Source organism: Paenibacillus terrae, from assembly GCF_000943545.1.
Lineage (GTDB): Bacteria > Bacillota > Bacilli > Paenibacillales > Paenibacillaceae > Paenibacillus > Paenibacillus terrae_A.
Window position 1 is genome coordinate 1 of the sequence record NZ_JTHP01000042.1, and the last position, 56,518, is coordinate 56,518.

The following is a 56,518-nucleotide window of genomic DNA, read 5'->3' on the forward strand; positions in this document are numbered from 1 at the left end:
CTTTAAGCATGAAAGGCTGCCCCTATGACAACGCCGTTGCGGAAGCCACGTTTAAAATTTTCAAAACGGAGTTTGTGAAGAAACGTCATTTTGAAAGTCTAGCTGAGCTAACCACAGAATTACATGACTATGTACACTGGTTTAACCATATTCGGATTCACGGTTCTCTGGATTACTTGAGTCCGGCTGAGTTCAAGCAGAGGCACCATAAAAAGTTGTCTAGTTTAGTGTTGACAATCCAGTGTTCACGCAGGTAATCGATTCGATAATCATCTTCTACATAGCCGTTTTCATCTGGAGTATCCATTGCACCAAGCCCATTTTCCACAATAAATAATGGTTTTTGATAGCGATCATATATAACATTCAGCGCTGATCTCAATCCTAATGGGTCAATCTGCCACCCCCATTCGGAAGATTCCAAATAAGGATTTTTAATGGATTTATATATATTTCCAGCCGTTTCATTCGTAACAGATGAATCAGTGGCAACAACCCGTGAAGAGTAATAGGAGAAAGAAATAAAATCAACAGTATACTGTTTTAAGACTTCCTGATCCCCTTTTTCCATTTCGATGTGGATGTTCTCTCGTTCAAATTTTTTAATTGCATAATTCGGATAGGCACCTCGAGAATGAATGTCAATAAAGAGATAATTTTCTCGATCTTTTTCGATTGCTTTGGCGTAATCCTCTGGACGACAAGAATATGGATAATTATTTCCTCCAGCTAGCATACAGCCAATCATATTCTTTGGATCAACTTCATGCGCTATTTTAGTTGCAATAGCACTAGATACTAATTGATGGTGCATCGCTTGATATTTTACTTGCTCTTCATTCTCATCTGGTTCAAAACACAAGCCTGCGCCAATAAAAGGTGCATGCAGAATCATATTTACTTCATTAAAGGTCAACCAATATTTGACTAGCCCTTTGTATCGATTGAAGACGGTACGACAGTAATTTTCATAAAAAACGATCATTTTACGATTACGCCATGAACCGTACTTTTTGATAAGATTAACGGGTACATCAAAATGAGTCAAAGTTACTAGTGGCTCGATATTGTACTTTCGTAATTCTAGAAATATATCCTCATAAAATTTCAAACCTTCTTCATTCGCTTTTTCATCATCACCATTCGGAAAAATTCTTGACCATGATATCGACATGCGATAGGTCTTAAACCCCATCTCTGCAAATAATTTAATATCCTCAAAATAATGATGATACATATCAATGGCTTCTTTGGCTGGATAAAAGTGTTGTTCATCAAATTCAAGCATTTTAATTTTACCAGCGACTATTCCTGCTCGATCTTCGCCTGTAGGCAACAAATCAACATTAGCCAAACCACGATTACCTAAATTGTATCCGCCTTCACTTTGATTCGCCGCGGTTGCACCGCCCCATAGAAAGTTAGGATCTAATCCCATTTCATTTCACCTCATATTATTATTGTTTTACTAACGTTAGTAGTGGTTCATTAAAATGTACTGATGTTTCAGTTGTTACTGTTACACTGGCATAATCGGTTGTGTTCGTTACGATCACGGGTACTTGTGTGATATAGCCCGCTTCTTTGATTTTAGCAATATCGAATAAAAGCAATTCTTGTCCGAGTTTTACTTTTTGCCCTTCTTCAACAAAAGTCTCAAAATGGACACCTTTCAACTTAACTGTATTTATGCCAACATGAATTAAAACTTCCATTCCATCGTCTGACCGAATTCCGATAGCATGTTTTGTTCGAGCTACTGCTGTAATTGTACCGTCAAAAGGTGCGACAACTTTGCCTTCGATTGGTTCAACAGCAACCCCTTTTCCTAAAGCCTCCGAAGAAAAAGCCTCGTCAGTAACATCTGTAAGTGGCAATGTCATCCCTTTTAAGGGACTTGTAATTAAACCTCCTTGTGCCGGAGGTCCCATTTCATCCGTCTCTTTCGCAATATCTAGCGTAACTGTCTCTTCCTCTGTCTTCTTTTCATATTTGATTGAGAAGATGTAAGTTAAAATCGCTGTTACGACAATCGTAATACCTAAAGCAATTAATATATTGTATAAATTCCAAATATTCTCGCCTATATAAAGAGGAATAGCAGGTATTCCTGAGGCTCCTGTCGCATAGCGGAAAACATTCGTAAAACCTGCATACAACCCACCACATGCGCTACCAATCATCGCAGCGATCAGCGGATAACGTTTTGGTAAATTAATACCATAGAGCGCTGGTTCGGTTACTCCCATTAATGCAGTAATACCTGTTGAGGTAGCAATTTGTTTCTGTGCTGAATTTTTCACTTTCATACTAACTATAAGTGCTGCAACACCTTGTGAGATATTTGAAAGAAGCGCCCCTGGTCCAATTATATTTTCTAGTCCAGTTGTAGCTAATTGCATTTGACTCAATGGTGAAATACTATAGTGGATACCAAACATCACCATGATTGCCATAATGTTGCAACAATAAGGATTACCATCCAATTGCCATAACTCGCCAACCAATCAAATCCGATCGCAATATAATCTCCAATATACGAACCAATCGGACCAAGAATCGTTAAAGCTAACGTTCCTGTAATTAAAACAGTAAACATAGGAACAAAAATAATTTTTATCGCATTCGGAGTAACCTTTTTCAAAAAACGTTCTATATAGGATTGAACAAATACAATTAATAATATTGGAATAACTGAACTACTATAGCTTACGAGTCTAACTGGCAGACCAAATAAATTAACGTCATCCCCAGCTGTCTGCAATTGAATAAAACTCGGATGCAATAGTATACCTGCTAAAAACATTGCTAAAAATGGACTGGCTTTCAACTTTTGAGCTCCACTATAAGCAAGGAAAAAAGGTAGGAAATAAAAAACTGCATCAGCCATGAAATTTATAATGTAATACGTTTGTGATTCTCTGGAAATTAAATCGAATAATAGCAATAAGGCAAGAAACGCTTTGATCATTCCCGCACCAGTAATGGCCGGAATAACCGGACTAAAAGTAGCTGATATAAAATCAATGATTCGTATTTAATACATTTGGTTTCTTTGTTTCATTATTAGTTGCTTCTTCACTATTCAATGTACCTGTGTATTTAACGATTTCTTCATAAACTTCTTCCACTTGCGTACCAATAATTACTTGAAATTGTCCACCGCTTTCAACAACATTTGCAACACCTTCTAACTTTTTAATTCCTTCTATATCCGCTTTTTTATCATCATTTAGAACAAAGCGCAGTCTAGTTTGACAATGACTTAAAGATGAAACATTCTTTTCTCCCCCGATTTTTTCAATAACTTGCTGAGCGAGTTTTTCATATTTTTTGCTCATAAAATTTTCCCTTTCCTCCTCTTAGATGTGAGATTCGTCAAGTTACTTAGGTCTTTCACGTAGCAACAGATCTAACTTAGCAATAAACTTAAGCGTATTCAAGATACATTAGCATATTGAAATGGCGTTTATCGAAAACGCTTACTTACTCTCGATAATTCGAAATAACATGAAACAAAATATAAACTCATAGCTAATATTCGGAGGATTTCCTTATATTTTTAAAGTAAGTTTATAGCTTTATACTTTTTTTTCCTCCATTTCCTGTCACATTTAAATATTTGATTCAAAACGTTATAAATATAAATAAAAAAAGAACTCATTTTCTTAAATGAGCTCTCATTTTATGTTTTTCATATATGCTAGCTTTAAAAGACGTTTAAGATAGCAGTTGTATTGGTTAGCTATTTTCCAGTGTTTAACTTACTCTATCTTCGGTTATTGGGGCTTGTTCACCCCTAAGCTACAGCGAACCTCCAATTCAGGATTTGTTGCCAATCTAACAACCAAATCCGCAACACTCTTGCGTGAAACAGCACCGCCTTTAAACAGTTCACCTTTTTGTGTGGTCTCATAGTCAATTTCATTAGAATCTGTAAACCATGCAGGACGCAAGATTGTATAATCGAGAGATGAGGCTTCAATTACTTGAGCTGATTTCCGATAAGGATTTAGAACACTTCCATACTTCTCACCAGGAACTTCATCATAAATACCCATAGAACTAATAAAAATGAGGCGTTTCACTTCACTAGCATCCATAGCTTCTACGATATTTTTGGCCATGTTCTCTAGATCGCCTGATAAATTGGCATAGACAATATTCTGCCCTATTATAGCTTGCTTTAGGTTTTCAACATCCATGACATCGCCTTCAATAACTCGAATGCGATCGGATTCCATGTTTTTCATTCTTCTTGAATTACGGAGAAAAAGTGTCAGTTGAGCATCCGTTTCTTGAAGGAATAAATCAATTGCATGACGAGCGATTCCGCCATTTGCACCCAGGATTACTACATTACTCATGTTAAGATAACACCCTTTCAATTCAGATAAGATCAGGATAGGCAAACTATTCGAAATGGTAGTACCCATCCTTTATATAGAAAGCTCTAGATCATGGGATAATTTATTGATTAACCTTACAATGTTGACATATCAATCACGAAGCGATAACGCACATCACTACGTAGCACACGCTCATATGCTTCGTCCACATGGTCTGCACGGATGAGCTCAATTTTAGCGGCAACTCCCTGCTCTCCAGCAAAATCAAGCATTTCTTGAGTTTCCCGGATTCCCCCTACGTTTGAACCCGCAATGCTTCTGCGGCCCCCAATCAAGGAGAATACACTGTACTGATCAGGTTTGGCAGGCGCACCGACATTGACAAGCGTTCCATCTACGCGGAGCAAGGATAAATATGCATCGACATCAAGATTTGCAGAGACGGTGTTCAAGATAATATCAAATTGCTTAGCCAGTTTACTGAATGTTTCGGGATCGCTGGTAGCGTAGTAATGATCTGCGCCCATCTCCAGAGACTCTTCTTGTTTATTCATGGTCTGACTCAAAACAGTTACTTCCGCACCCATAACATGAGCAAATTGCACCGCCAGGTGACCTAGACCACCCATCCCCACAACAGCCACTTTTTTGCCTGGGCCTGCGTTCCAGTGTTTCAAAGGTGAGTATGTGGTGATACCTGCACACAACAGTGGGCTTGCTGCAGCCAGATCCAGGGAATCCGGTACACGGACCACGAATTCGTCCTTAACCACAATCTTTTGGCTATACCCACCATAAGTGATTTCTCCATCATAACCCATTCCATTAAATACCATCACAACGCCTTTTGTACAATATTGCTCGTCACCACGAAGACAATATTCACATTCTCCACAGGAGTCAACAAAGCAACCCACTCCAACACGATCTCCAACGGTAAACTTGGTAACGTCCGAACCTACTTCAGATACAACACCTGTAATTTCGTGACCAGGGACCATTGGGAAGATCCCATTTCCCCATTCGTTGTGTGCAAAGTGGATGTCCGAGTGACAAATACCGCAGAACTGAATATCAATCATGACATCGTTTGAACGTAAATCTCTCCGTTCGATCATAGTTTTTTCGAATGGGGCATTTGCTTTGGGAACACGTAGTACATGCGTTTTACACATCGTCTTCATCGACTCCTTAATTCATTTATCATTGTCCATTTTTGATGACAGGTACACCATTTAGAATTAGAACGTCATACCAAGGACTGGATGTGGCACATATGCTTCCTCCAGCAATGCCATTTCTTCAGGTGTTAATTGGATCGACAGGGCGGCAATCGCATCCTCGATATGAGATATTTCAGTCGTACCTACAATCGGAGCTGTTACCGGATCCTTATGAAGCAACCATGCTAATGCGATTTGCGACATTGGTACTCTACGTGTTTCAGCTACTTTCGCTACACGTTCAACGACTTGGCGATCCGAATCGGCTGTTGCGGAATAAATCGCTTTACCGATGGCATCCACTTTGGCACGTTCGTCCGTTTCACCCCAAGGTCGTGCCAGTCTTCCGGCAGCTAGAGGACTCCATGGCATCACACCAATCTTTTCTTCTGTACACATAGGGAGCATCTCCCGCTCCTCCTCACGGTACATAAGGTTGTAATGATCCTGCATTGCGACAAATTTGGTCCAGCCATTACGTTCAGCGACATGTTGTGCTTTTAAGAACTGCCAGGCGTACATCGTTGAAGCTCCAATATACCGTGCTTTTCCTGCCTTCACCACATCATGCAAGGCCTCCATCGTCTCTTCGATCGGTGTATTGTAATCCCAGCGGTGAGTGTAATACATATCCACATAATCCGTTCCAAGTCTCATAAGCGTTTTATCAATTTCACTCATGATGGCTTTACGGGACAGTCCGCCTCGGTTTGGCCCCTCAGCTACAGGGTAAAACACCTTTGACGCCAGGACTATTTCATCTCGATTTGCATTTTCTTTTAGAATTCGGCCAGTGATTTCCTCACTGGTTCCACCAGAATATACATTGGCCGTATCGAAGAAATTAATGCCTGCCTCCAGAGCTTTCTTAATCATGGGACGACTGCGTTCTTCATTGAGCGCCCACGGGAAATCTCCCCGTTCTCCGATACCGAAGCTCATACAGCCCAGACAAATCCGCGATACATCCAAGCCGGTACTCCCAAGTTTCACATATTCCATTTGTTATTCCTCGCTTTCGCAGGTTGTATTTTACTTCAACATTCGAACCTTTTCCCATTGTGATAATTCACATCAATGTATTAGGCAATATTGATATTTTATGTTACATATGTGTATTATAAACGCAATTAGAATACCTTCAATGACCAATAGAATGTGATCCGTGAATTAGTACACAAATCGATTGAAATTGTGAAATTGCTTTATATGCTTGTATATAACGAGTTAGATTTTTTTAATCGGTTTTTGAGGAGTTCAGAAGTGAGGTGGATGTAACTCAAGGCAAGAACGAGGGGTTAAATAAGGACCTAGCTGTTAGTTTCGTAGCTTCAGCTTATGTTGGAGTAGTGGAATGGTGGTTCGCGAATGAAATGCCTATTTCGCATCAGGCATTGGCAGAACAATTAGGAATGCTGTTAGAGCGGAATTGCAACTAAATTTCGTATATATTTTACTATTCCCAGCCCCTATACACATGGGGCTTTTTGTTTTGTAGTAATACATCCCCACAAAACTGATCGATGCTTGCAGTAAGTTGGATCGGAGCTGACTTAGCCAACGAATGCACCATCGTGTTCAACACAAATACGGACCACAGAAAGTACAGTGGTCCATTTAGCTTAAATACCTATAATGGGATGAGGTACATATGGCTCCTCGAGGCTTGCAATTTCGTTAGCATCCAGTTTCACTGACAGTGCAGCAACTGCATCCTCCAGATGATAAGGCTTTGTTGCGCCGATAATCGGGGCCGTTACTGAATCTTTTTGCAGTACCCAAGCTAGTGCAACTTGCGCGCGAGTAACGCCCCGTTTGGCCGCAACTTCCGCTACCCTCTCGACGACTTTACGATCTGCGTCCACCATATTCGAATAGAATCTTTTACCGGCTTCGTCTATTTCAGAACGTGTGGTTTTTTCATCCCATTCACGAGTTAGCCGTCCTTTAGCGAGAGGACTCCAGGGAATTACACCGATTCCTTCTTCGTGGCAAAGAGGAAGCATTTCTCTCTCTTCTTCCCGATACAGTAAATTCAAGTGATTCTGCATCGATATAAACCGGGTCCAACCGTTACGTTCGGCAACTTGCTGTGCTTTCAAGAACTGCCAAGCGTACATTGAAGATGCTCCTATATATCTAACTTTACCTGCCTTTACCAAGTCATGGAGTGCCTCCATCGTCTCTTCAATCGGTGTAGAACTATCCCAACGGTGGATTTGGTACAAGTCTACGTACTCCGTACCGAGTCGTCTTAGGCTGTTATCGATTTCATTCATGATGGATTTCCTGGAAAGCCCCTTCCCATTTGGACCCGGGCTCATACGAAAATATGCCTTAGTTGCAATTACTACTTCATCCCGCCGGGTGAATTCCTTCAATGCCCGTCCGACAATTTCCTCGCTTGTTCCGTCAGAATAAACATTAGCCGTATCGAAGAAGTTAATACCGTGTTCCAGTGCTCGTTTAATAAATGGTCTGCTTTCCTCTTCATTCAGCGACCATGGAGCGATTCCGCGTTCGGGTACCCCATAACTCATACAACCAAGGAATAATCTTGAAACTTCCAAGCCGGTACGTCCAAGTTTGACATAGTCCATTATTCAACGCACTCCTTTTTTGTTAGTGGTCGATACCTTTTAACGGTTACCGAAAGTCATAGTTCACAAATACAAATCGTTACCTGTAATTCTGCTTTTCCAACCTAGCGAATTTTATCATGCTTCTCCACGTTAACTATAATTAAACATTAATACGCTATTGAACATTTGTTTATAACTATAAGTGAAAACAGGATACATGCAATTGTTAAAAGGATGAGATATGTTCATTAGTAAACCAATTATTTTAAAGTGTTAATTATTTTTCTGAAAATTTTGGTGCTCTTTACAATGTCTATCGGACATACCTGTGGATTTTAGGTTCATGTATGAAACTCTTTGATTTTAATTTGACATCATATCTTATCCAATCATAAGTTAATTATTAGGAACAGGTAGTTTATATTTAAGATTATCTTATAGATGGAGTCAGATGTAATATCTCAATTGTGCTAATTTATTGCCTATTTCTCTTAAGCACGTTGCATTTGATCGTTTAATGTCCCATACTGGCACTTGTCTGCCCTATTTTTGCATTTTGCTTGAAGTCCACATTATTCAGACCTAATGCTTCAAATCGGCATAGTACTATGTTCATGTCCTTTGCGACAAAGGGCTCAAGTTCTTTTCCTCAATTCGGGATAAGAACTTGAGCCCTTACAACATAAAAGCCGCTAAATTTAAAATTCAGTACAAATTATGCTCCCTTGCGATCTTGTCTCAAAGTATTTATTAAGGTCTAATTAATACTTTGAGTGCTTCACGGTTATTCATGGCGCGATAACCCTCTGGAACACCGTCCAGATCAACCGTTACGTCAAATACACGGCCAGGTTTAACTGCTCCGTCAAGAATGTCCGGTAATAATTCTTCCATATATGCACGCGTTGGCGCAGGGCCTCCCGTAAGCGTAATATTACGCCCGAAAAGACTTTCAAAGCCAACGGCAGCTTCATCATACTGCGGAACCCCAACACGACTGATAACTCCGCCGGACCGGACAATGCCAACACTCATATCGTAAGCAGGCTTCAGCCCGACACATTCAAGAACGACATGTGTTCCTTCACCATTTGTCAGGTCCCGGACTTTCGCTACTCCTTCTTCTCCGCGTTCAGAAATAACATTTGTGGCGCCGAATTCAATACCCAGATCTGTCCGCTCTTTATGACGGCCCATAAGAATGATTTTCTTGGCGCCGAGTTTCTTTGCTGACAGAACAGCAAGAAGGCCAACAGCTCCATCACCAATAACTGTTACAGTCGTATCCTCATTCACTCGACCCATTACCGCCGCATGATAACCAGTGCCGTAGACGTCAGATAATGTTAACAGGGACGGCAATAAAGGGGAGTCTTCATCAATTTCGTCAGGCAACTTGAACATGCTTCCTTGTGCTTGAGGAACTCGAACAAATTCCGCTTGGCAGCCAGTCATAAAGCCCCCATGCTCACAAGAAGTCATCAATCCTTCTTGACAAAACGGACATGTGTTATCTCCATAAGCAAAAGGAACGACGACCAAATCGCCTTTCTTGAAACCAGAAACGTCTGAACCCATTTCTTCAATTTTTCCAATCACTTCATGCCCCATTGCTTCACCTTCGCCATGCTCATGAGGATGCATGCTGCGATAAGGATGCAGATCGCTTCCACAAACGCAGGCAGCGACCACTTTCAAAATGACATCCGTTTGTTCTAGCAATCTCGGAACGGGCAATTCTTCTACGCGCACATCACCTGCAGCGTACATAATATTTGCTTTCATAACAATTCTCCACCTTTTATTAAAAAATTGCTTTACAGCGATCTTTTCTATTTCGTAATAGCTTGTTTATTTAGTGCGCCCGCCAAGGTATTCACCAGTTATTGTGAGTTGAGATAATGCCCCATTTATTCTGTTTAATTCCTCTGAAGAAAGGACGACTTCCGTTGCACCCGCGTTCTCGACCAAGCGTTCCGGTTTTCGGGTCCCTGGAATCGGCACGAGGTACGGTTTTTGAGCAAGCATCCATGCTAGCGAGATTTGTGCTGCGGTTGCTTCCTTTTCCTTCGCAAAGCGATTAATCAAATCGATCAGAGCTTGATTTGCATCCATGTTCTCTGGTTTAAACTGCGGTAAGAAACTTCTATAGTCGAGCCCTTTCTCTTCGCTGCTTTCAAAACGAGAGTTCTTATCATATTTTCCGGATAAATAACCGTTTGCCAATGGGCTAAAAGCAACAAAGCCAATTCCCAGTTCTTCTACCGTCGGGAAAGTATCCTCTTCCTTCTGGCGGCTCATCATGGAATATCTGCTTTGAACAGCGGTTACCGGGCATACAGCATGGGCTTTTCTAATTTCATCGGAATTCGCCTCCGACATTCCCCAATGTGTAATTTTTCCTTCCTTAATGAGCTCATCCATTATACCTGCAACTTCCTCCACAGGTACTTTTTTATCAACACGATGCTGGTAGTACAGATCAATATGATCTGTTCTCAACCGTCTGAGGGAACCTTCCACTGCTTTGCGGATGGTAGCTGGTCTGCTGTCCGTTAAGAGTGCACCGCTCTGGCCATGTTCAAAGTGAACTCCAAACTTGGTGGCAATCAATACTTCATTCCGAACCTCTTTTAATGCTTCACCCACCAGTTCCTCATTTTCATAGGGACCATACACTTCTGCGGTATCGAAAAATGTGATACCGAGATCCAAAGCTTGGTGAATCAGTTTGATCATTTCGGTTTTATCTGCTGCCGGACCGTAAGCATGACTCATACCCATGCAGCCGAGGCCGATGGCTGAAACCTCCAAGTCTTTACCAAGAATTCTTTTTTTCATGCCAAGTTCCTCCTCTCTTCCTGAAACAGCCTTCTTTCCGTTATGAAACCTTATACTTATTCCAAACCTTTTTTTCCGTAATCGGTTAAAAACTCTACAGTTTGCGGATCATAGTGGGAGAAAAATGCACTTTCTCCTGTATCCAGTACAGCTATTTTTTCCATATCCTCTGTCGTCAGTTTAAAATCAAATACGTTGAAGTTTTCTTCCATTCTATTTTTATTCACCGTTTTTGGAATCACCACCACGCCTCTCTGAATCAAGAAACGTAAAGCAACTTGGGCAATAGATTTGTTATATTGATCGCCCACTTCCTGTAAGGTTGCGTTGGAAAACAAATCGTTTTTTCCTTCTGCAAATGGACCCCAGGATTCGATCTGCGTGTTATATTTCTTCATAATTTCATGTGCTTTTACCTGCTGGTTGAAGACATGTGTTTCCACTTGGTTGACAGCCGGAACCACTTCACTAAACTGAACAAGGTCGATATATCTGTCCGGGTAGAAGTTGCTTACCCCGATCGCTTTGATTTTACCTACCTTATAGAGTTCTTCCATCGCACGATACGTACCATAATAATCATTAAATGGCTGATGGATGAGAAGTAAATCCAGATAATCCAGTTGAAGTTTTCTCAGTGATTCCTCAATAGAGGCTTTGGCTTTTTCATATCCTGCATTGGAAATCCAAACTTTAGTAGTGATGAATAACTCTTCTCTGGCTACTCCACTTTTCTTGATGGCACGACCTACAGCTTCTTCATTTTGGTAAGCCTGTGCAGTATCGATGGAACGATAGCCTGTATTTATAGCATCAAGTACGCATCTTTCGCATTCAGCTTGATCGGAAATTTGGTAAACGCCATAGCCTAAAATAGGCATCTTTACTCCGTTATTTAAAGTTACATATTCCATTTCAATTCCTCCTCATTTTTAACTGCAGCAGATCTCCAATATTTGAAAGACGCCAACTCTATTCATCAAAAGTCAAAATTAATGGATTTCATTCCATTAATATTCCACTGATAAAAATTATACCCTAATTCATAAAATATGAAATTATCAAAAAGACATAATTTGTATAATAATGAACAAATTCAGATGAATATTCTATTATTCATCCCTTACTAAAAAAACAAACAGTCCGTTGTTAGGGACATTTGCAGTCAAAACTGCGTTTGAGAAAAATGGAAAAATTAAAAGCCGCACTAACGGCTTTTAATAATCATTCGTTACTGAGCTCCCACTGCAACAGAATACCGAATTCAAGCGCTCTCTAAATGATTAGGGATTCAATGGTTAAATAAAATTGATTTGTTTTGTATAGTAATAACGTACAGATTTATTCGGAACGCATCGGATTAGACCTGAAGCGTTGATCTCTACAGTTTATCAAACCACTCATCATCGACCGCTTCAAACCATTCTGTTTCTCCTGGAGTCATGGCCAGATGTACAAACCAACTCTCTTTAGTCGCACCATGCCAATGTTTCACGTTAGGTGGAATATTGACCACATCACCCGTTTTGAGGAATCGGGCAAGTTTGCCTTCTTCCTGATACCAGCCTTTGCCGCCGGTGACTAACAGAACTTGCCCAACCTGATGAGCGTGCCAATTATTGCGGGCCCCTGGAGCAAAGGTAACATTTCCGATCGCCGTATTAAGAGGCGCCGGATCTGTAAACACCATTTGCAGGTAGGCGTCACCCGTAAAGTTTGCTTTAACCTTTTCTCCTAACGGAAAAATGGTACTGTTGCTAAGTTGTCCATTTTCCATCATTGATTCCTTCTTTCTGTCAAAGAGTCTAGAACCTTTTATTCTCCCGCAGGAAAATCAGTAGAAGCTGCCAGTTCAGTCTGCGTCTCGTAGTCGGCAACGCGGGCTTTAAGGGTCGAAATGGTATTTGTCAGCGCTTGAGAGCCGAGTACTAATCGCATCGGCGCTGGTTCTTGTTCCACACTCTCTATGATTCGGGACGCCATACGTACAGGGTCACCTGGAGCTAGTCCATTAGAAGCGTCCAGCATGTTCAAAAAGCCATGCGTCGGATTACCGTCGTACTCTGACATTAGATTCGCTACCTGTGCACTGCCATAGCGGAACTCGGTACGAGCACCGCCCGGCTCCACCAATGTAATACCGATGTTAAAAGGTGCGACCTCCTGAGCGACCGACTCACAAAATCCCTCAATGCCAAACTTAGTGGCATGGTACATCGAATTACCAGGGAAGGCCACCTGCCCACCATAGGAGGATATCTGAATAATGCGGCCACCACCCTGCTTACGCAGATGCGGCAGAGATGACCGGATAAGCTGGATAGATCCTGTTAGATTGGTAGCGATGATGTGACCAACCTCGGCGTCAGAGAGTTCCTCGGCGGCCCCAAAAAGGCCATAGCCAGCGTTGCTTATGATAACGTCAATACGTCCAAATTTCTCAAAAGAGTCGTCGACAAGCTTATGAATAGCAGGAACATCGGGTAACATCTAAAATTTCGCATGCGAAGGTATCTGGATACTTCTCGATAAGGTCTGCGACCTTGCTTTTGTTGCGCACCGTTCCGATAACCTTATTCCCCTTCTCGAGCAGTTGTTTGGTCATCTCATAACCAAACCCACTACTGACACCTGTAATAAGCCAAGTACGATGATTTTTCATAATAATTTCCTCCATGAAGTACATAATGTTTCCTGTTCAGGAGAGTTTTGTTCGCCTGATAAGAACAACGGAATCCTTTTTTATTCCGATTGTGCTGCTGCTTCATTCACACACCGAAGAGCATTCAGACTGCGCGGATAACCTATGAAAGGCAGGCATTGAGAGATAACCTTAATCAGGAACAGCTTATCATTTCCATGCCTCATATTAGCGGCAGCATGGCTGGTTAACTGAGGCTCACATCCACCCTGGGCCATAAGAAAGCAGAATGTAATCATTTCTCTTTGTTTGTGGTCAAGCCCTTTTCGGGTATAGTAATCGCCAAAGCAGTTAGCTGCAAGCCAGCGATTGATGTCCTAATCTCTTCCGGACCTGATTTCCAGAATGGTTTCATACTTTCACCAAAAATATCGACTTGTGCTTGAATTCCTGCTTCCAAACGGTTTTCCTGGGTTGTAGTTGCCTGACACGGTAAAGGTAGTTCAACACCTTGTTCGTTCAATATCTCATTCGCTACATGCAGAAAGGGCAATACCCTTCCAATGCCAAGGTAAGGTACGGACTGATAGACAATTTCCTTTGCTTCCACAGGCGTAACGCCAAAATTCAGTGCTGCTGGAAGCATAGCTTTAAACTCGTCAATTCCTTGACACCCAATTAAAACGGACAAAATCGCCATCATACGTGTCCGATCATCCAAATCGTCTTGATTCACTACTTCATCAAACGCAAAGTTATCGAATAATTCAATAAACTCCGGATCTGTTTCCAAAAACTTAGATTCATAGCCTGGAAACATTCTTTCATGATACTTTTGTGCTGCTTCCGTAATTCCCATTCTTTCCCCTCCTATTGAAACTAGTAAGAAGCCGGTTTATCGCCTTCTGTGTTTGGTTTACTAATTCCCAACTACGACGAATATCCCATTCTTTTGATTCCGCTATTTTAACAACCAAGGCAGCAATACTTTTCCGAGAAATCTCCGTACCTTTTTGTAAGATCGTTCACATCACCTTCAATTATACGTTCCCGGTTTGAGTTATCTAAGTAGATGTATTCCTTCATCAAAATAAACGATTACAATGTTGACATATCGATTACAAACCGATAACGCACATCACTGCTGAGGACGCGTTCATATGCCTCGTCAACTTGGTCAGCCCGAATGACCTCGATCATAGGGGCGATACCATGCTCAGCCGAAAAGTCGAGCATTTCTTGTGTTTCTCTGATACCGCCAACATTTGATGCCGTAATACTCCGACGCCCAGCAAATAAGGAGAAAACATTATATTGATCTGGTTTATTTGGCAGACCAAGATTTACTAGTGCCCCGTCCACATTAAGGATGGATAGAAAGGCATCAACGTCGATATTTGCAGACACTGTGTTTAAAATCAGATCAAATTGACCAGCCAACTCAGTGAACGTGGTGGGATCAGTGGTTACATACTATAGTAGTTTGTTCAAAGGATGCTTTTGGACTTGAAACACTTAGCACTTGAGTAGTTATGTTTTGATGATGGTTACACATGTTATACAACACCCCTTTCCTATAGAGTGAATGATTCGGACACGATTTTAGTCTCATCCTATTTGAAAATTAATATTCTCAATTACTTTATTGTTCTTATGTCTATTATTATAATCTCCTTAAGATTATTTCCTATTGTTAATTTGAAGCGATTTGTACATTAATGAATAGAAATATAAAAATCGTTCATTATCTATTGCGTTTTCCGGATATTAGCCTCTAGTTAAGTCGGTTTGGCTCCATTTCGTTTATACATTGTATTGATAAAATAATAAACATTTGTTTATAATTAAAAAAAAGTTCAGAAAATAAATCGTTATTCGTTGTTATGAGTGTGTTAATTTACGAACCCTTATTATATTTAGATAACAAAAGAAAGTTCGGTGAGCCAAATGTCTAAAGTCGATAGAAGAATCCTTAAAACACAGGAAGCATTAAAAACAGCAGTAATTGAACTAATGACTGAGAAAAATTTTGATGATATTACCATTCAAGATCTCTCAGATAAAGCAAATGTCAGCCGCGGAACGATTTATCTTCACTACATGGATAAATACGATTTGCTGGATAAACTAATTGAAACTCATATTAATGAACTCCGGGAAAGATGTGAAGCAGCTGCCGATTTGGATTTTGTTACAGGATCCGTGATTTGGACAGAATATTTTGAGCGTAATTACGCATTTTTCTCCACGATGCTGGCAAGTAAAGGAGCACCTTTTTTCCGCAATCGGTTCCTGGAATTTCTTATTGAAGAGTTTCAGGATGAAGTGGATAATACTAAGGGGAAAAACGAAGGGTTAAATAAAGATCTTGTCGTTTATTTTCTGGCTTCTTCGTATGTGGGCGTAGTCGAATGGTGGTTTAGGAACGAAAGACCTGTAACCCATCTAGAATTAGCAGAACAGTTGGGAGCCTTGTTGGAAAGAATTTGTGAGTAGGGATTAAACTTATAACTTCAATTTTGAAAAGGAAGGGCTAACTCTAGTAGGTGGCCCTTCCTTTTTTATAAATGATTACGGTAGATTTTAGTTTCAAAAGTTGCTGCACGACCTGACGTCAGCTTTTTGTAGCTTTGTAGTAGAATCCGCTGTTTATTCAGATTTATCAGGCTTCCAGGGTCCATCACGTCACCTTCAAGCACTTGAACGCGGTCGGACGCCATATCCTTTAGTCTGCGTGCGTTACGCAGGAATAGTGTTAAATGAACATTTCTTATTTTTATATTTCCTTTTCTTAATATCTTCTATGTCAATTTTAACGTAATACTTTTACATTAAATATCCAATGCTTCAAGTATTACCTTTACTGTATCTCCAGATGCGGCTAATGTAGAAATGATCTCTTCATTTACGTCTCCAAGATGGACAACTTCATAAGGTGCAATCTGTGCGTCGTCGAACAGTACTGTAAATGCACTCCAGCCATCATAGTAATAAAGGCCGCCTGCATAGGCATCTGATGTCATAGGCACACTTTTAATTGACGGTTTTTTTGGAAGTGAACTATAGTATTCGTGTTGCGCATATCTGCGGAGTGTAAGTTCCATTGGTAACATTTTTAAAAGATCTTCTACAGTACGGTTATCGTTAAGTAATGCTGTAAAATGCTCATCATTTATAATCAACTTTAGTGACTTGGCCATTATTTCTCCCCTTCAAATGCAGACGAAGAAACATCTAAAAAGATGTATAAACGTTCCCGTGAAGCAGGAATCAATTTTTTTGACACTGCCGATGTTTATGCTTTAGGCCGCTCTGAAGAAATTCTCGGCGATTGTATCGCGCATGAGCGAGACAACATCGTTTTAACGACAAAGGTGTTTTGGCCTACAAATGCTGACGTAAATGCCAGAGGCTTATCCCGCCGGCATATCCTGCAAGGGATTGAGGGTAGTCTCAGACGTCTTAAAACGGATTATATTGATTTTTATTTCGTTCATGACTTTGATCCGCGAACACCAATCGAGGAAACCCTGCGTGCATTGGATGATTTGCAGCGCCAAGGAAAGATCCTCTATCCTGCAGTCAGCAATTGGGCTGCTTGGCAGATCGCCAAAGCACTGGGGATCTCGGCCAAGGAACAGTTGGCCCGTTTTGAACTCATCCAGCCGATGTACAACCTGGTGAAACGGCAGGCTGAAGTCGAAATTTTACCACTCGCTGCTTCTGAACAAATTGGGGTCATTTCTTACAGTCCTCTTGGAGCTGGACTTCTTACAGGTAAATATGGGGTGAATAAACGTCCGGAGCAAGGCAGGTTAGTGGATGAAAAAAGATATACGGATCGCTATCTGGATGAAATAAACTATGTCGTAGCAGATCGGTTTACCACCTATGCCGCAGAACGTGGAATCAAGGCAGCGACGCTGGCCGTTGCTTGGGCGATGTCTAATCCTGCCATTACGGCTCCTATTATTGGCGCGCGAAATCTGGAACAGCTCGAAGATTCACTTGATGCCGCCGATGTAGACATGACACCGGAATGGCGTGAGGAAATCTCTTCCCTTTCCATTACACCACAACCCGCAACCGACCGGGGTGAAACGCTTTTACCGAATTGGACTTAATTTGTATGAGCTTCATCTTCTTGCTATAACTAAAACAGGCTGTCTCAGGGGTTAGTCTCAGAGACAGCCTGTTCGTATTATCAAAACTAAGATATACGACGATCACAATGTCCTGGTCAAGATTACCGAAGTGGAGCAGAACAACTAGGATACGCTCGAACGGAATTTCAATTGATATACAAATAATTATCATTTGTTCATTAATGAACTTAATTAACTTTATTATCAATTGATCCTTAAATAAACCTCTGTATAATAATCTAATGACAGAGTTCATACTTGGCAATATCAAGGTGCTTCTAGAAAGGGAATCCGAGAGATCACGAAGAGTTTTTATTTATTGCAGATGAGAAACATTCATTTTTTATTTTTTGAGTGGACGGTATTGTATGACAACAATAGATAAAATTTGGAGTAAGGATTTTATATTTATTAGCTTAAGCAGTTTTTTTATGTTCTTGACATTTTATATTGCAGTAACTTTATGAGTATTACAATGGTTATTGGCCCGGCTCCTGGGTCATGATTGCAAGTGTTTTCTCCGGTATAGGATATGGAGCTCTGTTTCCTTGTCATGTAGACAATTAGGAAGAGTGTTCTGTTCAGCTGCAGTAAGCTGCAAACCTCCTCTTTTTGTTTATTGGGAAAATGGGAAAACATATAAGTTTCTATAATACACTTCATCAGTGTTGAAAATTGAAACGCAAACTTCTCCTGATATTCCTTCCACAGCATTGATTGTTATCTCAACGTAGAAAGAAGCACCTTTAGCTCCTCCCCATCCAGATGTCTCCATTCTCCCCGTTCCAGCTCGTTCAAGGTAATATTCATGATTCGGATACGCTCCAGCTTCAGCACCCTGAACCCCAAAGCCTTGCACATTCTGCGGATTTGCAGATTCAGGCCCTGGGTCAAAATAATGCGAAACTCATATTCACCTTGCTGGTAAACGTCACATGGTTTAGTAATGACGTTTAATATTTCAACACCGCGGGACATAGCCTGCGTAAACTCGCTTGTAACAGGTTTGTCCACGGTCACCACATATTCTTTCTCATGACCATGCTCAGAACGCATCATTTTATTAACGATATCTCCGTCATTCGTTAGTAAAATCAACCCCTCCGATGCCTTATCCAGCCTGCCAATGGCAAAAATCCGTGAAGGGAAGTTTACATAACTAATAATATTGCCAGCAACCTGTTCCGCCGCCGTACACACAATGCCGATGGGCTTATTCAGGGCCAAATATACAGGCTCGCTATTATTAACCGGAATCGTTTCCCCATCAATCAGTACGGAATCCTGCGGCTCTACATTCGCTCCAGCTTCGCAAACCGTGCCATTAATCGTGATTCGCCCGGCTGCAATCAATCTATTCGTTTCCCTGCGTGAGCAGAACCCCGTTTCGCTTATGTACTTATTAATTCGCACTATTCACCTGCTTACTTCGAATTAAAAACACCTGATTGCTTTTGCCAAATCAGGTGTTCACCTTTTTGAACTACGATATACTTGCCCGGCTTACTTACTTCTGCCGCCGCTTTTATTACCACTTGGTTTGGTACTGCCGCCTTTTGCGCTGCCTGCGGCTTTACTTCCCGGCGCACCTGTAGAAGCGTTTTTTACCCTTGTGGGCTTCGCTGTTTTGTTCCAACGTGTCCAGCCCTTACTACCTGTACCTCTGCCGGTTCCGCCGCCCTTACTTTTTGCACCCATGTGATCACTCCAATAGTAGTCGTTCAGATTTAACTAAGCTATCATACCATTACTTCGGATATAATGCCTGCTTGTTTTTAAAATATATCTCTGTGAATCAAAAAAGTTCTAGCAAAACCGGGCGTTAATAATATCAGCATGTTGCATCATTCGATTCCCAACGCTCGAAAGTACAATAGATAGACGAACAACGCCTTATGGGTTATATATGGATCAGTTGGCCTTCGACAACAAATAAAGGAAATATGGCGTCACCAGGATCGTGATAATGATGCCTGTCGGGATATCTGCTCCAAAACTGATCGTGCGGGTGATCGTATCCGCGATCAGAATGACCAGCGCCCCTACCAATGCCGTGGTAGGCAGCAATAGCTTATGATTAGGCCCTACCAGCTTGCGCGCCAGATGTGGACTAACCATCCCTACAAAAAAGAAGTTCCCGCCAAGGGCTACGCTACCAGAGGCGAGTGCCACCGCAGCAATAGTAAGACCAATAAATTCCCCTTTGATCGCTACACCGAGTCCCGATGCTGTCTGGTTCCCCAAGTTCAACGCATTAAGAGTGTACGACTTATAAAAGACGTAAAAACTAATGATGAGCACCCAAGGAAGCAGTACCATAATGTAGCTCCAGTCATCTCCCCACAGGCTTCCAGCCTGCCAGCGCAAAGCAAAATCATATTGCTTCTCGTCCAGCTTCAGTGTAATCATTAATGACAATGCGGAGTAACCACTGCCCATAGCAACGCCTGTTAAAATTAAGCCGGTCGGCGAAATTTCTTTCCTCCGCCTATAAGCAAACAAGAAAATAAGAATTGCGGCTACAATGCCCCCTGCAAAGGCCAGTCCCGGCAGGACGATGGGCGAAAACAATCCCTCACTGGCGAATACAGTAACATACAAAAGTACGAACAAGCCAGAGCCGGAACTGATTCCCAGCGTACCAGGACTGGCCATGTCGTTTTTAAGCAAGCTTTGCATAATACAACCCGAAATAGCCATACCGATGCCGACCAATATACCTAGAACGATACGCGGCAGGCGAAAATCAAACACAATCAGATTCTGCTTACGAGTCCCTTCACCAATGATAACCTTGAATACTTCCATAGGGGACAGATTCATCTTGCCCACATTCATACTGAGTATCGCCACCAGGATCGTCAGCACAACTAACAACACAATAATCCCTATACTTCTGGCAGTTGGATTGCGAGGCTTGTTCAACTAAACTCCCTCCTTTGCTTACGCACAAGGTAGAGAAAATAAGGTACACCCACCAATGCAAAGATAATACCCAACGGTGTTTCATGGGGACGGTTAATAAGTCTTCCAAGCAAATCCGCTGCTACTAAAAAAACTCCACCATACAGTGCTGAAGCCGGAATGATATACCGATAATCCGTTCCGATCAGATGACGCATGATGTGCGGTACAATCAGACCCACAAAACCAATGGGACCCACCACAATGACAGAAATCCCTGTGAGCACCAAGACAATTAAGGTCGAAAAGCCTTTGATTCTATTGGCATGAATACCCAAGCCTGATGCTACATCCTCTCCGAAGCTTAAGATTGTGATGGAGGGAGAAAGAATAATGGCACAGATCACACCCAATATGAATAAGGGCGCAATGATAGCCAATTCGTTCCACTGGGCACTGGCTGTACCACCTGCCGTCCAATAATCAAGTGCTTGGCCGATCTTATATTTAATAGCAATAAAAGAACTAAACGCACCAAAAAGCATGGAGATGGACATTCCAGCTAACACCAGACGCTGAGGGGTCATCCCCCGTTTACCTATAGATGCAATATAATACGTAATTCCAGTAGTCACTGCCGCACCCAGACAGGAATACAGTATGGTTTCTGCATAGGTACGACCGGGTAAAAAGGCCATACATAACGCGATAGCAAATGTCGATCCTGAGCTAATACCAATGAGCCCAGAGTCTGCCAGCGGGTTACGGGTAGTTCCCTGCATAATGGCCCCGCAAACCGCCAGACTGCACCCTACAATGATGTCAGCCACCGTACGCGGGAAACGCAGAGTGTGAATAATCTGATGCTCTGTAATACCAGGATCAAACTGAAACACAGCGCCCCATGCTAATTTCAGGCTCATTTCTGCGGCTCCAAAGGTAATAGAAGCTGCGGTTACCAGCAGCAGTAGGATCAGACCTAAGATCATGTATCCTATAAAATGAAGTGTTCCTTTTTTGTTTTGCTCTTTGTGAGTAGACATACATTACATCCTTAATGGGTCAATTATGCTCTGCTTACTTCGTCTTTTCCAGCAATCTGTTTGTGATATAGTCCAATTGCCCCGTCATGCTCAAAACGTCAGAGTAGTAAAACAGGCCTGCATAATCCGCTGGAATCTCGATGATATTCCCATTTTTTACGGCCGGGATACTGCTCCATATTTTCGTTTTGGCAAACTGGGATTCCTTGCCTTCCTGCTTGAACCAGAGGACATAGTCGCCAAAATATTCAGCAGCCACTTCATAGGATAAAGACCCTCTGCTCTCTCCTGAATCTTTAACTAACTTTTCGAGTTTTTCCGGTTTGTGAAGTCCGATATAGTCATACAGCAACGTTCCGCCACGTGAGCCTGTTTCATAATATACTCCGTAGGAGTCGCTACCCCAATCCTCGAATATACTAAAGGTTTTGTCCTTGAAAATGTCGGATTTTAATTTTTCCTTAGCGTCATTGAGCTTGCTTTCAAAGGTAGCAATCGCCTTGTCAGCTTCTGCCTCATGACCTGTGGCCTGTCCCAAAAATTTGACCCGTTCAAGTGCTGTCATTTTATTTTCAGGCATCACCAAGACGGGCGCAATTTTGGACAGCTTGTCATAATCCTTTGTGTCATATGTAATGATCAAGTCAGGATCATACTTCATGATTTCCTCGGATTCCCACTTTTCAATATTTGGAACTCCATTTAGCTTATCGAAAAAAGGCATGGTTTTTTGCGACCAGCCTGATACCGCAGCCGGTGTCAGGCCCAATGTAAATACGTCCCCAATATACCAGTTGACCACCACACGTTGAGGATTGGCAGGTACCTCAACATCTCCCATGACTGTGGATACGGTACGGGTACCAGAGTCCGTGCTTGCCTCCTTTTTCGTGTCGGTCGCAGACTGCTTGGTAGAAGACTCGGAGGTACTTTCCAACGTTGCCGCAGCCCGAAAGAACCAAGATCCAAACAGTAAATACACATAAAACCATGTAAAACCTCTTGTTCATCTTGCTATTCATTCTTTAAAACCCCTTTAGTATATAGTCATTGCAGCGTTACTTAGAATTAGTGATAATGATTATCAATATCACTAATATAAAATTGTAAATTTCTCCTTGCTACTTGTCAACCCTTTCTTCGAATTTGTTACTTTTGTATCACAAAATACATATGTCCTGTTTTTGATCATCCAATAAACATATCTGCCGTTTCTTGCATAAGTTTGCTCAACATTTGAATGGAAAGCAGAACAAAACAGGCTGCCTTTTAAGGGCAGCCTGTTTTCAAAGTACCCTTTTTTGTGGGTCATCGTGATTCTTCCCTCTATGCCGATGAACTGTCCTTCGAACGGATATACAATGAATAATTTATTCGTAGCAATATCTACCCAGCTCAGATACGTCACATATCGAAAGTCGATGGATAGATACCGCCGATCTCACAAAACGCATTATCCATGATAGATACCAATTCCATTCGGATACTTTTCGTATATTTTAGATGTTGTTCCTTATTATCGATGTTAGTATTTTTGTTTATGTACTGGTAAATAATAAATGTTGAAACCACAGTCTGTTCAACTAATTAACCCTAAGGAGTGAGTCGCATGTCCATTGATGTTTACCTTAATTTTAATGGGAACTGCCGTGAAGCAGCGGAATTTTACGCAGAAGTATTTGAAACGGATAAACCAGAAATCATGACCTTTGGTCAAACGCCGCCTAACCCTGAATATCAGCTGCCAGAAGAAGCAAAAGATTTAGTCATGCATACACGTCTTGATATCGATGGGAGTAATGTTATGTTTTCTGATGTTTTTCCTGGCATGCCCTTTGTTGTCGGGAACAATATAAGCCTCTCCTTCGTCAATAAGGACATTGATAAAATTAAATCACTATTTGATAAACTGAAAGAAGGTGGAGAAGTAGGCATGGAGCTTCAAGAAACATTTTGGAGTAAATGCTATGGCAGTCTTAAAGACAAATTCGGAATTGAGTGGCAGTTGAATTGTGAAAGTGAAGAAACAGACGAGGAAGCTCCTGAAAAATAGATTGGAACAGCAATGTGGAACTTTTCTATTCCAGCATTTTGCATCATTCGATTCCCATCGCTTAAAAGTACAATATATAGACAAACTAGACCGTTTTGATCTATATATTGCTGATTTGAAATCGCTCTTGGGATTGTTGCAAAATGCTCCTTCAAGAAAAATTCCACATTTTTTTGTTTAGAGAGAATTTGCCTGATGAATAATTATTACCATCTATTAACAAAAAAACTATGGATTACGATAAATAGAGAAGAAGGAGATATTCTCCTTCAATATTTAAAAACGGAGGGGAACAGGAGATTGAATGGAGTATGGACGAAAGCTTCGGCTATTCTATGGGTAGTGGTATGTATGATTTTGCCCTTATAGTTTACTAATCTTTCCCTGATAATGCCACTAAAAAAAAGAAAATCCCCCTCTGCTACGCTGATAGGCTTATTTCAAGCCCAAGTCAGTAGCAAAGGAGGTCAATACTTAGTAAGAATAAGAAAACTCATTTTTGAATTCATCCACTCGTTGGATGATATGCAGAATATTTCGGCCTTCGCGGGTACCATCAATAATACGACGAGCTTGTTTACTGTCACCGATATTCACGACTTCCACTTGATGTTCCTTACCGTAATCGAGCAAGCTGTCCATAAGCGGACTGAATGAGCGCATTCCCAAGCATACGAAACCGAGATCAAAAGGAATCTCAAACTCCTGTTCTCCGTGTTTTACTTTGAAACGGTCGCTGCATACTTCTGTCAAAGCAGTTTCCGTATGAACGTTCACTTCCCGCTCCTCAACCATTTTCATCATGGAAATACGAGTAATCATATCCAGGTCTTTGCCCAGTAACGGAATCATTTCAATAATGGAAACTTCTTGAGCACCACGTTCTGCGTAATATTCGACAACGTCCAATCCCACGGCTCCGCCACCTACTACAGCAATACGCTTGCCTTCAAACTCTTGGAAGTTCTCCATATTGTGCAAAAGATCAAAGATAGAGAATACTTTGGTACCCGGTTTACCCAATTGATCATGCAATCCCGCAATCGGCGGAAGCAGTGGTTTGGCACCTGTTGCGTTTACAATAATATCGGGATTTAAAGCCGTAATCATCGGCAGATCCGCTTGGGTTCCTGTGATAATATCCAGATTGGTCAGTTGTTTGGTGCGTTGAATCAGATAATTTGGGAAATCATTAATACGCGTTTTGTCCGGCAATCGTGCAATATCACGAGCCAAGCCACCCAATTCTGGTTTTTCTTCAAAAAGGGTTACTTTGCAGCCTACTTCTGCCGCTGTACATGCCGCTTCTAGCCCTGCGGTACCCCCACCAATCACAACAACTTGAACGTTATTCTTAACGTGTTGTTTCCGGTATTCAGCTTCTCTGAACAGGTCAGGATTTACCGTACAGCAAATCGGTTTGCTCTTGGAAATACGGTGATCGGCACAGCCGATGTTGCAGGAAATACATTTTCTAAGCAATTCTTCATGGCCATTCTGCACTTTAAGTACCCAGTTCGGTTCTGCGATCAGTCCTCTTCCCATAGCCAGAAGATCAGCGTCGCCTCTCTCCAAAATATCCTGCGCAGCTTGCGGACTCCGAATATTACCTGAGGTCATGGTGACCTTACCGAATTTGTCTTTTACCGCTTTGGCCATATAAGAGCGCCAGCCATCCGGCAGGTTCATTCCATCAATCTGGAACTGGATGGAATCATTCAGAGCAGCAGACACGTTCAGAATATCTACCTCATCATTCAAATACTCCAGCAATTCCAAGGTATCTTCCAGTGTGTTGCCGCCTTCTGTGAACTCTTCCGCACTAAAGCGTAAGCAGATCGGGAAGAATGGGCCAACCACCGAACGAATTTCATCAATCACCAATCTGGCAAACCGTGTGCGGTTTTCTGCGCTGCCACCAAATTCATCCGTACGTTTATTATACATAGGGGACAGGAACTGACTCAGCAAGTAGGAATGACCCGCATGTATTTCCACGCAGTCAAAGCCGGCCCTTTGCGCTCTTCCCGCTGCCTCTCCGTATTTGCGTACAATGGCGTAAATTTCTTCTTTTTGCAAAGGTCTTGGAATCGCTCCACCCTTTTTAGAAGGAATATTCGAAGAAGATACAGGCTGAACTCCATTCAATCTCCCAGCATAGGCGGAAGCACCTGCGTGGTTAATTTGGACAGAGACGCAAGCTCCATAAGAGTGCAGGGCTTCTGTTAATCTAAACAATCCGGGAATAAACTGATCATTATCCATACGCAACTGGGTCGTTCCGTTCGTACCCATTGGGAAATCCAGACAAACATTTTCTACGGTTATCAGGCCGGTACCACCTTTGGCCCGTTGCACGTAATAGTCAATATGATCCTGAACGAAGCTTCCATCCATAGCCGCAAAGTTAGTGCCCATTGGTGGCATAACAATCCGGTTTTTTAACGTCATGCGACGTATTGTCAGAGGTTCAAAAATAGCAGGATAGTGGTTCATTGTTCTTCCTCCTTGCGAGTTTGCAGATTTCATGTTCAAGTTTTCATCAAAGCATTCTCACATGTGATTTTTTTCACTTTGAGGAACGTCGAGGTACTTTTGAGTACGACCGTTCCTTATGACTTGATTTTATATCATCTGATCTATAAATTCTAATGCTATTTTATGTGACAAATCATAGTTTCAGTCTATGGATCGAGTCGTGTTTTTATTCCAGTGCCTGCCTCCCGGCCTGTTCTTTTGAAGCCGAAGTGTACACGCTCAATCCGTCCTACGCTCACATACCTGTCGAACAGCTTGCACATTTTAGCATATCCATCTCCCTAAGCACAGGTGCATATACTGCGGCTTCAGGAGAGGTGTTCACATAATGCAGGAGAAATACTTCGTCGATTACCTGTGTATCCAAAAGGTAAGCCTCAATAGACGCGCCGCACTCTGGATGGTGTTTCTCTATATTCACAAACAGACAATGGTTACCGTGCAAATCCACTGACCATACTCGTCCTTTTCCTTAAAAACGAAGAAAAAGCTGTAAATATTCAATAAATCGTAACTTTCTACCGTTTAAAAAAATCATTTTATAGGCTATATTAAATTTTAAGTAATAGTAACAAGGGAGGTTTATTCATGTTCAAAAATACTTTTAAGACATTTGGCGTCATTGGTAATATTGAAGCGATATCATATCTGTTGCTCGTATGTATCGCTATGCCGCTTAAATACGCAGCCGGGATGCCGCAAATGGTAAGATGGGTCGGTATGATCCATGGTATACTGTTCGTGACTTATGTAGTTGCGATTGTGGTCATGCTGATTTTGCGAAAGCTTTCGGTACTGCAAGGGCTTGTGGCCCTGATTGCCTCATTGCTGCCATTCGGTCCTTTCATTTTTGACCGTAAGGTACTGAAGAAAGCCGAAGCGCGCGATAATGGTGCTACTACGGTAAAAGCTACATAGGGAAGTCAAAGAAAAGACTCTGTTGACATAAGGATTTTATAGCACAAAAAACACGGCTTTTTCGAGGTTATATAACCCCGGAACAGCCGTGTTTTGCTCACGTTAACCAACAAAGAAGCAGCGCCAATAATATATCCCTTCAGACAATTTCATTGCTTCCTATTATGTAAAATGGTATATAAACCCTGCTTAATCTCTTGGGTAATTCACACTCATGATATCCATAAAAGGAACTTTGTCCGTTTCACCATTACTCTCTACATGCACCCTGCCCGTTCTCGGGTCCATTTTAACGATCTGCCCGCGGGTTGTCTCCTGACGCCCCCATACGGTCAACACAACTTCGGATTGCTCTTGCTGCGCTTCTGCAAGCTGGTTCCCGATTTCCTCCAGCACAAATTCATCCCGGGTAGGCCGTTTGGCCACCTTCGCCTTTGCCACTTGCTTTCACCCTTCCTTTACTGCAAAATCAAATTCATTCCATTTTACCATACTTTTCATCATTTGGTGCTGGGAATCTGAGTTAATTCGTGGCACTTGCGTATAAAAAAAGAGCCGATTTCTCACGAACAAGAAAATCGGCTCTCAAAGCTGGTCAGTCAGGAAGCATTTCCATATCCTTTTTTATTTGATCAGCTGTGGAATGTAATTCGCTACATTATGAATAGGTGCGCTGCTCTGCTGAGTAAGGGCCAGAATTAAGGCGCCTTCCAGCATGGAAATAATAAGTACCGCCAGACTATGTGCCTTTTCCTCTGTCCATCCCGCTGTCTGAAGACGTTCCATATAGATATGTTGCCAATCTGTAAACGTATTCACGCAGGCACGCCGCAACGACTCGCTGATGCAGGAAGTTTCCGCAGCAGCCCAAAATCCCATAGGCATAAAGCCATTAAAGTTCGTTTGGTCCGCTTCCTCAGCTGTATTACGGATGAAATCCTGTATGGCGAGCACAGGGTCCTCTTTCCCTGATAGCGTTTCTTTCAACTTTTTCTTAATAAATTCATTCCCTCTTCTGATGCACTCCAAAGCCAATTCCTCTTTGCCACGCGGAAAATAATAATAAAGCGAGCCCTTCGGTGAGCCACTCTCCGCAAGAATCTGATTGAGTCCGGTAGCATGGTAGCCCTGATGAAAAAAGAGCTTGGAAGCGGTTTGTACAATATTTTCATATGATTCGGGTTTAGTAGCCATATACAGCATCCTTATAATATTTAAATTTTTTTTGACAAAAAAATAACTTCACGTTTATTATATATAGACCGATCACTATAATTCAATACCCATTAATTTTATTGGAGGAACAAAAACAACATGAGTACAATGAGTACAATGAGTCAAACAAGCCCTCCGTCTGATCCCAAGACGTTCAAGGTGCTGCCTATTATGATTGCCCTGCTGCTTAGCGGCTTTATCGGAATGTTCAGTGAAACGGCGTTGAACATTGCGCTGAATGATTTGATGCAGATTTTGCACATTACAACAGCAACAGCCCAATGGCTGACCACGGCCTTTCTGCTGACACTCGGTATTTTGGTACCTGTATCGGGTTTGCTGCTTCAAACCTTTACGACAAGACAGCTTTTCGTCACATCACTGCTGTTCTCTATTGCAGGCTGTCTCGTTGCTGCGTTAGCACCAACCTTTTCAGTGCTATTGATCGCACGCATTCTTCAAGCCGTCGGTACGGCGCTGTTATTACCGTTGATGTTTAACACCATCTTGATCATTTTCCCGGCTGAAAAGAGAGGCGCAGCTATGGGGATCATCGGATTGGTTATTATGTTTGCTCCTGCGGTGGGACCTACGATTGCGGGTCTGGTGCTGCAAAATCTGTCCTGGCACTGGATTTTCTGGATCTCCCTTCCGTTTCTGATTCTTTCGCTGATTTGCGGTATCCTGTTTATGCAGAATGTTTCAGAGATTACAAAACCGAAAATTGACGTTTTATCTATTCTGCTGTCTTCTATTGGCTTCGGTGGCGTTGTGTTCGGTTTCAGTAAATCTGGAGAAGGCGGCGAAGGCTGGGCTAGTCTGGTAGTTTTGCTCCCTCTGATCATCGGCTTGGTATCTTTGATTCTGTTCTCTGTACGCCAGTTGAAAATGAAGCAACCGATGTTGAATTTGCGCGTCTTTAAATATCCGATGTTTGTTATCGGCGTTGTGATGGTCTTCCTGTGTATGATGACGATCCTTTCTACAATGCTGATTCTCCCACTCTTTTTGCAAAAAGGGCTGGCCCTGTCCGCGCTGTCCGCAGGATTGGTGCTTCTGCCCGGCGGAATTATCAATGGTCTGTTGTCACCCATCATGGGTTCCCTGTTCGATAAATTCGGTCCAAAATGGCTCGTTATTCCGGGACTTGTGATCGTTGCCGCTGTCTTGTTTTTCCTATCCGGCATTACGACGGCATCAGCTATCGTACTCATTATTGTGCTGCATAGCTGCCTGATGATCGGTATTTCCATGATCATGATGCCTGCTCAGACGAACGGTCTGAATCAGTTGCCGATGGATCTGTACCCGGACGGTACAGCCATTATGAGTACGCTCCAGCAAGTTGCTGGTGCAATCGGTACAGCCGTGGCGGTCAGCATTCTCTCCAAGGGCATGGAAAGCTATTTGAGTCAATCCAGTATGCCGAAATCTGTAGAAGAATTGGCGAATGCTATGGCGTTTGGATCACAGAATTCTTTCTTCTTTGCCATGATCGTCAGTGTAATTGGATTAATTCTTGCGTTCTTCATTCGCAGAGTTCATGTAGAAAAAGGGGCTGCTCAAGCTCCCATGCATTAATAGATAACTTTATAGCTATCTGGACTAGCACTTTAATTTTAAAAAGCTAAAAATTCAAAAGGCTGCTGATCGTATCTTGACGGTCAAGCAGCCTTTCTTATTATAAATTTATATACATAATCATACGATTACATATTTACAAAGCTTCACCGATTGGTTACGATATCCTTTATGAAAAATGTAAAAGTTACGTTTACGTGCAATAAGATATTTGCTGTAAACGCACCCTAAGATAAAAGTGTCATCTGAATACATATACAACCGTAACTGGAGGTTTTTTCAACATGTTGCCTTCCCACCGAGCTTATCTTGCTTTAGCCATTCCTTTAATTATCTCAACGATTACGACCCCGCTACTCGGTGCGGTAGATACTGCGGTAATCGGTCATTTGAGCCATTCTGCCTATTTGGGCGGTGTGGCAGTAGGTACTCTTATTTTCAATACTTTATATTGGCTGTTTGGCTTTCTGCGCGTCAGCACATCGGCTTTTACCGCACAGGCGGCCGGGGCTAAAAATAACGACCAGGGTATAGCCGCCCTCATGCGTCCGATGGGGATTGCTTTGGTGATCGGTGCGTTGTTCATTCTGCTGCAAAAGCCGATCCTGCTAGCCTCCCTCCAGCTTATCCATCCTGCTGAGGATGTGGCGGCGCAGGCATCGATTTATTTTAACATTCGTATTTGGGGAGCGCCCCTCACGCTGGTGAACTATGTACTGCTCGGCTGGCTAATGGGATTGTCTCGCGTAAAGGCGACACTGCTTTTGCAAATTTCCATGAATGTTATCAATATGGTGCTGGCTATTGTATTCACACAAATCATACAATGGGATGTAGCTGGTGTAGCTGGCGCTACTCTGAATGCTGAGGTCCTCGCATGTGTACTTGGTTTTGTGCTGGTGCTTCGTTCGTCGGTCTGGAAAGAATGGAAGCGTAGCGGACAGCGGGATTGGCGGGGGTGGTTTGGAGCTTCAGAGCTGAAAAGCGTTATGGCTACGAACCTGGACCTTATGATCCGCACAGCCTGTCTGCTGACGATGTTTAATCTGTTTACATCGCGCAGTGCAAGTTTTGGAACCGATCAGCTTGCGGCGAACGCTATTTTGCTGCAAATCCACTACCTTATGGCTTACTGTTTTGACGGATTTGCCAACGCCAGCAGCATTATGACGGGTCAGGCCCGGGGTGCAAGGGATCCAAAAATGCTGCAAAGAGTTATTCATTTATCCTGGTTCTGGACGATTGTAACTAGTGTGCTGATGGGTGGGCTGTATTTTGCATTGAAGGAGCCGCTTATCCGTCTGTTTACCGATAACGCTACCGTGATCAGCCTTACGGGTCCATATAACGCTTGGTTAGTCGCCTTTCCACTGGCCGCCGGACTGGGGCTGGTATTCTACGGTGTATTTACAGGCATGACGGTGACGTACCCGATCCGTAATTCCATGCTCATTTCACTGGTCTTCTTTTTGATCGCGCTGTTCTGGTGCGTTCCCCACTATGGGAATCATGGGCTTTGGCTCTCGTTCATCGTATTTGCTTTAGGGCGGTCGCTGTTTCTTGTGATCTATTTGCCTCGGTTGCAGAGGATATAGCAATTTATAGTGCTGGAGGATGTCGCCGGTGTCTCCAGATTTACACCGCTGAGTGTAATTCAATAAATCTGGAGACAACAGCGTTTGGAGCAACGTTCCGTTCGCGGAGCGTCCACCACAAACACCCGCTTTACATCGTACTCAAAAGCAAAGGATGTCCCATCAACCATCTATATGATGGCGTTGGGACATCCTTTTTAATTAATTAAGGTTATTTGTGTGTGGGAGTTGCAGACACCTCTACTCGCCTTGAGGAACGGTCAAGCCCAAACCTTCGGCTACACGGCGTCCGTACTCAGGATCAGCCTTGTAGAAATGTCCAATCTGACGCAGCTTGATTTCATCACTTTCCACCGGCTTCATCGCACCCACGATGTTTTGTACCAGACGCGCCCGTTCTTCTTCGCTGAGCAAGCGGTACAGATCGCCCGGTTGAGTATAGTGATCATGATGATCATAACCCACACTTTGTGCTTCTCCACTCACTTCAAAAGGAGCGATGTTGTGCGCTGGAGACTCTTTCGGCCCACCGAGGCTATTAGGCTCATAATAGACCGATCTGCCACCATTGTCGTCACTACGCAATGCACCATCACGTTGATAGTTGTGTACTTCCGCATGTGGTCGATTGATCGGTAATGAATTGTGATTTGCGCCTACACGGTAGCGATGTGCGTCTCCGTAGGCAAACAGGCGTCCTTGCAGCATTTTATCCGGAGATGCTTCAATACCTGGAACGAACGAACCCGGAGAGAACGTTGCTTGCTCTACTTCTGCAAAATAATTCTCAGGATTGCGATTTAATACCATGCGTCCCAGCTCGATCAGCGGGTAATCCTTTTGCGACCATACTTTCGTCACATCAAATGGATCAAAGCGGTATGTGTCCGCATCCTCCACAGGCATAATTTGCACATGAAGCCTCCATGCAGGGAAATCACCCTTGTCAATGGCATTAAACAGATCTTCGGTATGATAATCCGGGTGTTCACCGGCAATTTTGGCAGCCAGCTCTACATCGAGATTTTGAACGCCTTGCTCTGTTTTAAAATGATATTTCACCCATACCGCCTGCCCTTCGGCATTGACCCACTTGAACGTGTGGCTACCGAATCCATGCATATGTCTGAGTGTAGCGGGAATGCCGCGATCGGACATCAGAATACTTACTTGATGCAGCGATTCAGGAGATAAGGACCAGAAATCCCAAACGGCATTAGGGTTTTTCAGATGAGTTTGGGGGTGACGTTTTTGCGTATGAATAAAGTCCGGAAATTTGATAGCATCCCGGATGAAAAATACGGGTGTGTTGTTACCTACGAGATCGTAGTTGCCTTCCTCGGTATAAAACTTCACCGCAAAACCACGCGGGTCGCGTACCGTATCAGACGAGCCTTGCTCACCGGCAACCGTAGAAAAACGGATAAACATCGGTGTGCGCTTGCCTACCTCAGATAAAAAGCTTGCTTTTGTATAGGCAGATAAATCCTTAGTGACTTCAAAATAGCCGTGCGCCCCTGCGCCCTTGGCATGAACCACACGCTCCGGCACACGTTCCCGGTTAAAATGCGCAAGCTTTTCCAGTAGATGCACATCCTGAATCAATATAGGTCCGCGTGATCCAGCCGTTATAGAATTTTGATTATCACCGACAGGAGCGCCCCAGCTGGTAGTCAGGTTGGTTGGTTGTTTATTCATCATTGAAATCACCTCTTGAATGAATTGGTTGGTTATGTGCTGTAAACAAAAAACCTCCCGCCTCTAGCGCCGAACATCTGAAAAAACTAGGGGGAAATTTCAGACGGCTTCAAGATCGAGAGGTCTATTCTATTTAAACATGAATTCCATTTTAGATAATGAAGATTTCAGGAAGATTTGAAAAAGGTTTGGCGAAGATTAGAGCAACAATGATTCCCTATCGAGAAAATCCAGTATATCCTGAACCGACTGGCCAATCTCCCGGCCTTCAGTGGATACGATGAGTTCAGGCTCCAAAGGTGCCTCGTAAGGCGCATCAATACCAGTAAAATGGCGTATTTCTCCGGCTCTTGCCTTCTTGTACATGCCTTTGGGATCACGTCGCTCGCATTCCTCCAGACTGCACTGGATATAGATTTCATAACAGCCTTCCTGCTGCAAGATATCCTTTACCATTTCACGATCCTCACGATAAGGAGAGATCGTAGCACAAATCGTCAGCACTCCCGCATGTGACATCAGCTTCGCTACTTCAGCAATACGACGAATGTTTTCTTTGCGGTCAGCGGGCAGGAAACCCAGATTGCGATTTAGACCATGCCGAACATTATCCCCATCCAAAATAAACGTGTGTATGCCTCGTGCAAATAGTGCTTTTTCCAGTGTGGAGGATACCGTTGATTTTCCCGAGCCAGACAGCCCCGTAAACCAAAGTACCGGGCTTTTATGCCCATTCAGAAGCTGACGCGCTTGCTTGTCAACGTCTGACACATGCCAGGTGACGTTCTCATTTGGATTCATTCAGCACTCTCCTTTTTCATAACTTATCACTGTATATGGTTTTTGAAACACGTCCCCCAGCTTTAGGAAAGGCCGTATTTAAAGGCGTTCAAGGTACGCTGTCCTGCTGTATGATCCAGCACCGCAAAAACAATCCGGTCAAACAACAATCCATATCCTTCATCTACAAGCACTTGCTTGAACCAGACGGCAACCTCTTCCGGCTTATTGCGGAATACCCCACAGCCATAGGCTCCCAGCACAAGATGCTCTACCCCGTTTTGCGCAGCCAAACTGAGTATGTAACGGATTCGCTCCAGCATCACTTCGCCAATCCGATTTACCTGCTCTGGCTCCCGTTCTCGCACGACTCCAGCATTAACAGCAGGTGCGGTCAGAAAAGCGACTAGGTACGGCTTCTCCAGCTGCATTCCCTGATCATCCCGAAATACCGGCACATCAGGCGAATAAATCATATAATCCGAATAAAAACAGCTTCGCAGCTTCCGATTGTGCTGGTACATTTCTTCCATTTGTAAAATACAAGGATACAATGCTGACGATCGAGCCAGGCTTTCCTCTTGTGCCTGACTGCCTCCGAGAAATCCGCCACCCGGATTTTTGGCTGATGCAAAATTCAGACACGCCACGTGCTCCAGCTTCTCCGAAACCTGGAGCCTATACGCCGCCTCCAATGTGCTTTCTCCCGTAACTTCCATCTTCTCATGAATCGTCTGTTGCGTCAGCCGAGAAGACTCTAATGCGCCTTTTAATAGAAAAATCTTTTCCTCCGCTCTCCAAAATAGATAACGTTTCCTGCGCCATATGTGATCGAATATCCCGGTTGCTCCGGGTGTCCATTGTATGTTTCATGAATGGCTATTCCTCCTTTTGCAGTACATCCTCACGTAGTTTCGTCAATATTTCTCCAAGCCAATTGGTGCCTCGCCATGATTTGCGGTTCCGTATGCGGGCATCATTTTCAGCCAATCCTACCCCCCAAATCGTGTCCGTCGGACTGGCCTCAACCAGTGTAGTTCCTTTCGTTTTGAGCAGGTGCTTAAGCAAATTCGGATTTTGCGTAAATTTGGCGTAGTTGCCGTCATACACAAATTGTCGGCAATTCGCCTCCCACAAGGATTGATCAAATCCGCGCACACTACGGCCACGTGCTTTTTGCTCCCGAGGAGTAGGGGCTTGCACAATTTTACTGCCCGCCTCTTCATCTCCAAAAAGCTCAGCTTTTTTAAACATCATATATTGCTCCGCACAGTTGAATTCCAATCCATCCACGATAAACACAGAGGGGTACCATTGTGAAAATGGCGACTGACTGCGATAAAAAAATGTAAACTTTTCCACGTTAATTCCTCATTTCATATTACTTCCTGCTACATAAAACGCGAACGGGGCTTGAAACGGTATAACTTGGACGGACGATGTCCGGCCGCCTTTCTATATTCATTCGTCTCTTCCACAAGTTCAGCTATTTTGCGACGGAAGGCTGCCGCCAACAGTTCCTTACCCAGAATTATTTCATATACCTGTTGAAGCTCACTCAATGTAAACAGGGATGGCATCAGGTGAAAAGCAATATCTGTATATTCTATTTTGCTGCGCAAACGCTCGATGCCGTACACAATAATTTGGGCATGGTCAAAAGCAATCCCCTGTGATTCCAGCACTTCTCGCTTGACCTCAATGGTCTTTCCCTTGAGAATTTCAGTCACTTTTACTTTGGCTGACAGGTGAATGTCCCCATGCTTCAATGTAATGTCAATGTTTTGTTCCCATCTGTAACCGTCCGGCTGATTCGTCCGTGTCTCCTGAGCCACACTGTAGTCCAGCTCAAACCATTGGGCATCCGCAGCATCATCTCCGGCGTGTATCTCCAGTGAATCATGATCTACCAGTGCCATGTAAGCGCAGCTGATGACCCGCGTTCGTGGATCACGTGCCACATCTCCCCATGTATATAGCTGCTCCATATAAATCCGGTCTACATTCGTTTCAGTCTTAAGCTCACGTCGTGCAGCCTCTTCCAGGCTTTCATCCATCCCTACAAAGCCGCCTGGCAATGCCCATTGACCCAGAAACGGATGCTCTCCCCTCTGGATCAGAAGTAGTTGGAGTGTCTTCTCCGGCAGCTTGCGGTAATTGTGCTGGAGCTGATCCATCACGGTAAAAAGCAGCATATCCACCGTTACCGATGGACGCTCATACTGATTGGCATCATATACAGCCAAAAATTGTTCCTCCGTCAAACCGTTATGATTGTGCTTCGATATATCTGTCACTTGCGTCACCTACCTGTTTATATATGGGTAATAGTTGTTTCTAAATCAAGCAGCAAAAACAGTCTATCTAAATATTTTTTATTTTATCTAATTGATAAAAACAAAATGTTAATATCAATAGAGTAATATATAAATCATGCTTCGTCAACAGCAATCCTATGTCTCAAAAAAACAAAAGGAAACCCTGGTCTTGTATAGACTGGGTTTCTCGACAAGCTAAGTAAAGCCTTCTTTATTCATACCAAAGATCATTCGTTTCAACTTCTTGAAGACTGCTCAAAAACGATTTTGAGTTGTCAACATAAAGTTCAGTGTCGATATAGTACAGTTTTTTATCGTTTAAGCATTGATCAATATAATCTGCATTCAATATACTTTTATCCTCTACATTGGCGGCAAATGCCTGCAACTTGGGAAGCGCGGTTTTCTGATATTCAAGCCATGAATGATGGAATCCGGCTGGTTCTTCCAAGCAATAGATGTCATGATACAACGCTTCGGCAATCCCCTTCTTCCTGAGATAGTCCGATGAGAAAGGCATACTTTTGAAGTAACGACCCGTCATCGCGAACACACGATAGCTCCAATGAGGAGCACCGTGATTAGATTGGCAAAAAAGATTCAGAAAGAATACGGAATAGTGCATTTTAATTGTAATAATCTGGTGTTTCTTCACTTCCGAAACAATCCGATCCGCCATCCGACTATCAATGATCTCATCGAAGTCAGCCAGAATGATCACATCATCATCTTCGACCCTATCCCGCAAGATAGAGGTACTCCTGTTTCTTTGACAAGCCTCATTATGAAATGCGCTGTTGTAGCTGAGCAGACGCCAATACCAACGGTCAAAGTGATCCGCACCACAGGTAGTCACATCAAAATACAATTGATGCTTCACGGGTTCACGAAACAGATCATCAGCATAAAATGGATGATGAATCACCTTCGAGCCAAGATAATTTGAATTGAAGTTGCGTGGCTTATCTAAATAACTGAAAGTCTTGTTAGCTTCGACCACATGTAGCTCGTCAATCCAGCGGTCATTTTCTCTTATTTTAATATCTGCAATCCGATTTTCATTAAAAAAAGGACAAAATTCGTATATTTTCATAACTGGAAGCTCCCCTCTACTATCGTAGTGTACGGATGAACATTGATACTGCGGCAAAGATGCCCGGAAATTAAACGTACAAGCTCGGCGATGGTCTGGTCTTCATAGTGCAGTGAACTGTAATAGCAGGTTAAACTTAATCTGTCGTGTTTTAAGCTTGCCGTCATATTTAACCAGTAGGCGGAGGGATTGTCGGCTGCATTGGTATTTCCGAAAGGAACAGCCAAAGGCTCATAAAAATCGTCGGCTAGCCCATTTATTTCCTCTGATTGGTAATGGAAAAGCATGTGTGTTTCGTCTTTTAGTGACACCATATTGGGATAAGTATCCTGTATCATATATCGTAAAATAAAGTAATCCAGTCCTTCAGATGGAATATGCTGCAACGTGTGTTTGACATGTTCAGGAAGGATTGCCCAATTCCTTGACGGCTCCTCTTCGGGAATCTGGATTCGAATGGGATAAGCTCCGGCAAAAAAACCGATCGTACGATCAATCACAACCCCCGGTAAAAAAGACTCGCGTTGATAAGACATCACATGCAGCAGCAAATCGGATTGCTTTTTCAATTGGTAGCAAGCCTGTGACAATGCTGTTAGTATCATGCTGAGCGGTGTAGTATGCTGCTTCACAGCCAATTCTTTTAAAAGACTAATATGTTCCTCTCCTTCAAGCAAATCTTGCGTTATTGTTGTCATATGGCGGTGGAGAGGCTGGATCTCCGAATCCCTGTCGACCTGTAAAGACTCACCACCTTCTACAACCTTTCTCCAGTAGATTGATGCTTTAGAAGAAACGTCTTTCGCCGCATATTGTGTCAACGCCATGCACCAATCCCGATAACTGCTTTCCTCCTCCCCATGTAACGCCAAATCACTCCCCATTCCCGGCAAGAGAAGATGCTTCAAATCCTCTAAAAAAATGTTTATGGATATGCCGTCAAAAATTAAATGATGGAACAGGAGCAATATCACCTGCCGTCTCTCTTCGCAATAGTGATCAAACAGCACGACCTTCCATAAAGGGCCCTCCTCGATGTCAAATTCATGCTGAACCTTCGCGCAGTATTCCGAAATGTAGGTATCATGTGACCCTGGGATCGCTTGCAGCTGCACGTAAGAAACAACCTGTTCCACACTCATTTTCTGCTCATACTGATACCAATCATCATGATCCAGTTGAGCAAATGACAGCCGTAGGGCCGCATGTTTGTTCAATAGTACCTCCAGCGAAGCGTTCAGCAATTCTCTGGGAATATATTTCTTGAGCAGAGCCAGGTAAGGCACATTAAACATGTTGCGATTTGCCAGATCTCTTTGAAAAAAACGTTTTTGTACGGCAGACAGCGGAAATCCATCATCCGGGTATACTTTTGTTGTAGACTGAATAGTTGGGATATCCATATTCGGACTAATAACAGTGGCTGTATCCGCCACTCCCCTGCTCAATGAAAGGGCCAAGCGTTCGATCGTCTGCTCGCGAAATATCTGGTTGACTGTAACCGAATAACCATTTTTTTGTAGTAGGCTGGCTATACGCAGCGCAGAAAGCGAATGTCCTCCCAACGCGTGAAAATCTTCATCCTTGCGGATGTGATCAAGCTTCAGAACCCTGCCCCAAATCTCTTCTATTATTTGTTCCAATTCGGTTTTTGGTCCAGAATTTGATTTTTTATCGCCCCTATGGATTTCTGGCAAAGGAAGCTTTTTACGATCGATTTTCCCGTTGACCGTTAATGGGAACGTCTTCAGCCAAACGTAACGAGAGGGTAGCATATAAGATGGAAGACCGTCAGCCATAAAAGTATGAAGCTGTTCCTCCCGCTCTTCCTTTTCCGCTGTATAGTAAGCGATCAGCCGCATATCCCCGTGAAGCTCGCGGGCAACGACCAGACAATCTTTCACGACAGGGTAGCCGCCAAGACGGAACTCGACTTCTCCGGGTTCGATTCGATAGCCGCGAAGCTTCACCTGATCGTCAACCCGTCCAATATATTCGATATTACCGTCCGGCATCCATCTCGCCCGATCTCCTGTGCGGTAGAGAACTGGATTTACTCCTCTTTCACGATCTTTGGCAGAAGTATATGGATTTGGAGTAAACGCTTGCTGTGTCAGCTGGTTTTGCAGCCAATATCCCCTTGCAACCCCGTCTCCTCCCACATATAATTCCCCGACTGCTCCGACAGGCTGGACACAGCCCCGTTTGTCCAGAATATAACAAGTTGAATTACTAATGGGCCTGCCAATGGGTATATCCTGCTCAAAAGGCTCTTCGATCCGGTAGCTCGTCGAAAACGTGGTGTTCTCCGTTGGACCATATACATTGAGAATCGAAAGCTCTGGATAGGCAAGCCGGATACGATTTATATGTTTAACCGATAAAGCTTCCCCACCTACAGCCAGCCATTTGAGCCCAGCAAACATCTTTTCATTTTCTTCAATCCATTGATTGCACAATGCGGAACTTAGCCATAGTGTATTAATTTTCCACTCCTTCATTCGATGCTCTAGCATATGGATATTTAGAAGATCATCTTTTGAAACTACATACAGATGGCCTCCATTCAGCAATGTTCCCCAAATTTCAAACGTAGAAGCGTCAAAAACAGGCGAACCCGTATAGAGCAACCTGATGTCAGAGGAAAACGGGAAGTAGCTGGTGTTTTTGACCAAGCGGACGACATTGCGATGTTCTACCATCACGCCTTTGGGTTTTCCCGTCGAGCCGGATGTATACATCAGGTAAGCAAGGTCGCTGGGAGCATTCATGTTCTCCTTCTCTTCTTGTGGTACAACTCCAGACTGGTCAATATGCTCCGTATAAATCAGTGTTAAACGGATTCCCTTACAGGCTTCCGAGATACTTTCTGCCCCTTTCTGTGAGGTGATGATGGTGTCCAGTCTGGCATCCTTGATCAATTCGCGCGTTCTTTCTGCCGGAAAATCGGGATCTATGGGAACATAGGCACATCCCGCTTTCATGATCGCCAGGATGGAGACAATGAATTCGAGAGAGCGCGGCAAGTAAACCCCGATAAACTTCCCATGACTGTCGGTATCATCCGTTAGCTTATTGGCCATGTACTGGGACATTTGGTTGAGGGCGTGGTAAGACATTACCTGGTTGTGCTCAATTACAGCGGGCTGTGAAGGGCGTAGCTTCGCTTGTTCATGGAACAAGTCAACAATGGAACTCTCCCTAGGGTACTTTGTATACGTATTGTTCCAATCGTAGACGACTCGATCATATTCATCCTTGTCTATTAAACTAACGTCTCCAACCGCGCGATCCGGGTATTCCAGTGCATATTGCAGTGTATTTAGCAGATGCTCAGCTAGGCGACAAACCGTTGCTTGCTTTAAGCGATCTGCATCGTAAATCAACTTGAGAGTGATCTGTTCCCCGTCATTGGCAATGGTGATAGTCATCGGGTAATTGGTTTTCTCTCGTTCCTTCATAGCTGACATCTCCAACCCATGTTCTGGCTGACGGTAGTCGTTCATATAATTTTCGAAGGCCACGATGCTGTGAAAAAATGTATGTCCTTGGATGGCACTCCAGCCCTTCAGTTCGTTCAGGCTCACATAGCAGTAATCGTTCAGCTTTTGAATCGTTTGGTGAAGCTCCTTAACATATTCGGTAATGGTCTGTTCCACATTCCAATGCATAACCAGAGGAAGCGTATTGATCAACAGGCCCGTAATGTGGTCCGCTTTTGACAGATCGGATCCTCTACCGGACACGATCATGCCGAATACGGTTACATCTGCATCATGATAGACTTGCAGCACTTTCCCCCAAGCGAACTGCACCAAGGTGTTTAGTGAAATTTGCGCTTGTTGTACAAATGCCGCCATGCACTTGGTCATGCTTGAATCGATATGAATGGTCTCAATCTGTTGCTTCTCAATCGGTTGATGCACATCAGGAAGCATGCCTCTCTTCCCCATCGGCAGGAGGGTTGGCTCCGTTAGGTCGGACAAATAATCTTTCCAGAATGACTCAGCTTCTGTTCGATCTTTATTGTTCAGCCAACGAATGTAAGTCTCAAAAGAGCGGGATAGGCTATGCTGCGGCACCATGCCTTTTAAGCTGCAATCATAGATTTCATGAACCCGATTCAGCAGCAGCGGCAGGCTCCAACCGTCCAGCAAAATATGGTGGTAACTCCAGATCATTGTCCATTCCTCTGGGGTAGTCTGAATCAGTGTTATGCGGTACGCAGGCTGATGCAGATCGAAACACCGATTACGATCCGACGTTGCCCATTGTTCGATATACTTCTGTTGCCGATCTGGAGACTCTGTTCTAAAATCCAAAAAAGTCCAATCCAATTCTACTTTTCGAAGGACACATTGTATGGGCTTGTCCAATTCTTCCCAAACGTAACATGTCCGCAAGCAATCATTTTCAGCAATGACGTGGCTCCATGCTTCCTGGTAACGGTTTACCTCCAGCCTGCCGTGGTATTTCCAGCTAACCTGTACGAAGTATTGATCGGAAGATGGATGATCTAAATAATGGAATAGCAGACCTTCCTGCAAGGGACTTAAATGCATCATTTTATTCAGACCATATTGCTTAGAATAGGTCTTTACGATCTGATCCAGCGAATGCTGCTCCAGTGACACCGATGGAAAATCACTTGGTGTAAACTCTTCGTAATTAGCCTGGCTGCAATGCTCGATGATAGAAAGCAAACGTGATATGAAAGTATTTATCAACTGAGTAATGGTCGTTTCTTCATAGTGACGTTTGCTATATTTCATGAACAAATGCAGTTGTCCATGAACGATGGAACAGTTAAGTTCCAACAGGCTTGTTCCATGATTAAGCGGCGAGCTATGGTCCTGTGCTGCTTCACGTGTAAAACCTATCCACTGCTCTAGCCCGCTCGTATTTGCCTGATCGAATTGACCCAAATAATTGAATAGAGCCTGTGGCTCGGAAGCTGTTAGCTCGGAACGGACTTCTTCGTTCGGATGGCAGTATCTCAAAGCACCGTATGACATGCCACGGTGAGGAATAGAACGTAACTGCTCTTTAACGGATTTGATCGTCGCCCCCAGGGAGTGAGTGTCCGTAACCCGGATGCATACCGGAAACATCGAGGTGAACCAACCAATTGTTCTTGTCAGATCCATATCGGATACAGAGTGTTCACGTCCATGCCCCTCCAGCCGAAACACAACCGTCTCCTGTCCGGACCAAGCAGAGAGCGCCAGCGACCAGGCTGTAAGCAGCAAGTCGTTGATCTCGGTATGATATACCTGGGAGCAATGGTACAAGAGTAGCTGTGTATCGTCGGGGGTAAGCATTGTAACCAATTCCGAAGATTCACTGCTCATTTTATGATCCGCGCAATGGTCTACCGGCAGCACAAATGCTGCATTTTGGAGCTGCACTTTTTTCCAGTAATCTATATGACTTAAAGTATCTTCATTTTGGGCATAATTCATCATTACGGACTGCCACTTTTTGTACGGATTTGAAACAGGAGACAACTCGGTACCTTGATACAATTGATCCAATTCCTGAACCAATATTCTCCAGGACACGCCATCAATAACCAAATGATGAATCGTTATAAATAAGCGGACTTGACCGTCAGGGTGACCCTGGATTACGCCTGCACAAATCATCGGGCCTGTCTCATAATTCAGTTGTCTATTCCATGCATCGCATATGCTTGAAATTTCAGATTCGGGATCAGCAATTTGCTGAATGGTGTGACTGGCAAGCTGAATGGTGGTATCCTTTCGGTAGCGCTGCGTATATCCATGCTTGCCAGCTACAATCTCCATTGAAAGCTCTGGATGGAGTCGGATCAATTGTTGGATGGCCGTTTTCAGCTTTACGGGGTCACAATCACGGAGTATAAACAGCTGGGATTGATTGAAATAATGCGGTTCTTTGAACTGCTGCTCAAAAAACCAGCGCTGGATCGGCGTCAGACCAAATTCGCCTGTCAAATCAACAATACAATCTTCCTTCTTCTCACGTTCTGCCCAAGTAACCACAGCGGCTAATTCCTTGATAGTTGGATGCTCTGCAACTTGTCTTGGGGTCAGCATCATACCGTGATCTCTGGCCATAGAGACGACCTGAATGGCAAGGATTGAATCTCCCCCTGCCGCGTAAAAATGATCGTTTACACCGATATCTCCTCTTTTTAAAATTTGTCGCCAAATGCAAAGCAGTCGCTTTTCGAAACTGCCCTCCCCTGCTTCCGCAGCATTCTCAGCAGGGACAAATAATGTGGTCGGATCGGGAAGAGCTTGACGATCAACTTTCCCGCTTGTATTTACGGGGATTGAATCCAGCTGACAAAAATAAGCAGGAACCATATAAGCAGGTAAAATAGAGCCTACATACTGGGCCAATTCAGCCTCAGTCAGCCTTTTTAATGCAGTATAGTAAGCCACCAGTTTATGGAAGGACTCGTCCTTCCAGGCTCGAACGACACATTGATGGATGTCAGGGTGCTGGCGAAGCTGATGCTCTATTTCACCCAGTTCGATACGGTAGCCTCTGATTTTAATCTGTTCATCACTACGGCCGATAAATACCAGTTCACCATCTGGCGTCCATTTCACGACGTCCCCGGTTCGATATAACCGCTCTCGCTGTGAATACTCATTTCCGATGATCATCTCTTTGTGAACGAAACGCTCCTGGGTCAGCTCCTCACGATTCAGGTATCCTCTGGCAAGCCCTATGCCGCCCACCCATAATTCACCGGGAACACCGACCGGCACAGAATTACCAAATGGATTGAATACAAACAATCGTTTGTTATAGGCGGGTTTGCCAATCGTGATTTCTGCCTCTGGTTTGCATACCGAGGTGGAACATAAAATCGTCACTTCGGTCGGTCCATAAGCGTTCACAAACAGTCGTCCTCTTCCCCAATAATTCACAATATCAGGCATACAGGGTTCTCCTGCGGATACGATTGTATGCAGTTCAGGCAGTTCTCTTGGTTTCATGGTTCGCAGCACAGACGGCGTCAGCATGGCAATGTGGATATTTTTCTCTTCGAGTACATCTGAAATATCCGCATAAGGAGGCAGCTCCTTATTCGACAACACAACAAGTGTCCCGCCTACTGTTAACGTTCCGATCCATTCGTAGACCGAAGCGTCGAAACTGATGGAAGCGAATTGCATAACTCTGGAGTCAGGGGTAATACGAAACTTTTCAACAAGGTAAGGGATTAACGTAACCAGTCCGGCGTGCTCAATAAGCGTCCCCTTCGGATTTCCAGTGGAGCCGGATGTGTAGATGACATAGGCCAGGTCGTTCTGTTTAACCTGAATATTCAAATTCTCGTCGGGATGATCGTTCTGCTGCACCAGGCATTCATCTACACAAATAAGCGAATGCGCTTTCATATTCATTTGATTCATAGATGGATTTAGCTTATTTACCAGTTGGCTGTGCGTGATAATCATCTTGGCCTGAGCATCTTCTAAAATGAATCGAACCCGTTCTCCAGGATATTGGGGATCGACCGGAAGATAAGCGGCTCCTGCCTTCATAACTCCTAGCATTGCCGGGATTACATCTGCGCTTCTGTCCATAAAGATGGCAATCAGCGTGCCGGGTTGTAAAGCGTTCTCCTCTCCTATGGAAACCGACTCTAGAATCACGCGGCCGATTTGATTAGCCCGCTGATTTAACTCCGAGTAGGTCAGCTTCTGCCCTTCAAACTCCAATGCGATTGCATCGGGAGTTCTGGCAGCCTGCTCCTCAATCAGTTGAACCACGGTTTTATCCAAAGGATATGCTTGTTCCGTATCATTCCATTGTTGCATCTGCTCGTATTCTTTCGTTGTCAGTATGGGGTGAAGGAGTACCGCTTTCTCCGGAAGATGGAGTGCATTTGCCAGCAGTATCTGAAAGTGGCCTGCGAGATTAGCGATCTGCTTTTTACCGAAATGCCTGCTATCATAGTGTATTGCGCACTCTAATCTTTCCGAACCATAACGGTAGCAGAGCGCAATCTCTGGCGGATTTATACCGCATAGAGGAGCTAGTGCTTTTGTGCTCGAACTTGAATGCGAGAGATCACCACAAGTTTCTACGATGCCCACATTGAAAAAATCTCCATCTATTTCTGGTGGGGAATCCACTTTCATGTACTGCGAAAGATCCTCACTCCACTCACTGCTGCTATCTCGCTTATCCCAATTTGCCTTTATTCTTTGTATCAAGGAGAGAAGATGATCTTCCTTCTGAATATGGATAAAAAGCGGATAGTCCTGACGACGTTGTGTCCCCTCTCTGTCTGATAACATGGAATATAAAACAGGTACTGTATATTGATTGGCGTAATGGGATAAAAGCACAGACCATATGGCTGCGATAAAAGAAGGCATACCCAACTGATGCTGCTGTACAAACTCCATGATCGTTTTGACCTGTCTTGTTTCCAAACGAATATGGTAAAGGACTTGATCTTTGTCTTCAGTCTGTCCGGCATCCCCTCTGCGATGGGAAAATAAAGGCAAGTAAGGTTGGATCACTTATTGAACCTCCCCTTTCTGAGATGCTATACTGGCAGCCTGATAAAAAGCAGCCCTGACTTCCTCAACCCCAATCTCGTAACTGCACCGCATTGAAAAAATAAGACCGTCTGTGTAGGAGGAAGCGATGCAGTTGAACAGCGAATAGATCGGCAGCGGATTCGGTTGCTTTATGACCGTATCATCGTAAAATTGGCTACACTTCAACCCTTCCTTTGCGCTATTGGCCAAATAGTTAAACATGAATACATCTAGCTGCTCATACTGCTTCCCAAACTGTACAAGTGTTCTGGCACGTTCCCACCTGTTTTTGTAGGCAGGTCCTGTAAGCAGGTTCATAAAATTAATCGTGTGGCGTTTTAATAAATCTAGCCTGTTTCTGACAGACAGCAGCATTTCATCCGGGTTCTGCTTCATATCCATCAGCATAGGCACAAAATCAATAAACTCACCGACCGTGTTATAATATGTCGCCTCATCGTACCTTCTTCCATCATATAAAAATAACAATGGCAACTGGTCCATACCTAAATAAATTTGCAAGCCCCTTGTAAAGACAGAGAGTGCAAATTCCAAGGATGGGTTTTCAGCCGGGATGCTCACGTTAAACAGATAGGCTTCTGTGCTCGTTCTTAGCTTCGGAGTTTGTAACAGGTCCTGCTTGCTTTGCTGGAACGCTTCCAGACGAAAGTCGGATATCAATTCCTGTTCAGTGATTCCGCTGGGTCCGCTTTGGATTTGTTCTACATAATCCATATAGGGCTTCACTTCATCCGTAGGAAGGGATTCGTTTTGAAGCAGATTTCTATAGGAAGCAAGCACCTGTCGTTCTGCCACTTCCGAGGTCACCCGATCGCATATCGCATGATGGTAAAGCGTTATAACAACATGCTCACGCAGATTTCGTTTTAGCACAAACATCTGAAACAAAGTACGCTCTCCCGTGTATCGGGTATTCGTCATGTAGTCATTTATCATTTCCATAATGGGGCCATATGGATTGCAGTCCGTTACGTCGAGGATGGTGAGTGTTGGCAAATCGGCGTCGGGAAGTACGTATTCCCTCCAATACGTCCATTCATCTCTTTGTACAGGAATGCTTCTCAGTAATCCTTGACTTTGTACAAATTGAGCATAAGCCTGATTCAAAAAATCATAATTCACATACTCGTCCAGCCTAAATAGGCCAATACTCGGCGGTGTATGAAATGAAATTTGCATTTGTTGAATTCCACTTAGCGGATATTCTTGTGCCACTTGCCCCGTTTTAACCCACTGATCTCTTTTTAAATAATCGTCTTCCAGTTGCTCGCGCAACCTCGCCGCCTGATCCGTGTCCATGGTTTTCAAGCCCAGACGCTGGACAAACTCCTCTTCATCGATGACCTGGTATTGATTATCCATTTTTACTTTTTGATGCAGTGGTACAATATAATGCGGCTGCAGTTCTTTAGCGACTTTCCCGTTCATGATCCGCATGATAGGATTAACGTTGTCCACGGAGTTGAAGTAAAGCACCCGAATATCTCTCACTTCGTGAAGAAAATCCCGCACTTGATACTTCACCAGATCGTACACACCATCTGTTTCTTGGTGCAGCCAGGAAATCAACTCTTGCTTGGTTTCTATGGTGCCCTGCTGCTTCAAGGCTCTTTCACTATCTTGAGCCGATTGAAGATAAGCAGCGAGCGCACGGATCGTCTTATAGTGGTAAATATCTGTCAAAGTGGTATGATATCCTGCCCCCTCCATCCTTGACATTAACGTAAGCGCATGAATAGAATGTCCACCAAGGTCGAAGAAGCTGTCTACAACACTAAACTGCTGAATACCTAATACATACTGCCAGATTTCCATCAGCCTGGCTTCCAGCCCTGCCTCAGGAGATATGTTTGCTGCCACGGTATGTCCATTGTCTTCAAAGGACAACAGTACCTTGCGATCCAGCTTTCCATTCCGTGTCAGTGGCATCTGCTCTAATTGAACAAAAAAAGAGGGAATCATGTAATTCGGCAGCTTTGCAGAAAGCGTGTTTTTAATTTCATCTGTCGTCAGCCTTTGGTTTGCCCTAAAGTACGCTCCCAGTTGCTTCTGTCCGTTCCCATCTTCACGCACGATAACAACCGCTGCTTGTATATCCTTTATTTTTAATAGCTGTGCCTCAATTTCCCCTGGCTCAATTCGGTAGCCCCGTATTTTCACTTGATCGTCGATCCGGCCGATATATTCAATGTTTCCGTCCGCTTGCTCTTTTGCCCAATCTCCGGTTCGGTACAACCTGCCCCCCGGCACCCCTGGAAACGGAATAAACCTTTCCTCTGTCAGCTCTGGACGGTTCAAATAACCTTTCACTAATCCATCGCCGGCGATGTACAGTTCACCTGCAACTCCTTGTGGCAAAGGATGCTGGTCATGATCCATGATGTAAACCGACGTATTGCTGATGGGTTTACCGATCGGTACGGTATTTGCAGCTTCATCCAAATGATCAATCCGGTAAAACGTTGCAAATACCGTACTCTCGGTCGGTCCGTAGACATGAATTAAACGGCCAGAGCCCAGACGGGCAAATGCTTTGCGCACATGGCTGACCGACACCTTTTCACCACCGAATAGCAAGGTTTCAAGTGTGGCAAAGCAATCCGGATCAATATCCACCAATGCATTAAAAAGTGCTGTCGTGATGAAGCATTTTGTAATCTGTTGTGTGCGCAGTACACTCGATAGCTCACGTGCATTCATGATTTGGGCTTGTGGGGTCAAAACGAGGGTGGCTCCGTTGAGCAGTGCCCCGTAAATACCAAATGTAGAACCATCGAACGAAAAACTGGCCAATTGCAAGATTCGGTCTTTTGCCGCGAATTGGATGTAATTTGTCTCTTTTACAACACGTGTAATATTGTAGTGCATCGTCAGGTTTCCCTTCGGTTCACCCGTAGAGCCTGACGTATACATAATGCAGGCTAGTGCATCTGAGCCATGAATGGAGGTGAGATTCCCTGTTTCTTCCCTGTTATTTCGCTTGTCCGACAAATCCATTACAGGAACGTTGAGCTCCACTTGTTGCTCAATTGGTAGCCGGGTTAGCAGGAGCTTTGCGCCAGAATCTTTCAGCATATAGCATATACGTTCCTTGGGGTATTCCGGGTCAATCGGTACATAGGCTCCCCCGGCTTTTAAAATCCCGAAAATCCCGACGATCATTTCCAATGAGCATTCGGCTATTATCCCGACGGGGTCGCCTTTATTTACGCCTTTGCTCCGCAGAACCCGGGCAAGCTGATTAGACTGTTTGTTCAGATCAGCATACGTCAAGTGCTTGTCTCCCAATACAACGGCCACTTGCCCCGGTGTGCGCTCGGCCTCCCCCTCAAACAACTGATGAATCGTTGTATCCCGCGGGTAATCCGCTAACGTACCGTTTAACATGCTCCGCCTCATCTCCTTCTCCCATTAACGTTCATACGATTTAAGGTTTGCTCTACAAGCATCTTTTTCGAAGCTACCTGATAGGGAATGCAGCAAAAAATTAGAAGATTTTGTATAATCTTATGCCAAAAAAAGAGTATGTATGGAACGTAGAAGTCGTTTATGGATAACTATAATCACAACTTTACATTAAAATGAGAATTTAGCTGGAGATGAAGAAATGACATCAGGTGACAGAATAGTATACTTTTTCCCTTCGTCGCTGTCGATCTTCCATGCTTAAAGCATGAATTTTATCTTTATTTTGCGTCATGAACCGTGCAATTTCTTTCGAATACACCACATTCATGGATAGAGGAAACTTACTTTCCATGTATAGAGGATCACTCGGCCCCCGTTCCATGGAATCTGTTACATTTACGACCCCGATAGGAGCAGTTCTGTTCTGCAAAAGGTATAATGCAAAACGTAATCCGATCTGCTCGTGAGCATTAGAGCCGCACCAGATCGTGATCGACTTATCATCAGAAATTGCAGTAAGAGTAGTCGTCATCTGTTCAATGCGGTGCTCCCAATTCGCGTAATGGAAAAATTCATAATCCACGATTCGTTCAGCCAACCAGTTGTGACGGTTCTCTTGTAGGTGTACATTGTTAGATGACAAGTCATCTGCCTCCTTTCACTGTGTTCAATAATATCTTGTCTTTCGACCAGAAATATCTTTAGAATAGGCGTATAGCTATCACATCTTGCTCTACAATAACAGTACCACAGGATGGTTACTCGACTGGAGGAAAAGAAATGACATCGGAGTGGCAGAGACTACAGACCAAACTGCCGGAATGGGTGGAACAAAGCCGTCATCAGTATATTCATGGCAAGGTGGCAGCGTATATTCCCGAATTGTCCAAGGCCCCAGCCGACGCGCTGAGTGTTGTCGTGATGAACGGAACTGGCGAGACCGTGGTAGCCGGAGATACCGAAATAAGCTTTACGATGCAAAGCATTTCGAAGGTATTCACGCTTATTTTGGCCTTGATGGATAATGGCGAAGATGTTGTCTTCTCCAAGGTTGGTATGGAGCCTACCGGAGACCGTTTTAATTCCATGCTGAAGCTGGAGCTGGTCGAGCCGGGCATCCCGTTTAACCCGCTTATTAATGCCGGAGCCATCGCCGTGTCCTCTTTGATTCGTGGGAACAGTCCCGAAGAGAAGTTTGCCCGTGTCCTGCAATTTTTCCGTCTGCTTACCCGTAATGACAAGCTGGAATATGACCAGGATGTCTACGATTCGGAATCTGCTACAGGCCATTTGAACCGTTCCCTTGCCTATTTCTTGATGGAAAAGGGAATTCTGCGCGGACATGTTGAGGATGTGCTGGAGGTTTACTTCAGGCATTGCGCTGTAAAATTGAATTGTACGGATTTGGCACGCATGGGACTCGTATTAGCCTACAATGGACGTGATCCGGTCACGGGTGTACCGCTGGTTCCCCGCCGCTATGTACAGATCGCCAAAACCTTTATGACCACATGCGGCATGTATGACGCATCCGGAGAATTCGCTATTCAGGTCGGACTGCCCGCCAAAAGTGGCGTATCTGGCAGCATTATGACGATGGTGCCCGGACGATATGGCATTGGACTGGTCGGGCCTTCTCTGAACCGCATGGGCAATAGTACAGCGGGTGTACACTTGCTGGAGACCATGTCGCGGGATTTGGATTGGAGCTTGTTTTAGTTCACGAATAAGAGGGTATTCCCAGCCTATGTGGCTTACGGGAATACCCTCTTCTTTTACTTTCCTGATATGTTAAACGGTTTGGCCGTCGGTAACCAGTTTGATATGAATGCGGAACGGATCAGCTACGTATTTGGCACCATCGCGTTCCTCCACTCCATATCCTGCCGCAGTCAAACGGACGACAACGGCCTCCAGTTCCGTTGGATTCGGCACAATCAGTTCAAAATAATCCAGGCCTGCAGCATGCTCGGGAGCTGGGGGCGCCCCTTCCCCTGCCCATATATTCAAGCCCATATGGTGGTGGTAACCACCTGCGGATACGAACATAGCAGACGAGCCATAGCGACATGTAATATCAAAACCGAGCACATCGCAATAAAATTGCTGCGCCTTGAGCAAATTAGACACATGGAAGTGAACATGCCCAATTACCGTTCCTTCGGGCAATCCTTGCCAAGGTAGGTTCTCGGAAATAGCGACCAAGCCTTCTGCATCCACAGGATCTGTTCCCATAATGTAATATCCGTTAGCATCTTTCTTCCACTGATCACGAGGACGATCCGCATAGATCTCTATCCCGTTATTATCCGGATCATGGATATACAGAGCTTCACTTACATCATGGTCCCCCTGTCCGATTTCAATCTCATGAGCAAGCAGATTACGCAGTGACAGGCCCAGAGCCACGCGGTTCGGTACAAGAATAGCAAAGTGATACAATCCGGCTGCGGATTGGCGCGGGAGAATAACTGCATTTTCAATAAACTTAAGGGTTAGCAGCGGGTGCTTTCCGTCGACTGTCAATTCAGCGGTATCCGCCGTTTGACGCAGCAGTTGGAAGCCAACAACCTCGGTATAAAATTCAATAGAGCGCTCCAAATTACTAACCTTTAATGAAACCTGCCCGATTCTGGTGTTGTCATGGATATGTGCTGTCATGAGATTTCCCTCTTTCTACGTGGATTGGAGGACTACGCTAATGATAAATTACTGTTCTGTTGAGGTACGGCGGCTAAACAAAGAATCCAGTGACAAACGAGTCGTTGGTGCAAATACCAAATGCAGAGCTACCAGAATAAAGGAAATATCCAGCTCATAACCTGCTCCCTGCCCATTACCCATCAAACCACCGGACAATTTTGCTGTGAAAATCGCTCCGATCAATACAATAACAAAAAGTCCAGAGACATAACGAGTAAACAACCCAAGAATTAAAGCAATTCCTCCGACTAACTCAATTACTGCAACGACATAACCTAAAAATCCTGGGACACCAATACTGGAAAACCAGCCAGCTACATTACCCAGCCCCATTTGAAATTTAGCAATTCCGTGCGCCAAAAACAAGATACCCAACGCCACCCGCATAATTGTAGAAATGTTTCTGCTTGCTGAACTCATATTTATCTCTCCATTCTGAATATTTTTTTCGCACCCGTATGAGCACATATTAATAATTATTTTATATTACTAATAATTTGGTTAAAAAAAATAAAATGATCTTGCTCTAAGCTGTAACTTATATAAGTACGAATCAAGCTCGAATTATTAGTAATAGGAATAATTATTTTGTAATGTGAATTTATCATAAGAAACTATAGTCTGTCAACAAAATATTTGGTATGATAAATAATAAATTAGTATACATTATATTTCCTTGAAGGAGGAACACTCCATGGGTATAGGATGCAACATACGCGCCGCGCGTAAACGTAAAAATTTATCCATTCAGCAAATATGCGAACGAACCGGATTATCTCAAGGCTTTATGAGTCAAGTGGAAAACAATAAAACCTCCCCTTCCATTGCTACACTGGACAGCATCGCTAATGCACTTAAGGTGCCCCTCGCTTTTCTGCTGCTCAAAGAAGAGGAACGGATGCAGGTGATTCGCAAGGACGAGCGACGTAAAACGATTTATGGCAAAAATAAGCTTCAGGTGGACCATTTGGGGGGGCAGGGTAACGTCAAAATGATGCTGGTGGACATGCCGCCAGGCTCATCCACGGAAGAAGAGCATGCTCATGCGGGCGATGAGATTCATTTTGTTATGGAAGGCACAGTATATGTGGAGCAAGGCGAGGATTCGGCTACCCTTGAAGCAGGAGATTCCTTTAGCTGGAGAGCAGCCATTCCGCATTATGCCAAAAACATTGGAGAAAACAACGCACGTATTCTGATCTCTGTATTTCTCGAAGCAGAGAATGACGTTTAATAGAATCAAAAAAAGGCGCGTACCGGGAAGTCATTTTTCACTTCCGCGGTACGCGCTTTTTATATTCCAACTCTATCTTTTCTTGGCTGCGTCAATGTCTCCAGGATTCATACCTTCCCAAATGTTAGGGATACTTATGTTCTCTGGATGCTCAAATACGAGGAATGCTGTCGGTAAATACCGCTCGCCGTATTCAGATGAAGGTTTATTTACAATGGCATGATCCTTGACGAGCACGGTCGATGATCCACCATCCAGATTAGCACCGATAACCGCTCCGTGTTTAAGTAAAATGTTTTGCATATCATACAAATTGGCACCGATGCTGTAACCTGGCTGACGACCGTCGATGGTCACAAAAATAATCGCGCCATCTGCTCTTTGCCCCATTGCCGTACGGGGAGCAATTCCCCATCCTTCGCTTGCATTGCGAATAAGACCTTTACCATTCACGATCAAGCGTGGCTGGAAGGTAACCGCTTCTTGCACGTTCATTTTGGATAACTCGGACAGTGAATAATGCCCGGCCACCATTTTCCCCTGCTTATCAATCCCTACGATTTGGGCAGAAGCGTTTTTTCCCATATCATTGTAGTAGAGCTGGCCCTGAGAAATAACAACGCCGATCGGCTTAAAGCCATTTCCATTCCAGTTGGGATCGGCAAAGCCGCCGCCATTTACGCCTGCAACAGCTCCCAGGCGCTCTGCCATACTGGATACTCTTTCTCCTTTGCCTACCTTGGCAGGAATCCCGAGTCTGATTTTAGTTGGGTCATGCACCGTCATCACATAGCCGTGATAATTACGACCAGATACCTCTTCTACCTCAACCAGCGGCGTTTGCTGCACCTTGGTCGGTGTCAGATCAGGCAGCTTGATCGTATGTCTGTCCTTCTCCTCGCCCATCTGCTCGAAACGGGCCGAATATTCGGCCACTCGCTTCTGCGCCTCCTCCTCACCAATAAAATATTTTGCCCAGTGACGATGTTGTGTTGTGATCAGCGTATCCGCCGCCAAGTAGCGCATGTCCTTGCCAGATGGCGTTAAAAACAGCCACGCCCCGCCCCCGACTCCTGCGAGCAGTAGTACAATAAAAAGCCGCGCCATAAAGCGACCGAATTTTCCTTTTCGTTTCTTTTTTTTGTTTTTCTGCCTGCGGGCTGTTGCACGCTGTGGCAAGACTTCCGGTTTCATTCGTCATCTCTCCTGTATGCTGACTTCTGCCTTGAATATAACCCCGTTCTTTATGAGCTTGATAGGGTTTGTTGTTCAGGACAGCCATGCTGCTGATTCTGATCCTCAGAGGGTAACATATCGGCAGCGACATCTAACGACAATATCATAAACTAATTTTGTAGAATGATAGTGTCAATTTTTTAACAGATTCATCATACCGAAAAAGAACACAATAAAACAGCCCTCCACATTAATGTGAAGGACTGTTTGGAATATTACGTTAAAATTTACGTTTGCTTGAAACCCGTTTTGTTGCCGTTGCAATCCCTTTTACGGTGCGACCTCCGGTTCAAGCAGCATGAACAGTTCTTTCATTTGCTGGCGCTTGAGCTTCGGACTAAGCACATACAAGGTATCCCCCGGCTTAATCACCGTCGTGCCTCTCGGAGCTATAATTTGCTCTTCTCGAATAATAGCGGTGAACAAAATGTCATCGGGAAGCTGCATGTCCTGAATTGCTTTGCCCACAATGGACATCCCTTCCTGCACTTGAATGTGATTGATCTCCGAGGTGGTTTTCCCTAGAGATACCAATTCCAAGAGCGAGGGTGATGACGTTTTGTTAGGGTCCATTAAGCCGAGTTTCACCGCCAGCCACGAAATGGTCGTACCTTGTATAATGGCCGAGGTAAGCACGACGAAGAATACGACATTGAAAAACAGCGGCCCCACATCCATTTCATCCAGCAGTGGATAGGTAGCCAGTACAATCGGTACCGCTCCCCTTAGTCCTGCCCAGGATAACAGCGTCATTTCGCGTATAGAGTACCTGGAAAAAAGCAGGCTCAGGAACACGCCAATCGGACGGGCTACGAGCATCAGGATGAAGGAAAGCGCCAAGCTTTGCCACGCAATGCCGAGCAACTGATCGGGAAAAACCAACAGTCCGAGCAGGACGAACATCATGATTTGCACCATCCAGGCGAAACCGTTGTTAAAATGAATAATAGACCGCTTGTAGGTCAGGTCCGAATTACCCAGCACGATGGCCATGACATATACCGCCAGCAAGCCGCTTGCCTCCAGTAAGGATGCCGCCGCATACGTTAAGACCGCAAATGCCAGCGCCATGACGGGATACAGACCGGATGAATCAAAATTCATTTTATTAATGGCATATACAGCTATGCGTCCGAGCACAAAACCAACGACCAGACCAAAACCCATTTCCCACAAAAATAGTAGAATATGTACCCAAATGGATTGCTCAGGGTGATGTATCAGCTCAATCAACGTTACCGTGAGGAATACGGCCATCGGATCATTACTGCCGGACTCCGCTTCCAGCGTGGATGTAATTCGTTTTTTGATGTTTTTACCACCTAAAACAGAAAACACCGCTGCCGCATCCGTCGATCCGACAATAGCGCCGAACAGCATGGATTCCATCCAGCTCACGCCTAAAATAAACTTGGCGCAAACGCCAATGACCACCGTCGTAATGATGACGCCAAGCGTCGATAATGACATCGCAGGTCGAATGACTGGCTTAACATCTGCAAACTTCGTTTGCATCCCGCCTTCAAATAAAATAACGATGAGCGCGAGAATCCCCACCAATTGCGTAATAAACGCATTATCAAAATAAATAAACTGACTGAGCACCATGCCGACGGCAATAAACAATACGAGCGCAGGCATGCCGAAACGACTGGAAAATTTGGTAGTCAGTACGCCAACCAGCAGCAAGCCGGACAGCAAAAGCACAATAAAATTAATAACAGTTGTCTGTTCCATACGATGGCTTCTCCTATCCTGAAAATAATGTTCATTTTTTCGCCTTTTATCTATATACCCTCAAATCACGCAGAATACTAATCTTAGGTAAAAAAAATATAAAATCAAAA

At 43.9% G+C, this 56,518-nt stretch carries 46 protein-coding genes and 6 pseudogenes; 10 read left to right on the forward strand and 42 right to left on the reverse strand.

Translation table 11 applies throughout. The annotated features are described in order from the left end of the window. Positions 1-257: IS3 family transposase (locus tag QD47_RS30945; RefSeq protein WP_152643826.1), on the forward strand; the 257-nt coding region annotated here is incomplete at its 5' end. On the opposite strand, the gene QD47_RS18815 is transcribed toward QD47_RS30945, so the two are convergent. The 7 genes and pseudogenes from QD47_RS18815 to QD47_RS18835 all read right to left on the reverse strand — a co-directional run bounded on the left by QD47_RS18815 (position 173) and on the right by QD47_RS18835 (position 6,574). Continuing rightward, complete coding sequence (locus QD47_RS18815) at positions 173-1,438, reverse strand: 6-phospho-beta-glucosidase (RefSeq protein WP_082067230.1); 1,266 nt, start codon at positions 1,436-1,438, stop codon at positions 173-175. The two genes, QD47_RS30945 and QD47_RS18815, sit on opposite strands and share 85 nt — an antisense overlap. Before the next feature lie 19 nt (positions 1,439-1,457). Then, a complete protein-coding gene (locus QD47_RS33290; protein ID WP_412177985.1) occupies positions 1,458-2,249 on the reverse strand; it encodes a glucose PTS transporter subunit IIA in 792 nt (263 codons plus the stop codon). Then, positions 2,235-2,971: pseudogene (locus QD47_RS33295) on the reverse strand (PTS transporter subunit EIIC); the annotation flags it as partial. The pseudogene QD47_RS33295 and the gene QD47_RS33290, both read right to left, overlap by 15 nt. A gap of 52 nt (positions 2,972-3,023) precedes the next feature. Then, on the reverse strand, positions 3,024-3,341 hold the full coding sequence (locus QD47_RS33300; protein ID WP_052646805.1) for a glucose PTS transporter subunit EIIB: 318 nt from the start codon (positions 3,339-3,341) through the stop codon (positions 3,024-3,026). Between the two features lie 438 nt (positions 3,342-3,779). Then, on the reverse strand, positions 3,780-4,367 hold the full coding sequence (locus QD47_RS18825) for an NAD(P)H-binding protein (RefSeq protein ID WP_044647584.1): 588 nt from the start codon (positions 4,365-4,367) through the stop codon (positions 3,780-3,782). A 116-nt stretch (positions 4,368-4,483) separates the two neighbouring features. Continuing rightward, positions 4,484-5,524, reverse strand: a complete 1,041-nt coding sequence (locus QD47_RS18830) for an NAD(P)-dependent alcohol dehydrogenase (protein WP_044647585.1) — start codon at positions 5,522-5,524, stop codon at positions 4,484-4,486. Between the two features lie 66 nt (positions 5,525-5,590). Continuing rightward, positions 5,591-6,574 carry an aldo/keto reductase gene (locus QD47_RS18835; RefSeq protein ID WP_044647586.1) on the reverse strand — a complete coding sequence of 328 codons (984 nt, stop codon included), beginning with the start codon at positions 6,572-6,574 and terminating at the stop codon, positions 5,591-5,593. A 248-nt stretch (positions 6,575-6,822) separates the two neighbouring features. Here QD47_RS18835 and QD47_RS31720 point away from each other — a divergent pair. Beyond that, positions 6,823-7,011: pseudogene (locus tag QD47_RS31720) on the forward strand (TetR-like C-terminal domain-containing protein); the annotation flags it as partial. Between the two features lie 183 nt (positions 7,012-7,194). Here the strand turns inward: QD47_RS31720 and QD47_RS18845 are convergent. The 10 genes and pseudogenes from QD47_RS18845 to QD47_RS18880 all read right to left on the reverse strand — a co-directional run. After that, positions 7,195-8,172 carry an aldo/keto reductase gene (locus tag QD47_RS18845; RefSeq protein WP_044647587.1) on the reverse strand — a complete coding sequence of 326 codons (978 nt, stop codon included), beginning with the start codon at positions 8,170-8,172 and terminating at the stop codon, positions 7,195-7,197. Between the two features lie 732 nt (positions 8,173-8,904). Then, entirely contained in the window at positions 8,905-9,939 is a 1,035-nt protein-coding gene (locus tag QD47_RS18850) for a zinc-binding dehydrogenase (RefSeq protein WP_044647588.1), read from the reverse strand. A gap of 66 nt (positions 9,940-10,005) precedes the next feature. Then, positions 10,006-10,995: an aldo/keto reductase gene (locus QD47_RS18855; RefSeq protein WP_044647589.1), complete on the reverse strand. Its 990-nt coding sequence runs from the start codon at positions 10,993-10,995 to the stop codon at positions 10,006-10,008. Between the two features lie 56 nt (positions 10,996-11,051). After that, on the reverse strand, positions 11,052-11,909 hold the full coding sequence (locus QD47_RS18860) for an aldo/keto reductase (protein WP_044647590.1): 858 nt from the start codon (positions 11,907-11,909) through the stop codon (positions 11,052-11,054). 467 nt (positions 11,910-12,376) lie between these two features. Beyond that, positions 12,377-12,772: a cupin domain-containing protein gene (locus QD47_RS18865; protein ID WP_044647591.1), complete on the reverse strand. Its 396-nt coding sequence runs from the start codon at positions 12,770-12,772 to the stop codon at positions 12,377-12,379. A gap of 38 nt (positions 12,773-12,810) precedes the next feature. Then, the gene (locus tag QD47_RS18870; RefSeq protein ID WP_268794257.1) at positions 12,811-13,485 is read right to left on the reverse strand and encodes an SDR family NAD(P)-dependent oxidoreductase; all 675 of its coding nucleotides are present in this window, start codon (positions 13,483-13,485) and stop codon (positions 12,811-12,813) included. Continuing rightward, a complete protein-coding gene (locus tag QD47_RS33755) occupies positions 13,457-13,657 on the reverse strand; it encodes an SDR family NAD(P)-dependent oxidoreductase (protein WP_268794258.1) in 201 nt (66 codons plus the stop codon). Before QD47_RS33755 ends, QD47_RS18870 begins: the two co-directional genes overlap by 29 nt. An 80-nt stretch (positions 13,658-13,737) precedes the next feature. Continuing rightward, positions 13,738-14,010: a carboxymuconolactone decarboxylase family protein gene (locus QD47_RS34185; protein WP_200893469.1), complete on the reverse strand. Its 273-nt coding sequence runs from the start codon at positions 14,008-14,010 to the stop codon at positions 13,738-13,740. Then, complete coding sequence (locus QD47_RS18875) at positions 13,932-14,495, reverse strand: carboxymuconolactone decarboxylase family protein (protein ID WP_235332304.1); 564 nt, start codon at positions 14,493-14,495, stop codon at positions 13,932-13,934. The genes QD47_RS34185 and QD47_RS18875 overlap by 79 nt, the downstream gene beginning before the upstream one ends. A 239-nt stretch (positions 14,496-14,734) precedes the next feature. After that, a pseudogene (locus tag QD47_RS18880) lies at positions 14,735-15,109 on the reverse strand (zinc-binding dehydrogenase); the annotation flags it as partial. A gap of 474 nt (positions 15,110-15,583) precedes the next feature. Here QD47_RS18880 and QD47_RS18885 point away from each other — a divergent pair. Then, on the forward strand, positions 15,584-16,132 hold the full coding sequence (locus QD47_RS18885) for a TetR/AcrR family transcriptional regulator (RefSeq protein WP_044647592.1): 549 nt from the start codon (positions 15,584-15,586) through the stop codon (positions 16,130-16,132). A 65-nt stretch (positions 16,133-16,197) separates the two neighbouring features. Here QD47_RS18885 and QD47_RS32590 read toward each other — a convergent pair whose 3' ends face one another. Together QD47_RS32590 and QD47_RS18890 are read right to left on the reverse strand one after the other, a co-directional pair. Further along, positions 16,198-16,356, reverse strand: a complete 159-nt coding sequence (locus QD47_RS32590; RefSeq protein ID WP_200893466.1) for a hypothetical protein — start codon at positions 16,354-16,356, stop codon at positions 16,198-16,200. Positions 16,357-16,467: 111 nt separating this feature from the next. Further along, the gene (locus tag QD47_RS18890; RefSeq protein WP_044647593.1) at positions 16,468-16,836 is read right to left on the reverse strand and encodes a cyclophilin-like fold protein; all 369 of its coding nucleotides are present in this window, start codon (positions 16,834-16,836) and stop codon (positions 16,468-16,470) included. 27 nt (positions 16,837-16,863) lie between these two features. Here QD47_RS18890 and QD47_RS18895 point away from each other — a divergent pair. Further along, a pseudogene (locus QD47_RS18895) lies at positions 16,864-17,760 on the forward strand (aldo/keto reductase); the annotation flags it as partial. A gap of 741 nt (positions 17,761-18,501) precedes the next feature. On the opposite strand, the gene QD47_RS18905 reads toward QD47_RS18895, so the two are convergent. The 6 genes and pseudogenes from QD47_RS18905 to QD47_RS34190 all read right to left on the reverse strand — a co-directional run. Next, positions 18,502-19,194 (reverse strand): pseudouridine synthase, encoded by a 693-nt coding sequence (locus tag QD47_RS18905; protein ID WP_044647595.1) that lies wholly within the window; start codon positions 19,192-19,194, stop codon positions 18,502-18,504. Positions 19,195-19,284: 90 nt separating this feature from the next. Next, positions 19,285-19,479, reverse strand: a complete 195-nt coding sequence (locus QD47_RS18910) for a DUF3934 family protein (RefSeq protein ID WP_044647596.1) — start codon at positions 19,477-19,479, stop codon at positions 19,285-19,287. 213 nt (positions 19,480-19,692) lie between these two features. Beyond that, entirely contained in the window at positions 19,693-20,706 is a 1,014-nt protein-coding gene (locus QD47_RS18915) for a FecCD family ABC transporter permease (protein ID WP_044647597.1), read from the reverse strand. Next, positions 20,703-21,728 carry a FecCD family ABC transporter permease gene (locus tag QD47_RS18920; RefSeq protein WP_044647598.1) on the reverse strand — a complete coding sequence of 342 codons (1,026 nt, stop codon included), beginning with the start codon at positions 21,726-21,728 and terminating at the stop codon, positions 20,703-20,705. Before QD47_RS18920 ends, QD47_RS18915 begins: the two co-directional genes overlap by 4 nt. Before the next feature lie 34 nt (positions 21,729-21,762). Continuing rightward, positions 21,763-22,665: an ABC transporter substrate-binding protein gene (locus QD47_RS18925; RefSeq protein WP_044647619.1), complete on the reverse strand. Its 903-nt coding sequence runs from the start codon at positions 22,663-22,665 to the stop codon at positions 21,763-21,765. Between the two features lie 156 nt (positions 22,666-22,821). Beyond that, positions 22,822-23,154, reverse strand: a pseudogene (locus tag QD47_RS34190) (hypothetical protein); the annotation flags it as partial. A gap of 183 nt (positions 23,155-23,337) precedes the next feature. Here QD47_RS34190 and QD47_RS18930 point away from each other — a divergent pair. Next, positions 23,338-23,781 carry a VOC family protein gene (locus QD47_RS18930; protein ID WP_044647599.1) on the forward strand — a complete coding sequence of 148 codons (444 nt, stop codon included), beginning with the start codon at positions 23,338-23,340 and terminating at the stop codon, positions 23,779-23,781. A gap of 474 nt (positions 23,782-24,255) precedes the next feature. Here the strand turns inward: QD47_RS18930 and QD47_RS18935 are convergent, their stop codons facing one another. Both QD47_RS18935 and QD47_RS31730 read right to left on the reverse strand, forming a co-directional pair. Further along, on the reverse strand, positions 24,256-26,277 hold the full coding sequence (locus QD47_RS18935) for an oxidoreductase (RefSeq protein ID WP_044647600.1): 2,022 nt from the start codon (positions 26,275-26,277) through the stop codon (positions 24,256-24,258). A gap of 277 nt (positions 26,278-26,554) precedes the next feature. Next, positions 26,555-26,770 (reverse strand): hypothetical protein, encoded by a 216-nt coding sequence (locus QD47_RS31730; protein WP_152643827.1) that lies wholly within the window; start codon positions 26,768-26,770, stop codon positions 26,555-26,557. A 137-nt stretch (positions 26,771-26,907) separates the two neighbouring features. On the opposite strand from QD47_RS31730, the gene QD47_RS18940 reads away from it, so the two are divergent. Next, the gene (locus QD47_RS18940; protein WP_044647601.1) at positions 26,908-27,237 is read left to right on the forward strand and encodes a DUF3817 domain-containing protein; all 330 of its coding nucleotides are present in this window, start codon (positions 26,908-26,910) and stop codon (positions 27,235-27,237) included. Positions 27,238-27,426: 189 nt separating this feature from the next. Here QD47_RS18940 and QD47_RS18945 read toward each other — a convergent pair whose 3' ends face one another. Then, positions 27,427-27,678 carry a YolD-like family protein gene (locus tag QD47_RS18945; RefSeq protein WP_014281611.1) on the reverse strand — a complete coding sequence of 84 codons (252 nt, stop codon included), beginning with the start codon at positions 27,676-27,678 and terminating at the stop codon, positions 27,427-27,429. A 183-nt stretch (positions 27,679-27,861) separates the two neighbouring features. Beyond that, positions 27,862-28,431, reverse strand: coding sequence for a TetR/AcrR family transcriptional regulator (locus tag QD47_RS18950; RefSeq protein ID WP_044647602.1), 570 nt, complete (start codon positions 28,429-28,431; stop codon positions 27,862-27,864). Between the two features lie 138 nt (positions 28,432-28,569). On the opposite strand from QD47_RS18950, the gene QD47_RS18955 reads away from it, so the two are divergent. Together QD47_RS18955 and QD47_RS18960 are read left to right on the forward strand one after the other, a co-directional pair. Next, entirely contained in the window at positions 28,570-30,033 is a 1,464-nt protein-coding gene (locus QD47_RS18955) for a DHA2 family efflux MFS transporter permease subunit (protein WP_200893471.1), read from the forward strand. Positions 30,034-30,317: 284 nt separating this feature from the next. Continuing rightward, complete coding sequence (locus QD47_RS18960) at positions 30,318-31,628, forward strand: MATE family efflux transporter (RefSeq protein ID WP_044647603.1); 1,311 nt, start codon at positions 30,318-30,320, stop codon at positions 31,626-31,628. Between the two features lie 240 nt (positions 31,629-31,868). Here QD47_RS18960 and katA read toward each other — a convergent pair whose 3' ends face one another. From katA to QD47_RS19005, 9 genes and pseudogenes are all read right to left on the reverse strand, one after another. Then, positions 31,869-33,326, reverse strand: coding sequence for a catalase KatA (katA, locus tag QD47_RS18965; RefSeq protein WP_044647621.1), 1,458 nt, complete (start codon positions 33,324-33,326; stop codon positions 31,869-31,871). Positions 33,327-33,524: 198 nt separating this feature from the next. After that, complete coding sequence (gene cysC, locus QD47_RS18970) at positions 33,525-34,127, reverse strand: adenylyl-sulfate kinase (RefSeq protein WP_044647604.1); 603 nt, start codon at positions 34,125-34,127, stop codon at positions 33,525-33,527. Positions 34,128-34,192: 65 nt separating this feature from the next. After that, positions 34,193-34,972 (reverse strand): annotated as a pseudogene (locus QD47_RS18975) (hypothetical protein); the annotation flags it as partial. A gap of 13 nt (positions 34,973-34,985) precedes the next feature. Beyond that, positions 34,986-35,468: an NADAR family protein gene (locus tag QD47_RS18980; protein ID WP_044647605.1), complete on the reverse strand. Its 483-nt coding sequence runs from the start codon at positions 35,466-35,468 to the stop codon at positions 34,986-34,988. Between the two features lie 29 nt (positions 35,469-35,497). After that, positions 35,498-36,403 (reverse strand): NUDIX hydrolase, encoded by a 906-nt coding sequence (locus tag QD47_RS18985; protein ID WP_044647606.1) that lies wholly within the window; start codon positions 36,401-36,403, stop codon positions 35,498-35,500. Positions 36,404-36,635: 232 nt separating this feature from the next. After that, on the reverse strand, positions 36,636-37,517 hold the full coding sequence (locus QD47_RS18990; protein ID WP_044647607.1) for a glycosyltransferase family 17 protein: 882 nt from the start codon (positions 37,515-37,517) through the stop codon (positions 36,636-36,638). Then, positions 37,514-46,048 carry a non-ribosomal peptide synthetase gene (locus tag QD47_RS18995; protein WP_044647608.1) on the reverse strand — a complete coding sequence of 2,845 codons (8,535 nt, stop codon included), beginning with the start codon at positions 46,046-46,048 and terminating at the stop codon, positions 37,514-37,516. The genes QD47_RS18990 and QD47_RS18995 overlap by 4 nt, the downstream gene beginning before the upstream one ends. After that, entirely contained in the window at positions 46,049-49,477 is a 3,429-nt protein-coding gene (locus QD47_RS19000) for a non-ribosomal peptide synthetase (protein WP_044647609.1), read from the reverse strand. It abuts the gene before it with no gap. A gap of 226 nt (positions 49,478-49,703) precedes the next feature. Continuing rightward, complete coding sequence (locus QD47_RS19005; protein ID WP_052646806.1) at positions 49,704-50,141, reverse strand: DUF1835 domain-containing protein; 438 nt, start codon at positions 50,139-50,141, stop codon at positions 49,704-49,706. Positions 50,142-50,278: 137 nt separating this feature from the next. Between QD47_RS19005 and glsA the strand changes: the two genes are divergently transcribed. Further along, on the forward strand, positions 50,279-51,217 hold the full coding sequence (glsA, locus tag QD47_RS19010; RefSeq protein ID WP_044647610.1) for a glutaminase A: 939 nt from the start codon (positions 50,279-50,281) through the stop codon (positions 51,215-51,217). A 72-nt stretch (positions 51,218-51,289) separates the two neighbouring features. Here glsA and QD47_RS19015 read toward each other — a convergent pair whose 3' ends face one another. Both QD47_RS19015 and QD47_RS19020 read right to left on the reverse strand, forming a co-directional pair. Next, positions 51,290-52,159, reverse strand: coding sequence for a VOC family protein (locus QD47_RS19015; RefSeq protein WP_044647611.1), 870 nt, complete (start codon positions 52,157-52,159; stop codon positions 51,290-51,292). 48 nt (positions 52,160-52,207) lie between these two features. Beyond that, positions 52,208-52,621, reverse strand: coding sequence for a DoxX family protein (locus QD47_RS19020; RefSeq protein WP_044647612.1), 414 nt, complete (start codon positions 52,619-52,621; stop codon positions 52,208-52,210). A 274-nt stretch (positions 52,622-52,895) separates the two neighbouring features. Between QD47_RS19020 and QD47_RS19025 the strand changes: the two genes are divergently transcribed. Further along, positions 52,896-53,435, forward strand: coding sequence for a helix-turn-helix domain-containing protein (locus QD47_RS19025; protein ID WP_044647613.1), 540 nt, complete (start codon positions 52,896-52,898; stop codon positions 53,433-53,435). Between the two features lie 72 nt (positions 53,436-53,507). On the opposite strand, the gene QD47_RS19030 is transcribed toward QD47_RS19025, so the two are convergent. Continuing rightward, positions 53,508-54,629, reverse strand: a complete 1,122-nt coding sequence (locus tag QD47_RS19030) for a phosphodiester glycosidase family protein (RefSeq protein ID WP_044647614.1) — start codon at positions 54,627-54,629, stop codon at positions 53,508-53,510. A 312-nt stretch (positions 54,630-54,941) separates the two neighbouring features. Next, entirely contained in the window at positions 54,942-56,408 is a 1,467-nt protein-coding gene (locus QD47_RS19035) for a potassium/proton antiporter (RefSeq protein ID WP_044647615.1), read from the reverse strand. Between the last annotated feature and the right edge of the window lie 110 nt (positions 56,409-56,518).

Coding starts and splice junctions, on each gene's coding strand:
- QD47_RS18815 (WP_082067230.1), bottom strand. CDS start 1,438: ATGGGATTAGATCCTAACTTTCTATGGGGCGGTGCAACCGCGGCGAAT.
- QD47_RS33290 (WP_412177985.1), bottom strand. CDS start 2,249: ATGGGAGTAACCGAACCAGCGCTCTATGGTATTAATTTACCAAAACGT.
- QD47_RS33300 (WP_052646805.1), bottom strand. CDS start 3,341: ATGAGCAAAAAATATGAAAAACTCGCTCAGCAAGTTATTGAAAAAATC.
- QD47_RS18825 (WP_044647584.1), bottom strand. CDS start 4,367: ATGAGTAATGTAGTAATCCTGGGTGCAAATGGCGGAATCGCTCGTCAT.
- QD47_RS18830 (WP_044647585.1), bottom strand. CDS start 5,524: ATGTGTAAAACGCATGTACTACGTGTTCCCAAAGCAAATGCCCCATTC.
- QD47_RS18835 (WP_044647586.1), bottom strand. CDS start 6,574: ATGGAATATGTGAAACTTGGGAGTACCGGCTTGGATGTATCGCGGATT.
- QD47_RS18845 (WP_044647587.1), bottom strand. CDS start 8,172: ATGGACTATGTCAAACTTGGACGTACCGGCTTGGAAGTTTCAAGATTA.
- QD47_RS18850 (WP_044647588.1), bottom strand. CDS start 9,939: ATGAAAGCAAATATTATGTACGCTGCAGGTGATGTGCGCGTAGAAGAA.
- QD47_RS18855 (WP_044647589.1), bottom strand. CDS start 10,995: ATGAAAAAAAGAATTCTTGGTAAAGACTTGGAGGTTTCAGCCATCGGC.
- QD47_RS18860 (WP_044647590.1), bottom strand. CDS start 11,909: ATGGAATATGTAACTTTAAATAACGGAGTAAAGATGCCTATTTTAGGC.
- QD47_RS18865 (WP_044647591.1), bottom strand. CDS start 12,772: ATGGAAAATGGACAACTTAGCAACAGTACCATTTTTCCGTTAGGAGAA.
- QD47_RS18870 (WP_268794257.1), bottom strand. CDS start 13,485: ATGTTACCCGATGTTCCTGCTATTCATAAGCTTGTCGACGACTCTTTT.
- QD47_RS33755 (WP_268794258.1), bottom strand. CDS start 13,657: ATGAAAAATCATCGTACTTGGCTTATTACAGGTGTCAGTAGTGGGTTT.
- QD47_RS18875 (WP_235332304.1), bottom strand. CDS start 14,495: ATGGGAATTACGGAAGCAGCACAAAAGTATCATGAAAGAATGTTTCCA.
- QD47_RS18885 (WP_044647592.1), top strand. CDS start 15,584: ATGTCTAAAGTCGATAGAAGAATCCTTAAAACACAGGAAGCATTAAAA.
- QD47_RS32590 (WP_200893466.1), bottom strand. CDS start 16,356: ATGGCGTCCGACCGCGTTCAAGTGCTTGAAGGTGACGTGATGGACCCT.
- QD47_RS18890 (WP_044647593.1), bottom strand. CDS start 16,836: ATGGCCAAGTCACTAAAGTTGATTATAAATGATGAGCATTTTACAGCA.
- QD47_RS18910 (WP_044647596.1), bottom strand. CDS start 19,479: ATGGGTGCAAAAAGTAAGGGCGGCGGAACCGGCAGAGGTACAGGTAGT.
- QD47_RS18920 (WP_044647598.1), bottom strand. CDS start 21,728: ATGTCTACTCACAAAGAGCAAAACAAAAAAGGAACACTTCATTTTATA.
- QD47_RS18930 (WP_044647599.1), top strand. CDS start 23,338: ATGTCCATTGATGTTTACCTTAATTTTAATGGGAACTGCCGTGAAGCA.
- QD47_RS18935 (WP_044647600.1), bottom strand. CDS start 26,277: ATGAACCACTATCCTGCTATTTTTGAACCTCTGACAATACGTCGCATG.
- QD47_RS18940 (WP_044647601.1), top strand. CDS start 26,908: ATGTTCAAAAATACTTTTAAGACATTTGGCGTCATTGGTAATATTGAA.
- QD47_RS18950 (WP_044647602.1), bottom strand. CDS start 28,431: ATGGCTACTAAACCCGAATCATATGAAAATATTGTACAAACCGCTTCC.
- QD47_RS18955 (WP_200893471.1), top strand. CDS start 28,570: ATGAGTCAAACAAGCCCTCCGTCTGATCCCAAGACGTTCAAGGTGCTG.
- QD47_RS18960 (WP_044647603.1), top strand. CDS start 30,318: ATGTTGCCTTCCCACCGAGCTTATCTTGCTTTAGCCATTCCTTTAATT.
- katA (WP_044647621.1), bottom strand. CDS start 33,326: ATGAATAAACAACCAACCAACCTGACTACCAGCTGGGGCGCTCCTGTC.
- cysC (WP_044647604.1), bottom strand. CDS start 34,127: ATGAATCCAAATGAGAACGTCACCTGGCATGTGTCAGACGTTGACAAG.
- QD47_RS18990 (WP_044647607.1), bottom strand. CDS start 37,517: ATGAAAATATACGAATTTTGTCCTTTTTTTAATGAAAATCGGATTGCA.
- QD47_RS19000 (WP_044647609.1), bottom strand. CDS start 49,477: ATGTTAAACGGTACGTTAGCGGATTACCCGCGGGATACAACGATTCAT.
- glsA (WP_044647610.1), top strand. CDS start 50,279: ATGACATCGGAGTGGCAGAGACTACAGACCAAACTGCCGGAATGGGTG.
- QD47_RS19015 (WP_044647611.1), bottom strand. CDS start 52,159: ATGACAGCACATATCCATGACAACACCAGAATCGGGCAGGTTTCATTA.
- QD47_RS19020 (WP_044647612.1), bottom strand. CDS start 52,621: ATGAGTTCAGCAAGCAGAAACATTTCTACAATTATGCGGGTGGCGTTG.
- QD47_RS19025 (WP_044647613.1), top strand. CDS start 52,896: ATGGGTATAGGATGCAACATACGCGCCGCGCGTAAACGTAAAAATTTA.
- QD47_RS19030 (WP_044647614.1), bottom strand. CDS start 54,629: ATGAAACCGGAAGTCTTGCCACAGCGTGCAACAGCCCGCAGGCAGAAA.
- QD47_RS19035 (WP_044647615.1), bottom strand. CDS start 56,408: ATGGAACAGACAACTGTTATTAATTTTATTGTGCTTTTGCTGTCCGGC.